The organism is Cryobacterium sp. TMT2-14, assembly GCF_004402465.1.
Classification (GTDB): Bacteria; Actinomycetota; Actinomycetes; order Actinomycetales; family Microbacteriaceae; genus Cryobacterium; species Cryobacterium sandaracinum.
Genome location: NZ_SOFV01000001.1, coordinates 1 through 55271 on the forward strand (window position 1 = coordinate 1; position 55271 = coordinate 55271).

The 55271-nt window shown below is 66.8% G+C and carries 57 protein-coding genes, 1 tRNA gene and 3 pseudogenes (1 of these 61 running past the window's edge); 37 read left to right on the forward strand and 24 right to left on the reverse strand.

The window, feature by feature from the left end:
• Together sufC and E3O28_RS00010 are read left to right on the forward strand one after the other, a co-directional pair.
• A pseudogene (sufC, locus tag E3O28_RS00005) lies at window positions 1-187 on the forward strand (Fe-S cluster assembly ATPase SufC); the annotation flags it as partial.
• Between the two features lie 4 nt (window positions 188-191).
• Window positions 192-521, forward strand: coding sequence for a metal-sulfur cluster assembly factor (locus tag E3O28_RS00010; RefSeq protein ID WP_104102197.1), 330 nt, complete (start codon window positions 192-194; stop codon window positions 519-521).
• Between the two features lie 60 nt (window positions 522-581).
• On the opposite strand, the gene E3O28_RS00015 is transcribed toward E3O28_RS00010, so the two are convergent.
• Window positions 582-2261 (reverse strand): molybdopterin-dependent oxidoreductase, encoded by a 1680-nt coding sequence (locus E3O28_RS00015; RefSeq protein WP_241972939.1) that lies wholly within the window; start codon window positions 2259-2261, stop codon window positions 582-584.
• An 862-nt stretch (window positions 2262-3123) separates the two neighbouring features.
• Window positions 3124-3447 carry an OsmC family protein gene (locus tag E3O28_RS16755; RefSeq protein WP_241972940.1) on the reverse strand — a complete coding sequence of 108 codons (324 nt, stop codon included), beginning with the start codon at window positions 3445-3447 and terminating at the stop codon, window positions 3124-3126.
• 384 nt (window positions 3448-3831) lie between these two features.
• On the opposite strand from E3O28_RS16755, the gene E3O28_RS00025 reads away from it, so the two are divergent.
• Window positions 3832-4482, forward strand: a complete 651-nt coding sequence (locus E3O28_RS00025; protein ID WP_134401623.1) for a TetR/AcrR family transcriptional regulator — start codon at window positions 3832-3834, stop codon at window positions 4480-4482.
• Between the two features lie 59 nt (window positions 4483-4541).
• Window positions 4542-6140, forward strand: a complete 1599-nt coding sequence (locus tag E3O28_RS00030) for an ABC-F family ATP-binding cassette domain-containing protein (RefSeq protein ID WP_104102190.1) — start codon at window positions 4542-4544, stop codon at window positions 6138-6140.
• A gap of 77 nt (window positions 6141-6217) precedes the next feature.
• Here the strand turns inward: E3O28_RS00030 and E3O28_RS00035 are convergent, their stop codons facing one another.
• The 3 genes from E3O28_RS00035 to E3O28_RS00045 are packed head-to-tail and all read right to left on the reverse strand — an operon-like array spanning window position 6218 to window position 7604.
• Window positions 6218-7057, reverse strand: coding sequence for an SURF1 family protein (locus E3O28_RS00035; protein ID WP_134414981.1), 840 nt, complete (start codon window positions 7055-7057; stop codon window positions 6218-6220).
• The gene (locus E3O28_RS00040; RefSeq protein ID WP_104102184.1) at window positions 7054-7302 is read right to left on the reverse strand and encodes a hypothetical protein; all 249 of its coding nucleotides are present in this window, start codon (window positions 7300-7302) and stop codon (window positions 7054-7056) included. The genes E3O28_RS00035 and E3O28_RS00040 overlap by 4 nt, the downstream gene beginning before the upstream one ends.
• Window positions 7299-7604: a DUF3099 domain-containing protein gene (locus E3O28_RS00045; RefSeq protein WP_233191467.1), complete on the reverse strand. Its 306-nt coding sequence runs from the start codon at window positions 7602-7604 to the stop codon at window positions 7299-7301. Before E3O28_RS00045 ends, E3O28_RS00040 begins: the two co-directional genes overlap by 4 nt.
• Window positions 7605-7733: 129 nt before the next feature.
• On the opposite strand from E3O28_RS00045, the gene fabG reads away from it, so the two are divergent.
• The gene (gene fabG / locus E3O28_RS00050) at window positions 7734-8444 is read left to right on the forward strand and encodes a 3-oxoacyl-ACP reductase FabG (protein WP_104102181.1); all 711 of its coding nucleotides are present in this window, start codon (window positions 7734-7736) and stop codon (window positions 8442-8444) included.
• Here the strand turns inward: fabG and serB are convergent.
• Window positions 8441-9088, reverse strand: a complete 648-nt coding sequence (gene serB / locus E3O28_RS00055; RefSeq protein WP_134414982.1) for a phosphoserine phosphatase SerB — start codon at window positions 9086-9088, stop codon at window positions 8441-8443. The two genes, fabG and serB, sit on opposite strands and share 4 nt — an antisense overlap.
• The gene (glgC, locus tag E3O28_RS00060) at window positions 9085-10329 is read right to left on the reverse strand and encodes a glucose-1-phosphate adenylyltransferase (RefSeq protein WP_104102176.1); all 1245 of its coding nucleotides are present in this window, start codon (window positions 10327-10329) and stop codon (window positions 9085-9087) included. The genes serB and glgC overlap by 4 nt, the downstream gene beginning before the upstream one ends.
• Window positions 10330-10409: 80 nt before the next feature.
• On the opposite strand from glgC, the gene glgA reads away from it, so the two are divergent.
• The 3 genes from glgA to E3O28_RS00075 all read left to right on the forward strand — a co-directional run bounded on the left by glgA (window position 10410) and on the right by E3O28_RS00075 (window position 12871).
• Window positions 10410-11591: a glycogen synthase gene (glgA, locus tag E3O28_RS00065; protein WP_134401624.1), complete on the forward strand. Its 1182-nt coding sequence runs from the start codon at window positions 10410-10412 to the stop codon at window positions 11589-11591.
• Window positions 11592-11687: 96 nt separating this feature from the next.
• Entirely contained in the window at window positions 11688-12470 is a 783-nt protein-coding gene (locus E3O28_RS00070) for an ABC transporter ATP-binding protein (RefSeq protein WP_104102172.1), read from the forward strand.
• Between the two features lie 149 nt (window positions 12471-12619).
• Window positions 12620-12871, forward strand: coding sequence for a type B 50S ribosomal protein L31 (locus E3O28_RS00075; RefSeq protein WP_104102169.1), 252 nt, complete (start codon window positions 12620-12622; stop codon window positions 12869-12871).
• A 114-nt stretch (window positions 12872-12985) separates the two neighbouring features.
• Here E3O28_RS00075 and E3O28_RS00080 read toward each other — a convergent pair whose 3' ends face one another.
• Window positions 12986-13672, reverse strand: coding sequence for a 3'-5' exonuclease (locus E3O28_RS00080; RefSeq protein WP_104102165.1), 687 nt, complete (start codon window positions 13670-13672; stop codon window positions 12986-12988).
• A 405-nt stretch (window positions 13673-14077) separates the two neighbouring features.
• On the opposite strand from E3O28_RS00080, the gene E3O28_RS00085 reads away from it, so the two are divergent.
• Window positions 14078-14977 (forward strand): alpha/beta hydrolase, encoded by a 900-nt coding sequence (locus E3O28_RS00085; RefSeq protein ID WP_134414983.1) that lies wholly within the window; start codon window positions 14078-14080, stop codon window positions 14975-14977.
• The gene (locus tag E3O28_RS00090) at window positions 14974-16110 is read left to right on the forward strand and encodes a glycosyltransferase family 1 protein (RefSeq protein WP_104102160.1); all 1137 of its coding nucleotides are present in this window, start codon (window positions 14974-14976) and stop codon (window positions 16108-16110) included. The genes E3O28_RS00085 and E3O28_RS00090 overlap by 4 nt, the downstream gene beginning before the upstream one ends.
• Here the strand turns inward: E3O28_RS00090 and E3O28_RS00095 are convergent.
• Window positions 16098-16697 (reverse strand): histidine phosphatase family protein, encoded by a 600-nt coding sequence (locus E3O28_RS00095; protein WP_134342867.1) that lies wholly within the window; start codon window positions 16695-16697, stop codon window positions 16098-16100. The two genes, E3O28_RS00090 and E3O28_RS00095, sit on opposite strands and share 13 nt — an antisense overlap.
• 52 nt (window positions 16698-16749) lie before the next feature.
• A complete protein-coding gene (locus tag E3O28_RS00100) occupies window positions 16750-17610 on the reverse strand; it encodes a Sir2 family NAD-dependent protein deacetylase (RefSeq protein WP_104194042.1) in 861 nt (286 codons plus the stop codon).
• Window positions 17611-17711: 101 nt separating this feature from the next.
• On the opposite strand from E3O28_RS00100, the gene E3O28_RS00105 reads away from it, so the two are divergent.
• Both E3O28_RS00105 and E3O28_RS00110 read left to right on the forward strand, forming a co-directional pair.
• A complete protein-coding gene (locus E3O28_RS00105; protein WP_104102152.1) occupies window positions 17712-18515 on the forward strand; it encodes an RNA methyltransferase in 804 nt (267 codons plus the stop codon).
• Window positions 18516-18541: 26 nt separating this feature from the next.
• On the forward strand, window positions 18542-19774 hold the full coding sequence (locus E3O28_RS00110; protein ID WP_104102150.1) for a D-alanyl-D-alanine carboxypeptidase: 1233 nt from the start codon (window positions 18542-18544) through the stop codon (window positions 19772-19774).
• A gap of 403 nt (window positions 19775-20177) precedes the next feature.
• Here E3O28_RS00110 and E3O28_RS00115 read toward each other — a convergent pair whose 3' ends face one another.
• Window positions 20178-20966, reverse strand: a complete 789-nt coding sequence (locus E3O28_RS00115) for an SGNH/GDSL hydrolase family protein (protein WP_104102147.1) — start codon at window positions 20964-20966, stop codon at window positions 20178-20180.
• Window positions 20967-21022: 56 nt separating this feature from the next.
• Here E3O28_RS00115 and E3O28_RS00120 point away from each other — a divergent pair, with 56 nt between their 5' ends.
• A complete protein-coding gene (locus tag E3O28_RS00120) occupies window positions 21023-22837 on the forward strand; it encodes a DEAD/DEAH box helicase (RefSeq protein WP_134414984.1) in 1815 nt (604 codons plus the stop codon).
• Between the two features lie 89 nt (window positions 22838-22926).
• On the opposite strand, the gene E3O28_RS00125 is transcribed toward E3O28_RS00120, so the two are convergent.
• Window positions 22927-24225, reverse strand: a complete 1299-nt coding sequence (locus E3O28_RS00125) for an aminotransferase class I/II-fold pyridoxal phosphate-dependent enzyme (protein WP_134414985.1) — start codon at window positions 24223-24225, stop codon at window positions 22927-22929.
• 106 nt (window positions 24226-24331) lie between these two features.
• Between E3O28_RS00125 and E3O28_RS00130 the strand changes: the two genes are divergently transcribed.
• Entirely contained in the window at window positions 24332-24811 is a 480-nt protein-coding gene (locus tag E3O28_RS00130; RefSeq protein ID WP_104102139.1) for an Lrp/AsnC family transcriptional regulator, read from the forward strand.
• A 103-nt stretch (window positions 24812-24914) separates the two neighbouring features.
• Here E3O28_RS00130 and E3O28_RS00135 read toward each other — a convergent pair whose 3' ends face one another.
• Together E3O28_RS00135 and E3O28_RS00140 are read right to left on the reverse strand one after the other, a co-directional pair.
• Entirely contained in the window at window positions 24915-25118 is a 204-nt protein-coding gene (locus tag E3O28_RS00135) for a cold-shock protein (RefSeq protein WP_035840308.1), read from the reverse strand.
• 248 nt (window positions 25119-25366) lie between these two features.
• Window positions 25367-26203 carry a DUF3097 domain-containing protein gene (locus tag E3O28_RS00140; protein WP_104102232.1) on the reverse strand — a complete coding sequence of 279 codons (837 nt, stop codon included), beginning with the start codon at window positions 26201-26203 and terminating at the stop codon, window positions 25367-25369.
• A 129-nt stretch (window positions 26204-26332) separates the two neighbouring features.
• Between E3O28_RS00140 and E3O28_RS00145 the strand changes: the two genes are divergently transcribed.
• From E3O28_RS00145 to E3O28_RS00150, 3 genes are all read left to right on the forward strand, one after another.
• On the forward strand, window positions 26333-27046 hold the full coding sequence (locus E3O28_RS00145) for an SOS response-associated peptidase (protein WP_134414986.1): 714 nt from the start codon (window positions 26333-26335) through the stop codon (window positions 27044-27046).
• Window positions 27047-27115: 69 nt separating this feature from the next.
• The gene (locus E3O28_RS16105) at window positions 27116-27280 is read left to right on the forward strand and encodes a hypothetical protein (RefSeq protein ID WP_158250294.1); all 165 of its coding nucleotides are present in this window, start codon (window positions 27116-27118) and stop codon (window positions 27278-27280) included.
• Window positions 27281-27306: 26 nt separating this feature from the next.
• Entirely contained in the window at window positions 27307-27612 is a 306-nt protein-coding gene (locus E3O28_RS00150; protein WP_134373686.1) for a hypothetical protein, read from the forward strand.
• Between the two features lie 9 nt (window positions 27613-27621).
• Here the strand turns inward: E3O28_RS00150 and E3O28_RS16760 are convergent, their stop codons facing one another.
• Both E3O28_RS16760 and E3O28_RS17290 read right to left on the reverse strand, forming a co-directional pair.
• Window positions 27622-27984, reverse strand: coding sequence for a DUF1345 domain-containing protein (locus tag E3O28_RS16760; protein WP_241972941.1), 363 nt, complete (start codon window positions 27982-27984; stop codon window positions 27622-27624).
• A 62-nt stretch (window positions 27985-28046) separates the two neighbouring features.
• Window positions 28047-28271 (reverse strand): annotated as a pseudogene (locus E3O28_RS17290) (hypothetical protein); the annotation flags it as partial.
• Between the two features lie 145 nt (window positions 28272-28416).
• On the opposite strand from E3O28_RS17290, the gene E3O28_RS00160 reads away from it, so the two are divergent.
• A complete protein-coding gene (locus tag E3O28_RS00160; RefSeq protein WP_134414987.1) occupies window positions 28417-29352 on the forward strand; it encodes a DnaJ domain-containing protein in 936 nt (311 codons plus the stop codon).
• On the opposite strand, the gene E3O28_RS00165 is transcribed toward E3O28_RS00160, so the two are convergent.
• Complete coding sequence (locus tag E3O28_RS00165; protein ID WP_241972942.1) at window positions 29339-30247, reverse strand: hypothetical protein; 909 nt, start codon at window positions 30245-30247, stop codon at window positions 29339-29341. The two genes, E3O28_RS00160 and E3O28_RS00165, sit on opposite strands and share 14 nt — an antisense overlap.
• 279 nt (window positions 30248-30526) lie before the next feature.
• Here E3O28_RS00165 and E3O28_RS00170 point away from each other — a divergent pair, with 279 nt between their 5' ends.
• Both E3O28_RS00170 and E3O28_RS00175 read left to right on the forward strand, forming a co-directional pair.
• On the forward strand, window positions 30527-30889 hold the full coding sequence (locus E3O28_RS00170; RefSeq protein WP_134342871.1) for a hypothetical protein: 363 nt from the start codon (window positions 30527-30529) through the stop codon (window positions 30887-30889).
• A gap of 347 nt (window positions 30890-31236) precedes the next feature.
• Entirely contained in the window at window positions 31237-33465 is a 2229-nt protein-coding gene (locus tag E3O28_RS00175; protein WP_134342872.1) for an MMPL family transporter, read from the forward strand.
• A gap of 8 nt (window positions 33466-33473) precedes the next feature.
• Here E3O28_RS00175 and E3O28_RS00180 read toward each other — a convergent pair whose 3' ends face one another.
• From E3O28_RS00180 to E3O28_RS00200, 5 genes and pseudogenes are all read right to left on the reverse strand, one after another.
• On the reverse strand, window positions 33474-34616 hold the full coding sequence (locus E3O28_RS00180; protein WP_134342873.1) for an XdhC/CoxI family protein: 1143 nt from the start codon (window positions 34614-34616) through the stop codon (window positions 33474-33476).
• A gap of 34 nt (window positions 34617-34650) precedes the next feature.
• The gene (locus E3O28_RS00185) at window positions 34651-35391 is read right to left on the reverse strand and encodes an SRPBCC family protein (RefSeq protein WP_134342874.1); all 741 of its coding nucleotides are present in this window, start codon (window positions 35389-35391) and stop codon (window positions 34651-34653) included.
• Window positions 35391-36188 carry a VWA domain-containing protein gene (locus E3O28_RS00190; RefSeq protein WP_241972943.1) on the reverse strand — a complete coding sequence of 266 codons (798 nt, stop codon included), beginning with the start codon at window positions 36186-36188 and terminating at the stop codon, window positions 35391-35393. The genes E3O28_RS00185 and E3O28_RS00190 overlap by 1 nt, the downstream gene beginning before the upstream one ends.
• 49 nt (window positions 36189-36237) lie before the next feature.
• Window positions 36238-36348, reverse strand: a pseudogene (locus E3O28_RS16765) (xanthine dehydrogenase family protein subunit M); the annotation flags it as partial.
• Between the two features lie 249 nt (window positions 36349-36597).
• The gene (locus tag E3O28_RS00200) at window positions 36598-37284 is read right to left on the reverse strand and encodes a TetR/AcrR family transcriptional regulator (RefSeq protein ID WP_104102113.1); all 687 of its coding nucleotides are present in this window, start codon (window positions 37282-37284) and stop codon (window positions 36598-36600) included.
• Between the two features lie 74 nt (window positions 37285-37358).
• Here E3O28_RS00200 and E3O28_RS00205 point away from each other — a divergent pair, with 74 nt between their 5' ends.
• The 4 genes from E3O28_RS00205 (at window position 37359) to E3O28_RS00220 (ending at window position 40715) form a co-directional block, all read left to right on the forward strand.
• Window positions 37359-38351: a nitrilase-related carbon-nitrogen hydrolase gene (locus E3O28_RS00205; RefSeq protein WP_134342876.1), complete on the forward strand. Its 993-nt coding sequence runs from the start codon at window positions 37359-37361 to the stop codon at window positions 38349-38351.
• Complete coding sequence (locus E3O28_RS00210) at window positions 38348-39373, forward strand: agmatine deiminase family protein (RefSeq protein WP_104102107.1); 1026 nt, start codon at window positions 38348-38350, stop codon at window positions 39371-39373. Before E3O28_RS00205 ends, E3O28_RS00210 begins: the two co-directional genes overlap by 4 nt.
• A gap of 134 nt (window positions 39374-39507) precedes the next feature.
• A complete protein-coding gene (locus E3O28_RS00215; RefSeq protein ID WP_104102105.1) occupies window positions 39508-40008 on the forward strand; it encodes a CarD family transcriptional regulator in 501 nt (166 codons plus the stop codon).
• A gap of 398 nt (window positions 40009-40406) precedes the next feature.
• The gene (locus E3O28_RS00220) at window positions 40407-40715 is read left to right on the forward strand and encodes a hypothetical protein (protein ID WP_104102102.1); all 309 of its coding nucleotides are present in this window, start codon (window positions 40407-40409) and stop codon (window positions 40713-40715) included.
• A gap of 500 nt (window positions 40716-41215) precedes the next feature.
• Here E3O28_RS00220 and E3O28_RS00225 read toward each other — a convergent pair.
• Window positions 41216-41298, reverse strand: a tRNA-Leu gene (locus E3O28_RS00225).
• Window positions 41299-41414: 116 nt separating this feature from the next.
• Here E3O28_RS00225 and E3O28_RS00230 point away from each other — a divergent pair.
• Genes E3O28_RS00230 through mshC form a run of 3 tightly spaced genes read left to right on the forward strand, consistent with a single transcriptional unit; the run spans window position 41415 to window position 44907 of the window.
• Window positions 41415-42740, forward strand: coding sequence for a M20/M25/M40 family metallo-hydrolase (locus E3O28_RS00230; RefSeq protein ID WP_134342878.1), 1326 nt, complete (start codon window positions 41415-41417; stop codon window positions 42738-42740).
• An 18-nt stretch (window positions 42741-42758) separates the two neighbouring features.
• On the forward strand, window positions 42759-43613 hold the full coding sequence (locus E3O28_RS00235; RefSeq protein WP_134342879.1) for an undecaprenyl-diphosphate phosphatase: 855 nt from the start codon (window positions 42759-42761) through the stop codon (window positions 43611-43613).
• Between the two features lie 13 nt (window positions 43614-43626).
• Complete coding sequence (gene mshC / locus E3O28_RS00240; RefSeq protein ID WP_134342880.1) at window positions 43627-44907, forward strand: cysteine--1-D-myo-inosityl 2-amino-2-deoxy-alpha-D-glucopyranoside ligase; 1281 nt, start codon at window positions 43627-43629, stop codon at window positions 44905-44907.
• Here the strand turns inward: mshC and E3O28_RS00245 are convergent.
• Window positions 44904-45848 (reverse strand): PAC2 family protein, encoded by a 945-nt coding sequence (locus E3O28_RS00245; RefSeq protein WP_241972944.1) that lies wholly within the window; start codon window positions 45846-45848, stop codon window positions 44904-44906. The two genes, mshC and E3O28_RS00245, sit on opposite strands and share 4 nt — an antisense overlap.
• 91 nt (window positions 45849-45939) lie before the next feature.
• On the opposite strand from E3O28_RS00245, the gene E3O28_RS00250 reads away from it, so the two are divergent.
• The 10 genes from E3O28_RS00250 to lnt all read left to right on the forward strand — a co-directional run.
• Window positions 45940-46650, forward strand: a complete 711-nt coding sequence (locus tag E3O28_RS00250) for an HAD family phosphatase (protein WP_277874667.1) — start codon at window positions 45940-45942, stop codon at window positions 46648-46650.
• A gap of 26 nt (window positions 46651-46676) precedes the next feature.
• Entirely contained in the window at window positions 46677-47708 is a 1032-nt protein-coding gene (locus E3O28_RS00255; RefSeq protein WP_134342882.1) for a tRNA (adenine-N1)-methyltransferase, read from the forward strand.
• Window positions 47709-47787: 79 nt separating this feature from the next.
• Window positions 47788-48756, forward strand: a complete 969-nt coding sequence (locus E3O28_RS00260; RefSeq protein WP_104102087.1) for an FKBP-type peptidyl-prolyl cis-trans isomerase — start codon at window positions 47788-47790, stop codon at window positions 48754-48756.
• 34 nt (window positions 48757-48790) lie between these two features.
• A complete protein-coding gene (locus E3O28_RS00265) occupies window positions 48791-49852 on the forward strand; it encodes a WYL domain-containing protein (RefSeq protein ID WP_241972945.1) in 1062 nt (353 codons plus the stop codon).
• Window positions 49849-50844: a WYL domain-containing protein gene (locus tag E3O28_RS00270; RefSeq protein ID WP_134414988.1), complete on the forward strand. Its 996-nt coding sequence runs from the start codon at window positions 49849-49851 to the stop codon at window positions 50842-50844. Before E3O28_RS00265 ends, E3O28_RS00270 begins: the two co-directional genes overlap by 4 nt.
• 3 nt (window positions 50845-50847) lie before the next feature.
• Window positions 50848-51192: a hypothetical protein gene (locus E3O28_RS00275; protein ID WP_134414989.1), complete on the forward strand. Its 345-nt coding sequence runs from the start codon at window positions 50848-50850 to the stop codon at window positions 51190-51192.
• Window positions 51185-51406 (forward strand): twin-arginine translocase TatA/TatE family subunit, encoded by a 222-nt coding sequence (gene tatA, locus E3O28_RS00280; protein WP_134342885.1) that lies wholly within the window; start codon window positions 51185-51187, stop codon window positions 51404-51406. Before E3O28_RS00275 ends, tatA begins: the two co-directional genes overlap by 8 nt.
• 47 nt (window positions 51407-51453) lie before the next feature.
• The gene (gene tatC / locus E3O28_RS00285; RefSeq protein ID WP_104102077.1) at window positions 51454-52206 is read left to right on the forward strand and encodes a twin-arginine translocase subunit TatC; all 753 of its coding nucleotides are present in this window, start codon (window positions 51454-51456) and stop codon (window positions 52204-52206) included.
• A gap of 9 nt (window positions 52207-52215) precedes the next feature.
• Window positions 52216-54669, forward strand: coding sequence for a DEAD/DEAH box helicase (locus E3O28_RS00290; RefSeq protein ID WP_134342886.1), 2454 nt, complete (start codon window positions 52216-52218; stop codon window positions 54667-54669).
• Between the two features lie 9 nt (window positions 54670-54678).
• On the forward strand, window positions 54679-55271 hold the 5' end (the start) of the coding sequence (lnt, locus tag E3O28_RS00295) for an apolipoprotein N-acyltransferase (protein WP_241972946.1). Its footprint extends 952 nt past the window's final position; only the first 593 of its 1545 coding nucleotides appear in the window; it begins with the start codon at window positions 54679-54681; its stop codon lies off the right edge, out of view.

Here is a 55271-nt window from a genome sequence, read left to right on the forward strand (position 1 = left end):
CAAGGAGCACACCGGCCTGGGTCTGCTGCTGATCACGCACTACACCCGCATCCTGCGCTACATCAAGCCGGACTTCGTGCACGTCTTCGTCGACGGCCGGATCGCCGAACAGGGTGGCCCCGAACTCGCCGACCGCCTCGAAGACGAGGGCTACGATCGCTTTCTCACCGAATCGAACGTAGGTTAGGCGCATGGTTTCCACGCTGCCCCCGGCGCGCTTCGATGAAATCGAAGAGGCGCTCAAAGACGTCATGGACCCGGAACTCGGTATCAACGTGGTCGACCTCGGGCTCATCTACGACCTGGGCTGGGACGATGAGAACGATGCCCTGATCATCCACATGACCCTGACCTCGGCCGGCTGCCCGCTGACCGATGTCCTCGAGGAGCAGACCGCCGAGGCGTTGGACGGCGTCGTCGACCAGTTCCGCATCAACTGGGTCTGGATGCCGCCGTGGGGTCCCGAGAAGATTACAGACGACGGCCGCGACATGATGCGGGCCCTCGGCTTTTCTATCTGAACTTCCCCTAACGCACGCGAAAACCCCGATCTCCTCCGGAAATCGGGGCTTTCGCGTGCGTTAGATGGACTGCCGATAGCCGAAGAACTCATGGTCGTTGTGGTACCCACCAAACCCCGCACCGATCTCAGAGAAGTCCTCAACGAACTCGATTCCCTTGATCCACTTCACCATCTTGAAACCCAGCTGCGTTTCGTTGCGCAACCGAAGCGGTGCTCCATGCCCGAAAGATAGGGTCTGCCCGTTGAGGTCATAGGCGAGCATGGTCAGTTTGTAGCTCATCTGCTCGATGGGTTGGGCGTCGTAGTACGTGCCACCGTCCGGACCCGCCGCGAAGGAATAGAAAATGACCCATTTCGCCTCGGGTTTCGGCTGCACCAGATCCAGGATCGTCTGCATTGAGATTCCGCCCCACTTCGCGACCCCTGACCACCCCTGAATACAGAAGTGCTGGGTGATCTGATCGTGATGGGGGAGACCCTGCAACTGTGCGAGGTTCAAATCGACGGGGTTCTCGACGAGCCCGTTGACCCGCAGTGTGTAGTCCGCGAAGTTGCCCGCTCGAAGCGCCTGGTATTCCTCGGAGTCCGGGTATTTGCCGTTATGCCAGAAGTACGGTGAAATGTCCTTCTCCGTGTACTGGCCGGGGTTCGCGTCGATGTGTTCAAATAGGCGCTGCGCGCGACCGATCAGCGCGAAACCGACCTTCTGCACCACACGAGGATGCCGATAGGTGAAAGGCGTGGCTGCGAGCCATCCTCCGATGACGACGACCATCGAAGCCGCGAAGATCCCGATGCCGACCCACGATTCACTGTCCTGAGACGCATACATGTGGTTGAGGTTGCGCAGGGCCCCTGTGGTCATCACCAGGGTGACGTGCACAACGATGAACATGACGAACCAGCAGAGCACGAAGAAGTGCAGCGAACGGGCCACCTGGATGCTGAACACCGAGCTGATTTTGCGGAAGCGGGTCGACAGTGCGGGGGACATGCCGAGGCCGGTGACCAGGGCGAGAGGTGCCGCAATGAAAATGGTGATGAAGTAGGCGATCAGCTGCAGACTGTTGTAGTTGGTCCACCCGCTCTCGGCCGGCCAGTTCAAAGACAGGTACTGAAGGGCGGCCGACGCGGCGTTGGGGACGACGTCCCAGCTCAGCGGGACCACGCGCATCCACTGCCCCGTCGCAAAGATAAGAACGCAGAAGATGATTCCGTTGAGCAGCCAGACCGTATCGACGCCGAGGTGCCACCACCGTGCGAGACCGATGGAGTGACGGCGCCCCGGCAGCCCGACACCATCGGGCAAGGTGATTGAGTCCTCCTTCGCCGTGTAGAGCGGATCGCTCGGCACCGGCTTCTGCATGCGAAACCAGTCCTTACCCGGTGTCGAGTGCCGGGTCCAGTACAGCCGCGGATGGTCCGCCATGATGCTGACACCGGACCGGATGATGAAGATCATCATGAAGAGGTTCAGGAAGTGTTGCCAACCGACCCACGCCGGGAACCCGACCGGGGCGTTGTCGGGCAGTGCAGTCGCTCCCGGATACTGGCTCATGAAGTCCTGCACCGCGGGCATCTCCCGCAGCCCCTTGGCAATGGCGATCCCCACGATCAGCAGGACCAGTCCAATGGGTATCAACCACAGCAGATTGAACCACTTGTCCGTGCCGATCCGCACCCGCGGGGCAACGCCGTACTGGGCAGGGACCCGGCCGGCCCAGTGGTCATCCACCACGTGGTACCGCTTCGTGTCCAGTTCCTCCCGAAAACTTTTCCGCGTCCCCCCTGCTCCAATGTCTGTTGCAGGAATATTTCGATCAATCGAGTTTGTATCCATACCGTCCCCATTTGAGAAGCAGGACGCCTCCCCAACCGTGTCGGGAGTGCGATCTACAGCACCGTTATGCCCATCTCCTGCTTGCTGCCTGCAAGTATCCTCTTATTAAACGGAATATATTCCGCATTAATCCGGTTAAGCCCCCGAAGGAGTCGATCCGTGCCCTCGGCTTCTTCATTTGATCCACTCCTGATCCACTCCTGATCCACTCCTGATCCACTCCTGATCCACTCCTGATCCAGTCACGTCGAAGGGGCACCGGCCATCTGGCCGGCGCCCCTTCGACGTGTCCTGGGCGGTGATCCGATCCTGGTCACTCGTCCGATGTATTCTCCTCCGTGCCCATTTCCCGAGCGCCCGTCTCAGCGGACGACGCCAACTCAGACGGCTCCCAATTCTCCAAATCGATTAGGGACGGGTGCGGCCAGACGTCGGTCTCACCCTCCTCGAACATGTCGCCCGCAGGGCTGATGGTTTCCTGTTTCTCATCTGAGCCGGACGGGGGAGGCCCGTCCGGGTTCGGTTGGGGGTGATGCGGCTGATTCGTGGTCCATCGTCGACCTCCTCACATTCGTGCAGCGACCGCTGCGGCTGCAGCTGCAGCCGACGGTAGGCCTCCGCCCTGTTCGCCGCGAGACGAGTGGGTGACTGCTTCACGGCGCACGTCGTGGAAGCCGGCGGATGGCCTATCGTGCGTCAGCTTCCACACGGTGCGCCGCGGGACGCGACAGGCCTGACCACCGGTCGGCATCGGATGCGGCTACGCCTTCGTGACGATGACGGACGCGGGAGAGGGGTTCGCGAACAGGTCGAGAACCGGGCAGTGCGCGTCGACGGTTGCCCGCAGCTCCTGGTAGCGCTCATCGGATTCGGGACCGGTGATGGTGATGTGGAGGCGGATCGCTGAGAAGCCGGCCCGCACGTCCTCGCTTATGCCGAACAGTCTCCGCACGTCGAGGTCGCCCTCCGCGGCAATCTCGATCTCGTCGACCTGGATGCCCAGCCCCTGGGCATTGAGGCGGTAGACGACCACCTGGCATGAGAGCAGGGCGCCGAGCGCAATCTCGACGGGGCTGGCCGCCACAGCGTCTCCGGCCAGGGTTCCGGGCTCGTCGGCGGGGAAGACATGCTTGCCGGCCGTGATGCGGGTGGCGACCGAGCCCTCGCCGGCGGCCGTGACCCGGTAGGTCAGTTTCTATTTCGACGCGTCAGCGCTGATGCGCTCACTCCAAGCGGTTCCGGCGGCGCTGAGGCGGCCAGCACGATCTTCGGCACGGGGGGAGAGTGCGGCGGGCGTCTGCACGAGTGTCATGCCTAACCATAGGAGGCCAGTCTGGCCAAAGCACCCCGCCCGGTCACACAACGTTATGGCCGAGCGCTTCCGCATGGTTCCCGGGCCGAAATGCACCCCTTTAGAATTTCATTCCAGTGTTTAGAATGATCTTCTAAGAAGAAGGGTGAAGTCCTGATGAGCATCAAATCGCGCCGGGAGGCTCAGTCGCGCGAGACCCGCACCTTGATCGTGCGGGCCGCGCTCAAGCTGATGCTTGAGCGAGGGTACATTTCCACCACTCTCGGCTCGATCGCCGCCGAGGCAGGCGTCGCGGTGCAGACCATCTACAACTCGGTCGGTGGCAAAGCCGCCGTTCTCTCCGCCGTGCTCGACCGCGTGGCCGCACGTGCACACGAACAGGAAGCCGGCCCCCCACCGCTGCGCAGTCAGATCGCCGAAGCGCGCACGGCCGCCGAGATCGTCCGAATCCTGACCGGCTGGATCGCCGACCTGAACGCCCAGACGTCCGGGGTGCACCGCGTGATCGCCCAGGCGGCCGGAGTCGATGCAGACATCGCGGAGCTGGAGATGCGGCGTTCCGCCCAGCGACTTCTCCAGTACGGCGAGGTCGCGACCGCGCTGCGCTCACGGCACAGCCTGCGCGGGGGAGTGAGCGACCACGAGGCGGCGGCGACGGTGTGGGCGCTCGGGCATCCACAGGCTTACCGGTCTCTGGTCCTCGACCTCGGCTGGTCGGATGCCGCTTACCGGGACTGGCTGGCGAAGGCGCTCCAGGGGGCACTTTCGCTTCCGGGCGCACACCGAGGCGCAACCGATCAAATATAGTGGAGAGTTGGCCCGCTTCGGCCAGAAAATTCTACGACTCCCCTGAACGGACTGTTGCTGTGCTGAGTGTGCAAAATCTCGAAATCCGAGTTGGGGCGCGCGTGCTCATGGAAGACGTCAGTTTCCGCGTTTCCGCCGGTGACAAGATCGGCCTGGTCGGCCGCAACGGGGCTGGTAAGACGACACTGACGAAGACTCTGGCGGGTGAGACAGTTCCGACCAACGGCTCGATCGACCGCACCGGTGAAATCGGCTATCTGCCCCAGGACCCCCGCTCGGGCGACCCGGACATGCTCGCTCGGACCCGAATCCTGGATGCCCGCGGCCTCGGCACGATCTCCCTGGGTCTTGCCCAGGCCGGTATCGACATGGGCAGCGACGACCCCAAGACCAGCGCCAAGGCCATGCGCACCTACGGCAACCTCACGGATGAGTTCAACGCGCTCGGCGGCTACGCGGCCGAGGCGGAAGCCGCGTCGATCGCCAGCAACCTGAACCTTCCCGACCGCATCCTCGACCAGCAGTTGCGAACCCTGTCCGGCGGACAGCGCCGCCGCATCGAACTCGCCCGTATCCTGTTCTCGGCCGCGGAAACGATGATCCTCGACGAGCCCACCAACCACCTCGACGCCGACTCCGTGGTCTGGCTGCGGGAGTTCGTCAAGAACTATCGCGGCGGATGCATCATCATCAGCCACGACATCGAGCTGGTCGGCGACACGGTGAACCGGGTGTTCTACCTCGACGCCAACCGCATGGTCATCGACATCTACAACATGAACTGGAGGAACTACCAGCGGCAGCGCGTGGCCGACGCGGACCGTCGTAAGAAAGAACGCGCCAACGCCGAGAAGAAGGCGTCGACCCTCCAGCTGCAGGCCGCGAAGTTCGGCGCCAAGGCGAGCAAGGCTGCCGCCGCCCACCAGATGGTGGCGCGCGCCGAGAAGCTCCTGTCCGGACTGGACGCCGTGCGGGCAGTCGACCGCGTCGCCAAACTGCGCTTCCCCGAGCCCGCCCCGTGTGGGCGCACCCCGCTGATGGCCACCGACCTTTCCAAGAGCTACGGCTCGCTGGAGATCTTCGCGGCCGTGGATCTGGCCATCGACCGCGGCTCGAAAGTGGTCATCCTCGGCCTCAATGGTGCGGGCAAGACCACACTGCTGCGCATGCTCGCGGGCGTGGATAAGCCGGACACCGGAGAGATCGTGCCCGGCCACGGCCTTCGGATCGGCTACTACGCGCAAGAGCACGAGACGATCGACGTCAAGCGCAGCGTGCTGGAGAATATGGTGTCCTCCTCGCCCAACATCACTGAGATGGAGGCGCGCCGGGTTCTGGGCTCGTTCCTCTTCACCGGCGACGACTCGCACAAGCCCGCCGGGGTTCTGTCCGGTGGCGAGAAGACCCGGCTGGCCCTGGCCATGATCGTGGTGTCGGGCGCCAACGTTTTGCTGCTCGATGAACCGACTAACAACCTCGACCCGGCAAGCCGCGAGGAAATCCTCGACGCCCTGGCGCACTATGCCGGGGCTGTCGTCCTCGTGAGCCACGACGAGGGCGCTGTCGAGGCGCTGAACCCCGAGCGCGTGTTGATCATGCCCGATGGCACTGAGGATCACTGGAACAAGGACTACCTTGATCTGATCATGCTCGCCTGATCACCCTTCCTGAGCAAAGCACTGCCCGGGCCGACTGGCCCGGACGTTCGTGTCTCCGTGTCCTTCTGACCTGCCGATCATCTGCCGTCGATGAGCTCGTCCTCGATCTCCGAGTCGCTGCGCGGTTTGGCAGCCTGACGGCGGGCACGCTCGGCGGCGCGAACGCGCTCGTCCGGGTCGTCGAAGTTCACGGCTCGGTACTCCTGCCGGATAGCCCAGCCCAGACCGACGAAGCCCATCAGGGCGAACACGAACCATTGGAATGCGTAGGACAGGTGAGGCCCCTCGTCTTTGACCGGGCGGGTGACCGCCACGGGACGTTCGTCCGGCGTTGGTTGCTCGGAAGCCATCAGCCCGTACGCGCCGGTGTACGTCGGAAGGTCCAGCCGGGTGGACACCTCGTCGAGGTTGATCGTCGCGATCTGGTCGCCCGTGGCCGATCTCCCGGCCAACGAAGGCTCACCGGCCTTGAGCCGGGCGGTGACGGTGACAACCCCCGAGGGGGCGGTTGGCACGGATGCCGGGGCGTCGGGGGTCTGCCCGGTCGGCAACCAGCCCCGGTTCACGATGAAGACCGAGCCGTCGGCGAGTAGCAGGGGAGTGAGAACCTCGAAACCCGGGTTGATATTGAGCGGGCGGTTACGCACGATCAGCTCGTCGTCCGTCAAATACGTGCCGGTCATGACAACGGGCAGCCACTTCTGAGACGCGGAGAACGCGTCCAGACCAGGCAGAGCCTCGGCCAAGGGAACCGGGTCCGCCGCATAGTTGGTCTCCACTTTGCTCATTTCGGAGAGTGCGTCGGAGCGGCGCGCGAGCTGCCAGAGACCGAGCCCGGAGCAGACGGCCGCAAAGAGGATGGTCAGCGCAAGGTATCCGGCCCAGCGCCGGGTGAACGCAAATTTCCAGCCGATCACGCCGGCCCGGCTTCCGGCTCTACAGCCTCAAGGGAGACCGGAAGAGGCGAGACGGCTAATGGGAAGTCTCGGCTGGCCAGGAAATCGCGGAGGTAATCGACGTGAAGGTCGCAGGCCAGCCAGGTCTTCACGCGGTCTTGAGCGTGAATACGGGGATTGCGCCAGTCCAACCGCCAGTCGGCGTTCTCACGACAGCCGGCGCGCGAGCAGTTCGTCGTTTCGAGATCGGCGCCGAGGCCGATCACGTTCCGCTCTCGTCATTGTCCGGTCCACGAGGCGGCGCCCGGAACACCTGTACGGCTCCCGGTCGGACGACCGTGGACGCCACGGCGCCGCCCTGAACGTTCGCAAAGACGACCGCGAAGTAGGGAAGGGCGATCGCGCCGATGGCGCAGACGAGCAGCCACCAGCCCTGGACGAAGAGCATCAGCACGATGCAGACCATCCGGATGCCCATGGCGATCGAGTATTTGATCATCCGGGCACGACGCAGCTCCTCGGGTGATGGGGGGAGCGAGGTGATCGACTGCTGCTTCATGGATGCCATCGATTCGGTCAGTCGGGGGAGTTTTCCCTGTAAATTCTACGTCTCGTCGGACTTAAACGTAGACGCCCTAAACTGGAAAACACGTGCGTACGGCTGTTCGTTCGCTGAGAAAAAGAGATTGGACCCAGCATGACGACTGGCAGAACTGTCCTTGTCACCGGGGGAAACCGCGGCATCGGATTCTCTATCGCGGAGGAGTTCATCAGGCAGGGACACCGCGTCGCGGTCACCGCCCGCTCTGGGGACGGCCCCAGCGGCAGCCTGACGGTGCGCGCGGACGTGACGGACGCCGCATCCATCGACGCCGCGTTCACCGAGATCGAGGCGGCGCTCGGCCCCGTCGAGGTGGTTGTCGCCAACGCGGGCATCACCAGGGACATGCTGCTGATGCGCATGAGCGAAGACGACTTCACCTCGGTCATCGACACCAACCTCAGCGGCGCCTTCCGAGTCGTGAAGCGTGCGTCCAAGGGGATGCTCAAGGCCCGGTTCGGCCGCATCGTGCTGATTTCCAGCGTGGTCGGCCTGTACGGCTCCGCGGGACAGGTCAACTACTCCGCCTCGAAGAGCGGTCTGATCGGCCTCGCCCGTTCGGTGACCCGTGAGCTGGGCGGGAGGGGCATCACGGCCAACGTCGTCGCACCGGGTTTCATCGAAACCGATATGACCGCAAAACTCTCCGAGTCGCAGCAGGCCGACTACAAGCGCAGCATCCCGGCGGGACGATTCGCGACTCCGGTCGAGGTGGCTCGGGTTGTCACCTGGCTTGCCGGGGACGACGCCGGGTACATCTCCGGCGCGGTCATCCCCGTCGACGGCGGACTGGGGATGGGGCACTAACCGCGCAGACCGAGTATCGGCAGGACCTGGCTCAGGTCGCGGGTATCCAGGGCCAGGTCCGCCTGCGCCCTCACGATCGGTTGCGCGTTGAAAGCGATGCCCAGACCGGCTGCCCGCATCATCGTGAGGTCGTTTGCTCCGTCGCCGACGGCGACGGTCTGGGGCAGGGCTACGCCCTCGAGGGCGGCCCACTCCCGCAGGGCCGCGGCCTTGGCGGCGGCGTCGATGACGGGTCCGACCAGGCCGCCGGTGAGGCGACCGTCGGCCACCTCCAGCCGGTTCGCCCGCCAGTGATCGAAGCCGAAGGCGGCAGCGAGCGGGTCGAGCACCTCGTGGAAGCCGCCCGATACCACCCCGATTCTGCTGCCCCGGGCGTGCAGGCCGTCGATGAGTTCCTGCACCCCGGGAGTCGGGCGGACGAGCCGCCCGACCTCCGCGAAAACATCCGTGGACAGTCCGGCCAGAGTCTTGACCCGGAGCCGTAGACTCTGCGCGAAATCGATCTCGCCGCGCATGGCCTGCTCGGTCACCTCGGCGACGAGGGCCAGCGAGCCGGCCGCATCCGCGAGCAGCTCAATGACCTCATCTTCGATCAGGGTGGAATCGGCGTCCAGGACGACGAGGAAACGAACGAACTCGGTCACGGGTGGACGTGGACTCCCTTGCCGACGACGGTGATGCCGGACTCGGTGACGCTGAAGCCCCGTGCGCGGTCCCGCTCACGATCAATGCCGACTTCCGCTCCGGCGGCGACCACCACGTCCTTGTCCAGAATCGCCCGACGCACGGTCGCACCCGGTTTGATCTGCACCCGGTCGAAGACGATCGAGTCCACCACCTGGGCGCCGGAATCGATGGCGGCCCAGGGGCCGAGAACACTGCGTTCGATGTGCGCTCCCGAAATGACGCAGCCGAGGGAAACGATCGAGTCGATCATGGTGCCGAGGAAGCCGCGTCCGTCCCGGACGAACTTCGCCGGCGGAGAGTTGAGCTGCTGGCTGAAGATGGGCCACTTCTGGTTGTAGAGGTTGAAAACGGGCAGTGCGCTGATCAGGTCCTGGTGTGCCTCGAAGAAGGAGTCGATGGTACCCACGTCGCGCCAGTAGTCGCAGTCGCGGTCGGTGGATCCGGGGACGTCATTGAGCTTGAGGTCGTAGACGCCGGCCTCACCGCGGGACACGAAGTCGGGAATGATGTCGCCACCCATGTCGTGGCTCGAGTCGGCGCGTTCGCCGTCGCGCAGGACGGCCTCGATCAGCGCCTCCGTGTTGAAAACGTAGTTGCCCATGGACGCGAAGACCTCGTGCGGGGCATCGGCGAGGCCGACGGCATCCTTCGGCTTCTCGCGGAAATCACGGATGCGGTCCGGCGTCGCCGCGTCGACCTCGATGACGCCGAACTGGTCGGCCAGACCGATCGGCTGACGGATGGCCGCGACGGTTGCGGCGGCTCCGGAGGCGATGTGAGCCTCGATCATCTGGCTGAAGTCCATCCGGTAGACGTGGTCGGCTCCGACGACGACGACGATGTCGGGCTTCTCGTCATGGATCAGGTTGAGGCTCTGCAGGATCGCGTCCGCGGATCCGCTGAACCACCGCTTGCCGAGGCGCTGCTGCGCCGGCACCGATGCGATATAAGAGTTGAACAGGCCACCAGAAACGTGCCAGGTCTGGGAGACGTGACGGTCAAGGCTGTGGGACTTGTACTGGGTGAGAACCACGATCTGGGTGAGGCCCGAATTGATCAAATTCGACAGCGCGAAGTCGATCAGCCGGTAATGACCCCCGAAAGGAACGGCCGGTTTCGCACGGTCCTCCGTCAACGGCATGAGCCGTTTTCCTTCTCCGCCGGCGAGCACGATTCCAAAGATCTTCTTTGACTGCATGTCTTTACAGTAGGGCCATTCGTCACGTCGATCCAGCACGAGTGGGTGTGCCTCCGGCCAGCCTGCGCTAGCTTTGCCTCATGCGAGTGGATCTGTTGACCAAGGAATACCCCCCGGAGATTTATGGCGGAGCAGGCGTGCATGTGGCGGAGCTTGTGAAGGCCCTTCGCACCGACATCGACGTCTCCGTGCGATGTTTCGGCGCGCTCCGCGACGCCGTCGACACCCACGCGTATGAGGTGCCGGCGGAACTGGCCGGCGCGAATGCGACGCTGGCCACGCTCGGCGTCGACCTCCAGATGGCGCAGGACGTGCAGGGCGCCGACATCGTGCACTCCCACACCTGGTACGCCAACGGCGCCGGTCACCTCGCGAAGCTCCTGCACGGGATCCCGCACGTTGTGACCGCGCACAGCCTCGAGCCGCTCCGCCCGTGGAAGGCCGAGCAGCTCGGCGGAGGCTACCGGGTCTCCAGCTGGATCGAACGCACCGCCTTCGAAGCCGCGGATGCCGTCATCGCCGTCAGCGGTGGGATGCGCCGCGACATCCTGCGCAGCTACCCAGCACTTGACGCTGCTCGGGTGCACGTCGTCTACAACGGCATCGACCTCGAACGGTGGAAGCCCACGGACGACCGGGACACCGTGCGGGCACTGGGCATCGACCCGGACCGACCGGCCGTGGTCTTCGTGGGCCGCATCACCCGGCAGAAGGGGCTTCCCTACCTGCTCCGCGCGGCAGCCCTGCTGCCACCGGAGGTGCAGCTGGTGCTCTGCGCCGGCGCCCCCGACACCCCGGGCATCCTGGCCGAGGTCACGGCCGGGGTCGAGGCCCTCCAGCGCGAACGCTCCGGCGTGGTCTGGATCGATCGCCTCCTGTCGCAGCACGACCTGGCCGCCGTGCTCACTGCCGGCACCGTCTTCGTTTGTCCGTCGGTCTACGAACCGCTCGGCATCGTCAATCTGGAGGCTATGGCCTGCGGGCTGCCGGTCGTCGGGACGGCCACCGGAGGCATCCCCGAGGTGGTCGCCGACGGCGTGACCGGCCGGCTCGTGCCCATCGACCAGGCCACCGACGGAACCGGAACTCCCATCGATGCCGACCTTTTCGTCTCAGACCTGTCGCGCACCCTGATCGAGGTCCTCGCCGACCCGGCCAACGCCGCCGCGATGGGCCGAGCCGGCCGGGTCAGGGCCGAGCAGATGTTCAGCTGGACCCAAATCGCCACCCGCACCCGGGAGATCTACGCCTCACTACTCTGAGTCGGGCTCCGACTAACCGCCCAAACGGGTGCTGCAGGAATGCCCGGCACCCGTTTCGCGTGTCTGGGCATCGGCGGCGGCAGATAACATGGCTTTATGGTCAACGTTCTCCACTTCACCGACGTCTCCGTCGTCCGGGATGGCACACCCATCCTCGACTCAGTGAACTGGAGTGTTGATGACGACCAGCGCTGGGTGATCCTGGGCCCGAACGGCGCCGGCAAGACCACGCTGCTGCAGATCGCCGCCGCCCTCATCCACCCGTCGAGCGGAAGTGCCGTGGTTCTTGACGAACCGATCGGACGCACCGACCTCTTCGAGCTGCGGCCGCGGATCGGGTTCGCCTCGACGGCGATGGCCCGCCGGGTCCCCGCGAACGAGAAGGTCCTCGATGTGGTGATGACGGCCGCGTACTCCGTCACCGGGCGCTGGACCGAAGAGTACGAAGCCATCGATGAGCGCCGCGCCCAGCGGGTGCTGGGCGAGTGGAAGCTCGATACTCTGTCCGACCGTAAGTTCGGCACGCTGAGCGACGGCGAGCAGAAGCGGGTGCAGATCGCGCGGTCCATCATGACCGACCCCGAGGTTCTGCTTCTGGATGAGCCGGCCGCCAGCCTCGACCTCGGCGCGCGCGAGGAACTGCTGCAGCTCCTCGGCGGCTACGCGAGCGAGTCGGGGTCGCCGGCGATCATCATGGTCACCCACCACGTCGAGGAAATCCCCCTCGGCTTCACGCACGTCCTGCTCCTGTCCAACGGCCGCATCGTCAGCGCCGGGCCCATCGCCGACGCGCTGACCGCGGAGTCACTGACCGAGGCGTTCGGTCTGTCCATCGAGTTGCACGAGACCGACGGACGTTTCAGCGCCCGCGCGATCTGACCGCCACCGGATGGCGGTCACAGCCACTGGATTCTGCTAAACTCGACAGTCGGTCCTTGGGCCGCACGGTTTTTTCTGCCGCACCTGGCGAGTCTGTACTCGCTAATCGAAGCGCAACTCACCAATCGAACAGCAATAAGGAAGTCTTCATGAAGTCTGACATTCACCCCACGTACGCTCCCGTGGTTTTCCGCGACCTCGCGTCGGGTGCGACGTTCCTTACCCGTTCGACGGTCTCCAGCTCCAAGACCATCGAGTGGACCGACGGAACCACGTACCCGGTCATCGACGTTGAGATCTCGTCGGAGTCGCACCCGTTCTACACCGGCAAGCAGCGGATCATGGACTCCGCCGGCCGCGTCGAGAAGTTCAACTCGCGTTACAAGGGCTTCGGCAAGTAGAACCGCGCCATACCGCGGCATCCTGCACATCGAAAGGGCGACCAGCTTCGGCTGGCCGCCCTTTCGATGTTGCTGCTCTGAGTCTGGTGTCGCTGTCGCTCGGGTGCTGCCTGGTCAGCGTTCGGGCCAGCCGCCCGCCGCGACGAACGCGGGGTCGCGTTCGCGGCGCATGTAGGCCTGGAAGCTTTCCGCCTGCTGCACGGACCACTGTGCCTGGAGCAGGTGCAGCTCGCCGACTGTGACCGGCAGGGTCTTCAGATGCGCCCGGGCGATGGCCTGGGCTACTCGGCCGGCCGCGATCGCATCCGCCCCGGAGTCGTGCGCGTCATCGAGGGGCACACCGTAGAACGCACTGGTCACTGCAAGGGTGCGCTTGCCTTTGCGGTACCGGTCGAGGGCCTTGTCGATGACGAGCGGGTCGACCACCGGCGACGGTGAGACCAGCGGGGCAACTCCGTAGCGAATCGACTCGCGGTTGAGCAGGGTGAGGTCGTAGGGCGCGTTGTACGCCACCAGAGGAAGACCCCGGGCGAGGTGCTCCCGGATCGTCGCGACGATCTCGGCCACCCCGTCGGCGGCGACCCGGCCGTTCGCGGCGGCATGCTCGGTCGTGATGCCGTGCACGGTGGTGGCCTGGGCCGGGATCTCGATTCCGGGATCCAGGAGCCAGTCCACGCGTTCGAGCACCTCCCCGGTCACATCGATGATCGCGACGGTGGCCGACACAATGCGGCTCGTCTCCACGTCGATGCCGGTCGTCTCAAGGTCGAAAACGGCGAGGGTGTCACTCCAGTTGCTCATGGGGAAAGCCTAGGGCCGACCACCGTCATCCCCGGGCGCCTCGGGCGTCGGCCCGCTGGCAGGTCGGCCAGCACCGAGTCTTCGATCCGAAAGGCGATCGGGTTGTGGGAAAAGCAGTTGAGGTCCGGCTGGTTCAAGAAGAAGCGGTGGTCGTGGAACCGGCACCGCACGGAGTCGAGGGCCCAGTTCGAGTTCTCCGTGTCTCTGTGGAGATGCGTCCGGCGTAGTCACCGGTCCCGTCGCCGTTGCGGTCTCCGAAGGAGCGCACCATCAGCTCGGAGGACACGGCGCGGCGGTACCAGCGCGGGTCCCGGGTGACGCTTGATCGGGGCGGTGAAGCTCATTGCGTTCCCTCCCGCCCGAGGGCGTCCGGCGACAGCCGTCGGCCGCCCTAAACTTGGGACGATGAATGTTCCTTCGCCCTACGATTCGCAGCTCGTCCGGATCCCTGTCAGGGTCCGGGACGTCCCGGTGCTGGGCAGCGAAACGCGGTATTGGGAGTACGGCGATCCAACCGCGCACACCACCATCGTGATGGTGCACGGCTTCCGCGGCGACCACCACGGCTTGGAGCCCGTGGTCGCCCAGCTTCCTGGATTCCGCATGATCTCACCGGACCTTCCCGGTTTCGGCGAGTCCGGCGTGCTCCAGGGGTGCCGACACGACATCGCGGGCTACGGCCGGTGGCTGGCCGAGTTCGTGGCAGCTCTGGGTCTGACCGGGCGCAGGGTGGTGCTCGGGCACTCGTTCGGGTCGATCATCGTCGCGGCATCCGTCGCAGGGGGACTGCACGCCGACGACGTGGTTCTGGTGAACCCCATCGCCGCACCTGCCCTGGCCGGGCCGCGCGGCATCCTCACCCGCTTGGCGGTGTTCTACTACCGGGTGGCCGCGCGTCTGCCCGAACGGCTCGGCTTTGCCCTGCTGCGCAACCGCGTCATCGTCCGCGTGATGAGCGTGACCATGGCGAAGACGGGGGACCCCGAGCTGCGCCGATGGATCCACAACCAGCACGACCGCTACTTCTCCGCCTTCGCGGATCGCCGGGTTGTGCTGGAAGCCTTCACCGCATCGGTCGGCTCCGACGTCAGCGAGTTCGCCGGTCGCATCCCGCAGCGCACGCTGCTGATCGCGGCGGAGAAAGACGACATCACGCCGGTCGCAGCGCAATACCGGCTGCAGAAGCTGTTTCCCGATGCCACCCTGCAGGTGATCCCCGACGTCGGCCACCTGATCCACTACGAGGTGCCGGCGCAGGCGGCGGACGCCCTGCGCCGCTTCCTCGGCGCAAGGGAGACGAAGTGAGAATCGTCTTCGATTGCCGTTACACCCGATTCGACCGGCACGACGGCATCAGCCGGTACACGGCCGGGCTGGTCACGGAATTGGGCAAGCTCCACCCGGTCACCATGCTGATCAATGACCACCGGCAGCTCGACCTGCTTCCGGATCTGCCCTGGCAGCTCGTGAGTGCCCCGACCAGCATCCGGGAGCCGTTCATCGCCCTCCAGATCAACCAGCTGAAGCCCGACGTCGTGTTCTCTCCGATGCAGACGATGGGATCCTGGGGCCGGAAGTACCGGCTGCTCCTCACCGTGCACGACCTGATCTACTACCGCAATCGCACCCCGCCGCGGGACCTGCCCGGTTTGCTGCGCCTGATTTGGCGGCTGTATCACCTATCGTGGTGGCCGCAGCGGATGCTCCTGAACCGGGCCGACGGCGTCGTCACCGTCTCCGAGACTACCCGGGACCTGATCCGGGACAACCGTCTGACGCGGCGGCCGGTCACGGTCATCCACAACGCCGCCGACACGCGGTCGACGCCGCCCGCCGGACGTGCCGCTGCGGAAACGGGTCGCCTGGTCTACATGGGCTCGTTCATGCCGTACAAGAACGTGGACACTCTGGTGCGCGCAGCCGCGGAACTACCGGGCCATGAGCTCCACCTGATGAGCCAGGTGAGCGACCAGGAACGGGAACGCCTGACCGCCCTGGCGCCGCAGGCGACGCTGGTGTTCCACAACGGCGTCACCGACGAGGAGTACCTGCGGGTGCTGGGCTCCGCGACCGCGCTGGTCACGGCGTCTCTGGACGAAGGCTTCGGCATCCCGCTCGTCGAGGCGATGAGCCTCGGCATCCCCGTCGTGGTGAGCGACATCCCGATCTTTCGCGAGATCGGCGGCGACGCTGCGCTCTACTTCGACCCGGCCAGCACCGACGCGCTCGCCCTGGCCGTGCGGCGGCTGGGCGCGGGGGAGTGGGCGGCCCGCTCCACAGCCTCCGTCATCGAGGCGGAACGCTTCACCTGGCGCGATTCGGCCCGGCGGCTCCTGGAACTGCTCACCGGCACCGATACCGCGGATGACTCCGGTACGCGGACCGAGACGGCTACGGGCCCCGGCATCGACGCGGAGCAGCCGGTTCAGCCTGTGTAGTGCGTGTTCTCGGCTCGGCCGCGCAGGGTGGCGTCGAAATGCGTCAGCCCCAGCCGACCGTCCCGCCAGACGAAGTCGTGCACCGAGCCGTTGGCGATGATCTCGTTCTGGCGCGGCCGTTCCCCGGCCGTGCTATGGCGCAGCAGGGTTCCGATCACCCCGCCGTGACAGACGACCAGCACAGACTGTCCGGGGCGCGCGGCGGCCAGCAGCCCGAAGGCCGGCAGCACCCGGTCGAGCACCTCCTGGCGCGTCTCGAGGCCGGGAACGGGCACGTCGTCGGGAAAGCGACGCTGTCGTTCGGCGAACGTGAGTCCCTCGATCTGGCCGTGATGGCGCTCGGTGAGCTCCGGGATGACCTCCGGGCTCGGCAAGCCGAGCTCGCCGGCGATGATCCGGGCCGTCTCGTGGGCACGGTCCAGAGGGCTCGTCACGATGGTGTCCCAGCGCCGGGATCTCAACCTCAGGCCTGCCTCGGCGGCCTGCGCCCGGCCGGTCGAGTTGAGGGGGATGTCTGTGCTGCCCTGGATCCGCGTGTGCAGGTTCCACTCGGTCTGTCCGTGCCGCACGATCGAAAGTCTGGTCATCCTGCCGTTTCCGTTGTCGCGGGGGTGGGGGTGGTGGTGGACCGGGCCTGTTTCACGCCGGTGCGCCGGCGAGGCGGTCGGCCAGCCCCGCCAGCGACTCCGACGTGCCCGCCTCCAGCTTGAGCAGTGCCCGGCCGTCGCCCTTGGTCTCGCCGCGGTTGATCACGACGATCGGCAGCTTGCGGCGCCGGGCCTGTTCCAGCAGACGGATGCCCGAGTTCACAAACAGGGACGAGCCGGCGATGACCAGGGCCTCCGCACCGGTGACGAGCGCCGTTGCCTCGGTGAACTTCACCGTCGGCACCAGCTCGCCGAAGAAGACGACGTTGGGCTTGAGCATACCGCCGCAGACCGTGCAGTCGGGAATGGTGAAACCGTCGATGTCGGACACCTCCGCATCGCCGTCGGGGGCTGTGCGCACGTCGCCCGGTGTCATCAGTGTCGGGTTGGCCGCTTCGAGGCGCGCGGCCACACTGTCGCGGCCGAATGCCTGACCGCAGTCCAGGCAGACGACGAGGTCCAACGACCCGTGCAGGTCCACGACGTGCCGCGACCCGGCGCGGGTGTGCAGGCCGTCCACGTTCTGCGTGATGACCCCGCTGATCAGTCCGCTCTGCTCCAGCCGGGCGAGGGACCGGTGCCCGAGGTTGGGCTCCGCAGAGCGGAACCGGTGCCAGCCGAGGTGGCTGCCGGCCCAATAACGCTTGCGCGCCCGCTCGTCGCCGACGAAGGTCTGAAAGTTCATCGGGGTGCGCACGGGGGCACCCTTCCCACGGTAATCGGGAATGCCGGAATCGGTGCTCAGACCGGCTCCGGTCAGCACCGCGATGTGGCGACCGCGGAGCACCTCGGCCACGGCATCCAGAGCGGCGGCAGCGGCGCCGACGGCGACCGGAAGCGTTTCGGTGGTCATGGAGCTCCATCCTGTGTACACCGAGTCTAAACTCGCCGGTTTTCGACTGGGGGAGGGAACTGGCAGGCTGGACGGATCATCCCCGTGAAAGGCGTCCCGCTGTGCAGATCGTCCCCATCGAAAACCTTGACCTGCCCGGTCTCGCCGACTACTCGCGCTTGACAGATGTCGCGCTCCGCCGTGTCTCCGAACCGGCCGGCGGGCTGTACATCGCCGAGTCCAGCAAAGTCATCACCCGAGCCCTCGCGGCCGGCCACCGCCCGCGGTCCGTGCTACTGCAGCAGCAGTGGCTGCCCGACGTGCTGCCGCTGCTCGCGGACTGGCCGGACGTGCCCGTGTACGTCGGCGCGGCATCCGTTCTCGAACGGCTCACCGGCTACAACCTGCACCGTGGTGCGCTGGCGGCGATGCACCGTCCGGATCTGGCGCCGGTGCACGAGGTGATCCGGGACGCGCGGCGCATTGTGATCCTCGAGGACATCGTGGACCATACCAACGTGGGCGCCATTTTCCGCTCGGTCGCCGGTCTCGGCGCGGACGCCGTCCTGATCACGCCGCGCTGCGCAGACCCGCTCTACCGGCGCAGTGTGCGGGTGAGCATGGGCACGGTGCTTCAGGTGCCGTGGACCCGACTGCCGGAATGGAGCGAGGCCGCCCCGATGCTGCACGGGGCCGGTTTTCACCTCGCGGCCCTGGCACTGTCCGACGACGCCGTCAGCCTCCCGCAGTTCGCCGGGAACGCGCCGGAACGGCTGGCCCTGATTCTCGGCGCCGAGGGCGATGGGCTCAGCACCCAGGCTCTCTCGGCCGCCGACACCGTCGTGACGATCCCCATGCTCCACGGCGTCGACTCGCTCAATGTGGCCTCGGCCAGCGCCGTCGCGCTGTACGCTCTGCGCGTCTGAACGCGGGCGCTTGGTAGAGTCGTCGGATGCCACTGACCCGACGCCAAACGTTCCTTCGCCGTCGGGTTGCCTTCGCGGCGGCACTGGTTCTCACCCTGGGCGGGGTCGGCTACCTGGCCGGCACGGGGCTGGCCCCGGTGCCGGCCGCGGCCGTCGAACTGATCGAACCGGCCGCGCTCACCCAGCCGGCCGCCGAGCTGATCTGGCCGGATGCCGGTGCGGGCGCCATCGGTGCGGTCGGCTACCCGGGGCTGCTCGGTTCCACCGGCGACCAGGAATCGATGCCGATCGCGAGCATCACGAAGATGGTCACCGCACTCGTGCTGCTCGAGGAGAAACCCCTGAGCCTGAACGAGCCCGGCCCGGACATCCGGTTCACCGACGACGACGTCGACATCTACTACGACGTGCTGGCCGAGGACGGCTCGGTCGCGCCCGTGTCCGCCGGCATGGTGCTCAGCCAGCGTGAGGCCTTCGAGGCCATGCTCCTGCCCTCCGCGAACAACTACAGCATTTCACTGGCGATCTGGGCATTCGGTTCCGTGGATGCCTACCTGGCGGAGGCCGAAACCTGGCTGGCCGCGAACGGTCTGACCGACACCGCGGTGGCCGACACCAGTGGGCTGTCGCCGGCCAGCGTGAGCAGTCCGGGCGACCTGGTCAAGATTGGCAAGCTTGTTTTGGCCGACTCCGTCCTGGCCGAGATCGTGTCCATGGAGACGTCCGACCTGCCGACCGTCGGCACGGTAACCAACACCAACAAGCTCCTCGGCTCCAACGGTGTCACCGGGATGAAGACCGGAACCACGGACGAGGCAGGCGCCTGCCTCCTGTATTCGGCCGACTTCACGGTCGGCGGCGAGACCATCACCCTGGTCGGCGTCATGCTCGGCGGCGACACTCATCCCGAGCTGAATGCGTCGATCGTGGACCTGCTCGACAGCGTCGAACCCGGTTTCCGCGCGGTAAGCCTGGCCGACAAGGGTGCCGCCTACGCGACTTACGCCACCCAGTGGGGGCAGAAGAGTCGGGCGGTCGCCGCGGAGGCGGCCTTCGCCGTGGTCTGGTCGGACACGCCCATCACGGCCGTCCCGGCGGCGCGCCCGGTCACCCTCGGGGAGGTCGGCGACTCGGCCGGTGCGATCGACTTCCAGGTGGGGGAGACCACGGTGAGCGTGCCGCTGGTGCTCGAGCGCGAGCTGACCGACCCGGGTGCCGCCTGGCGCTTCACCCACCCGGCCGAGCTGGCCGCGGGCTAGTCGCACGTGAGGCCGGGCTGAGCCCGCGCGTGTGGCCAACTCAGGACATCCGTCGCCCGCGCTCACCGGCCACTGCGGACCAGTGCCGAACCGGTGACGATGCCCGCCCCAGCCGGTCGGATCTCCTGAGTTAGCCACATTTCCGGCCGGATCCGAAGCAGCGCCTGTCGGGTTCGGGCCCACCTCTCGCGCTCCGCCCCGTAGCCCCGTTGCCCGAACGAATTCGACGGAGTTTTTTCTCAAACTCGGCCGTAATCAATCGGAAACCCGCATTTTCGCCAGAATCTCCGTCGAATTGGTTCGACACCGGACGCTGGTGACCGGACGCTGGTGACCGGACGCTGGTGACCGGACACCGTCGGCCGGACGAAGGGCGGCGCGGGCTCGCCGCCGCCGAGCCGGTCTAGTGCCGGGGCTGGCTGAACGGCCGGGCATCTGGGCGCTTGGGCAGCACGTGGTCGCCGGAGGACTGGTGCCGGATACGGCGCAGAACCCACGGCAACAGGTACTCCCGCGCCCACTGCATGTCCTCCGTGCGGGCCTCCCGGAAGGTGCGCCCTGGCATTGGCTCGGGCTTCCGGGGTTCGAGGGCATTGGGCACGTTGAGATCGGAAAGCACCATCCGGGCGACGGTATGGTGGCCGAGGGCGTTCAGGTGCAGCCGGTCCGCAGACCACATGCCGGCATCTTGAATCTCGGTCAGCGACCAGAGGTCGGCGACGACACAGTCATACTTCGTCGCGACCGCGCGCAGGTTCTCGTTATAGATCGCGATCTTGCCCCGAATACCACGGAAAACGGGGGAGAAGCCCACATCGGCGCCCGTAAACAGCACGATGGTGGCGTTATCGCGACTCAGCCGGAGCACCTGCTCCTCGACCCGGGCGGCGATGAGGTCGGGGTCGGATCCCGGCCGGAGTACGTCGTTGCCGCCCCCGGAGAAGGTGATCAGATCCGGATGCAGCGCAAGCGCTGTCTCCACCTGTTCCACGCTGATCTGGCGGATCAGCTTGCCCCGCACGGCGAGGTTCGCGTAGGCGAAGTCCGGTGTGCCCTGGCTGAGCACCTCAGCGACCCGGTCCGACCAGCCCCGGTTCCCACCCGGACTCGTCGGCTCGGGATCACCCACCCCCTCGGTGAAGGAGTCCCCGAGGGCGACATAGCGGGACCACGGATGCATCGGCGTCGTCATTGCTCCATTCTCCCCCCGCATCACGGCAGTCCGTTCACCGGGTAAGTTCGTATGACGTGAATACTCCACCCCCTTTCGGTCCTGCCCAGGGGACGAGTGCAGCCGAGCATCTCTCGCCTTCGTTCCCGGAGCGTGCCGCGTGGGGCACGGCCGGCAAATTGCGGGCCTGGCAGGCGGAAGCGCTGGAAGCGTATTTCGTGCACCAGCCGCGTGATTTCCTCGCCGCGGCGACGCCGGGCGCCGGCAAGACCACCTTCGCCCTGCGGCTCGCCGCCGAGCTGAAGGCCCGCCGACTGATCGACAGCATCACGGTGGTCGCGCCCACCGAGCACCTCAAGCGCCAGTGGGCGGATGCCGCGGCGCGGGCGGGCATCCGGCTCGACCCCAACTTCAAGAACGCCAACGGTCGCTACGGCAACCACTACCACGGCGTTGCCGTCACCTACGCCCAGGTGGCCAGCCGGGCGGCGCTGCACCGGCAGCTGACCCAGTCCAACCGCACCCTTGTAATCCTGGACGAGGTGCACCACGGCGGGGACGCGCTGAGCTGGGGTGACGCAATCCGGGAGGCGTTCGAGCCGGCCACCCGCCGCCTCTCGCTCACCGGCACCCCGTTCCGATCTGACACCTCGCCGATCCCGTTCGTGAGTTACCTGCCCGACGAGCACGGCATCCGTCTGTCCCAGAGCGACTACAACTACGGGTATGGCCGGGCCCTCGAAGATGGCGTCGTGCGCCCGGTCATGTTCATGGTCTACGCCGGGCATATGAAGTGGCGCACCCGCGCCGGCGACGAGATGGAAGCCAAACTCGGCGAGGGTAACACCAAGGACATCACCTCCCAGGCCTGGCGCACCGCCCTGGAACCCACCGGGCAGTGGATCCCCGCAGTGCTGCGCGCCGCCGATTTGCGCCTCACCCAAGTGCGCCACGGCATCCCGGATGCTGGTGGCCTCGTCATCGCCACCGACCAGACCATGGCGCGCGCGTACGCGGCCATCCTGCAGGAGATCTCGGGGGAGTCGGTGACCGTCGTACTCTCCGATGAGAAGGAGTCGAGCGACCGGATCGACGAGTTCGCGCACAACACCTCGCGCTGGATGGTGGCCGTGCGGATGGTGTCGGAAGGGGTCGACGTGCCGCGCCTGGCCGTGGGCGTCTACGCGACCAGCGCCTCCACACCGCTTTTCTTCGCGCAGGCCATCGGCCGGTTCGTGCGGGCCCGGCGCCGCGGTGAGACGGCATCCATCTTCCTGCCCAATGTGCCCAGCCTGCTCAGCCTGGCCAACGCGCTCGAGCTGGAGCGCGACCACGCCCTCGACCGCAGCAACCGCGACGACGGCGACGACGGCATGTACAACCCCGAAGACGCCATGGTCGCCGACGCCAACAAGTCGGAGAAGGCCTCCGACGACCTCGGCGAGGAATTCACCTGGCAGGCCATCGATTCCCAGGCCACCTTCGACATGGTGATGTTCAACGGCGACGAGTTCGGCGAGCTGGCGGAACCGGGCACCGACGAGGAGTTCGACTTCATTGGCATCCCCGGTCTGCTCGAGCCTGAGCAGGTCTCCGAGCTGCTGCGTCAGCGCCAGCACCGGCAAGCCAAGCGCTCCACCGAGCGACGCAAGGATCCCGTCACCGGCGAGGTCGCCCCGGTGGACCCGCCACCGCTCTATCGCACGCTCAAGGAGCAGCGCACGCTGCTGGCGAGCCTGGTGGGCATGTGGTCGAAGCTCGCCGGCGAACCCCACGGCATGGTGCACGCCGAACTCCGGCGCGAGTGCGGCGGGCCCGCCGTCGCACAGGCCAGCGTCACCCAGTTGCAAAAACGGATCGACCTGCTCCGCCGCCGCCTCGGCCGCAGCTGACCCGCGGCGGAACCGCATTTGAGCGTCGCGGGTGCCCGTTCCGGGCGGGAGTGACCCGCTGAACGGCTACTCTCGACCGAATCGGCCTCTCAGGCGACGGCGTCCTGGGGTTCGGCGGCCGCGGTGTTCGGCACCACGACCTTCGCCCCGTCGGGAGTGACGTCCATCACTACGTCCAAGGCGGCGAGGATGTCGGCGAGCAGGTCGTCGACGTGCTCGAGGCCGATCGAAAGGCGCACGATCCCGGCACCGGGCCGGGCGCCGGCCTCGACCGGGCGGTGGGTCAGGGAGGCCGGATGCTGCACGAGCGAGTCCACGCCGCCGAGGGAGACCGCGTGCGTGATCAGCGTGCAAGCCTCGGTGAAGCGCACGGCCGCATCGAAACCGCCCGCGAGGTCGAGGGCGATGATAGACCCGGCCCCGTTCGCCTGACGGCCCAAAAGCCCCAGCGGGTCCTGCCCGGGCAGCCCTGGGTACAGTACCCGGGCCAGTGCGGGGTGACCCGCGAGGCGCTCCGCGACGGCGCCGGCGGTTGCTTGTTGGGCGCGCACACGCACCGGCAGCGTGCGCAGCCCCCGGTGCAGCAGATACGCGGCGAACGGATGCAGCACACCGCCGGTCAGGGCCCGCACCTGGCGCAGGCGCACCATCCAGTGCTCGGGGCCGGAGACCGTGCCGCCCATCACGTCTCCGTGGCCGCCCAGGAATTTGGTCGCACTGTGCAGCACCAGCGTGGCGCCCGAATCGACCGGGCGCTGAAGCACCGGGGTGGCGAACGTGTTGTCGACCAGCACCGGCACGCTGCCGGCCGCCGCGACCACGGCACGGATGTCGGTCAGCGCCAGCGTCGGGTTCGCTGGGGACTCCAGAATGACCAGCCCGGTGTCCGGCCGGATTGCCTGGGCAACCCCGTCGGGATCGACCCACGACACAGTCGTACCGAGCAGCCCGGTGGCGAGCACATGGTCGGTACCGCCGTAGATCGGCCGGAGGGCCACCACGTGGGGCGTGCCGCCGGCCACGGATGCGATCAGCACGGCCGCCAGCGCGGCCATTCCGCTCGCGAAGGCGACGGTGCCCTCGCTGCCCTCCAGGGCCGACAGCGCCGTTTCGAACCGGGCGACTCCGGGCTGCCAGAGTCGCTGGTACACCGCGGAATCGCCCTCGCGGATCGTACCTCCGGTGGCGAGGTTCTCGTAGGAGTCCCCGCCGCACTCGACTCCCGCCAGCGGATTGGTCGTGGAGAGGTCGATCACGGGCACATGCGAACCGGCCGCTGTCAGCCCGGCCATCCCGCCGTGCACGGCAACCGTGTCTGGGTGCGGGGCCGATGGCCGCAGGGCAGGTCCGCGGGAAGGCAGGGGCGGCAGCGGAAGCGTTGGCGTCATGCACAGACACAAACAGATTCTGCCGCACGGCGCAATCATCCTTGCAGACCCTTGCGAATCAGCGAAAGCTTTCGCATAAACTGCTCACGGAAGAAAGAGTAGGCCGATGGAACCGAAGAAAGCCGAAATCGACCGGGTCGACCGGGCGCTCCTGCGTGCGCTGTCCGTCAACGCCCGTGCCTCCGGTGCGGCGCTGGCCGCGGAGATCGGCGTCGCCGAGTCGACCGTGTCGCTACGCCTGCGCCGGCTGCAGCAGCTGGGGCACATCCGAGGCTATCGCGCGAATATCGACCTGGCCGCGCTGGGCGCGTCCCTGCAGGCGTTGATCTCGGTTCGTCTGGTCAAGCACGCCCGCGTGCAGATCGACGCGTTCCGGGCGGCGGCGCCGCACTGGCCCGGGGTGATCGGCCTGTTCCACACCGCCGGCGCCGACGACTATCTGCTGCACGTGGCCGCGGCGGACGCGTCGGACCTGCGTGACTTCGTCCTGCAGCATCTGGCGGAGCATCCGGCGGTTGCGCACACCGAGACTAACCTTATCTTCGAGTACGTCGACGGTGACGGCTGGCAGGACCTCGTCAAATAGTTCGCTTAACGCAGACAACGCCCCTGCCGAAGCAGGGGCGTTGTCGAAGCTCGTGAGCTATGCGACTCGGAAAGCCGCCTCGCTAGTTGAGCAGTTGCGAACTTTAGAGGGCGCGGATGTTCTCGGCCTGAGGACCCTTCGGGCCCTGGGTTACCTCGAACTCGACCTTCTGGTTCTCGTCGAGCGACTTGTAGCCGTTCGATGCGATCGCGGAGTAGTGCGCGAACACGTCGGCGCTTCCGTCGTCGGGAGCGATGAAGCCGAAGCCCTTTTCAGCGTTGAACCATTTCACGGTACCTGTTGCCATTATGAAACTCCTCCAGGAGTGTTAGAAAGGCCCCGACTTTCGAGGCCGTTCGTCGCGGTATTCGTCGTCCGCTTCCGAAAGGAATACGCCGCGGCGACCGAGGTCACCGCGTTATAAGACGTGCAAGCACTACAACTACTGAGACAACCCTAGCCCACATCGCCGCGGTGCATCCAGATTCCGTGCCAATTCGGTTCCAAAGCGTTACGTTGATTGCAGGTTATGACCCGATCAGGGCGCACCCTGCACTACTCGGTGGTGACGAAGTCGATCAGCTGCTCCACCCGGCCCAGCAGTTGCGGCTCCAGATCGGCGAATGTGCGCACCCGACCCAGGATCCGCTGCCAGGCCCGGGCGATATCGGCCTGGTCCTCGTGGGGCCAGCCGAGGGCCTCGCAGATCCCGTGCTTCCATTCGATGCTGCGCGGAATCGCGGGCCACGTCGTGATTCCCAGGCGGTTCGGCTTCACGGACTGCCATACGTCGATATATGGATGCCCGACCACGAGCACATTCCGGCCGTGCGGTCCGCGCGCCACGGCGTCGGCGATCCGGCTTTCCTTCGATCCGGGCACCAGGTGGTCGACCAGCACCCCGACCCGCCGGGTGGGTCCCGGGCGGAACTCCTGCAGGAGCTCCTCGAGGTTGTCGACGCCCTCAATGTACTCGACGACGACCCCCTCGATCCGTAGATCGGCTCCCCAGACCTTCTCCACAAGCTCTGCGTCGTGCCGGCCCTCGACGAAGATGCGGCTGGCTCGGGCCACCCGCGCCGGGGCATCCCGCACGGCCATCGATCCCGAGGCGGTGCGGGCGCGGCCCTGCGGCGCCGCCCTGACCGGGACGACGAGCACCACCGGCTCGCCGTCAATCAAGAATCCGCCGCCGAGCGGAAACAGGCGCAGTTGACCGTGGCGGTCCTCCAGGGTGACGATCTTCTTCTCGATCCGCACCACGGCACCGCAAAAACCGGTCGCGACCTCTTCGACGACCAGATCGGGCATGGCTTCCTGCGTCGGAATGACCTTCCGGCCAGCGTCCCGCCAGCCGGGGGAAAGTACATCCGCACTGTACCGATCCTGCATGTTCCGCTCGTCCATTGACGGTCTTCCTCGCTCCTGCGCCTCGCCGACACCGGAATCGACGCTAGCGGATGGCCGGCACGGTCTGCGCTCTCAGGCCGGGGTGTCGGCGTCCGGTAGTAACCTGTCTCCATGTGCGGTCGATTCATCATCACGGACACGGCGTCCGATCTCGCCGCGATGTTCGACGTCGAGCACGAGGGCGAGAACCTGCCGGAACCGTCGTGGAACATCAAACCCACCGAAAAGATCCCGATCGTGCTCGAGTCAGCCAAGGCCGGGCCGGTTGTGCGCCGGCTCGAGGGCGCGCGCTGGTCCCTGGTCCCCTCATTCGCGACCGAGCTGCAGTCGTCCTTCGCCACCTTCAACGCCCGTGCCGAAACGGCGGCGGAGAAGCCCACCTTCAAGAGTTCGGTCGCCTCCCGGCGCGCGCTGGTCCCGGCCACGGGCTACTACGAGTGGCACACGGACGGCACCGTGAAGACTCCGTACTTCATCCACTCAGACGACGGTCTTCCACTGGCCTTCGCCGGCCTCTATTCCTGGTGGCGCAATCCGGCCCTGGCCGACGACGACCCGGCCCGGTGGGTACTGTCCGCGACGATTCTCACCCAGGACGCCGAGGGTCCCCTGGCCGCCCTCCACGACCGGATGCCCGTGATCCTGGCGGAAGAATGGTGGGACCAGTGGCTCGACCCCCATACTCCGGGTGACCAGGCCCTGATCGACGCCGCGGTGGCCGCCGCCCGGGAGACCGTCGAGAGCCTGAGCTATCACGAGGTCGCCCCGGTGCGCGGTGACGGTCCGGAACTCATCGAGCCCGTCGGGGCGCCGTCGACGGTCTGACGCTCGACCGGGTACGCTCGACACATCGGCCCGGCGTGCAGTGCGGGCATCGCTCGAAAGGATCGCACCATGAACGCCGTCGCCTTCACCGTCGCAATGGCCATCTTCGTCTTCGGTCTCTGGCTGTTCGGGTTCGCGTTCGAGGTGACGGCCTGGCAGTTGCCGATCTTCCTCAGCGGCATCCTCTGCGTTTCCCTGGCCGTGGCCATCCCGGTGCAGATCCTCCGCGACTAGGTCGCAGCCCCCGGTACCATGTCGGCTTGATCGCGGCGGCCCTCCGGCCCCGAAGTGTCGGCGGATCCGTTCTCGCGCTCGAACGAGGGTTCGCGCTCGAAGACGCCGCGGGAACGGTCACCAAGCTGGACGTGCTCTCGAATGTTCCCGGCCTGGGGATGAACGAGGGCGGTTGCGACTCGGATGGCCGGTTCCCTGGCCTATTTCCCTGTGCCGGCTTTCCGGCCGCGGCCGGCTACCCCGACGGGCTGACCGTGGACGGCGACGCTGGCGTGTGGGTGGTCGTCTTCGGCGGGAGCACTGTGCGCCCGGTCCGGGAGTTTGCCGACTGACGGGCCTCGTCAGCGCAACAGGCCGGCCACCAGGTTGATCAGGGTAGCCAAGATGAACGAGCCGAACAGATACGAGAGCAGACTGTGGCGCAACGCCGTCATCCGAATTGCGTGCGTTTGCAGACTGGTGTCTGACACTTGGAAAGTCATCCCGATTGTGAAGGCCAGGTAGGCGAAATCCCCGTAACTCGGTGGCACCACCTGGTTGAAATCCACCCCGCCGTCGGGCCCGGAGTAGTAGAGCGAGGCATAGCGGAGCGTGAACAGGGTGTGCACCAGAATCCAGGAGAGTCCGACGCTGAGCACCGCCGCCGCCGCCAGGATTCCCCGTGCGGTGACCGAGCTGGTGTCGGTCCCCACCAGCAGGAACACCAGAGCGCCGAGGCTGCCGAGGCTGCTGAGAAGAATNTCAGGATGTCGGCGGCACCTCGGGACGAATCCTCCCGGGTGGCATGGCTGGCCGTGTTCTGGTTGTCCATGGGGCCGATGGTGATCCACACCCAGGTGACATACGTCACGCAGGCGGCCGCCCAGCCCGCGATCGGAGCCAGGGTCCAGCTCCCGCACACCCCGGCCAGAACAGCGACGACGACACCCACCGCGAACATGCCGATAAGTCGGGTACTCGAGCGGTGGAGGCGTTGGCCGTGCGTCGTCATATGCTGATCGTGCCATTAAATCGGGTCTCTGCGGGCCGAGGCCCGGGGCGCATCCGGTGTTATGCCAGCCAGGGTCGGTAGTGTGAGGGAACGATTGGCTGGCTGTTCCATTGCCGGCCGCACTAACGCTGAAAGAGAACGCTGGATGTCAGATAGCCCGACCGCGGCGTCGCCCTACGAGGTACTCGGCGTCAGCCCGTCGGCAAGTGACGACGAACTTCGTCGTGCCTACCGTCGCCTGCTGCGCCACACGCATCCGGACGTCGGCGGAGACGCCGCCGCCTTCCACCTCGTTCAGATCGCGTGGGAGCGGGTGGGAACCCCGGAGGGGCGCGCCGACTATGACCGCCGCCGGTACCCGGACGCGTTCCCCGAGCCGGAGCGCCCCGCCTACGCCTCCGGAGCCGGCCGTGGGCAGGCCACGCAGGCTGGGCCGCGCGCGCGCATGTACGGCCATCCAGGTGGGGAGGCGCGCCAGCGTTACCTCGAACTGCTTCGGGAATGGGCCGGGCGCGGAACCTCTATCGATGACCCGTATGCCCCGACGCTGATCCGTTCGGCGCCGCGGGAGATCCGGCATTGGCTGGCGAAGGCTCTGGCCGAGGAATCAACGGCGCAACTCGTCTCCGCCCTCGGGATCGGCTTCACGGCCTGGCATGATGTGTCTGCCGGCATGCAGGGCGGCAAGGTCGATCACGTCGTGCTCGGCCCGGCGGGACTGTTCGCGGTCCTGTCCGAGGACTGGGGCGGGCCGGTACAGCTTCGGCGCGGGGAGCTCGTCGGTGACGCCCTCGGCCCCGATGTTCGTCCGATCGAAGACGTCGAGGGTGTCGTGCGGGCTCTGGCGAAGTCGCTGCGGGTGAGGTTCACCGCTGTGCTGGTCGTGCTGCCCGACGAGGCCCTGACTGACCCTTTGACGGTCCCCGGACGTGGCCGGCGCCCGACCGTGATCACGCTGCCGAGGTCACGGCTGATCGGGGTGCTGCGCAGCGGGCTGCCCGGAATGGACCGCGGCAGCTTCGAGAAGGTGTTCGAGTTGCGGAGCCGCCTGCAGGACGGCATCCGCTTCAGTTCGGAGTAGCCGCTTCGCGCAGGCCCAGCTTGTCGGCCCAGTACCGGAGGAATTCTGCGCCGGCCGCGTCGTGGATCAGGGACCCCTCTACGATCACGGGGTAGGGGCGCTCGAGGATACCGTCGGACGGCCGCACATCCACATGCGAGACGTCATAGCCGGCGGCATGCAGGTGGTCGGCCATCAGGTAGTCGCTGCGCGAGTCGCCGACCGAGCGCCAGACCCGGGGGAGTGTTCCCGATTCGGAGAAAAAGGCCAGCGCCCGCTCCGCGCCGCGGTCCTTGTCCAGGGTGACCGACTCGATGTCGGTCGAGATGATCGTCGGGTCGATCCGGAATCCCACGGTGCCGGCCTGGTCCGGAACGACTCGATCACCGAAACGGATGCCCAGCCCGAGTTCAACCATCACCCCGAATGCGGCCTCGTTGAACTCCACCGCGGCGGCCTGGTACCGGCCGTGGTCGGCATCCGTGCGCTGCTCGACCGAGACCATGGCCTGCTTGGTCTCGTCGAAGAACATCGTGTCGCTGAACCCGTCGACGACGAGGTTGCGCAGCATATCCACGGCGGCGGTCGGCAGGGCCACGCTGTCATCGACGACGATCTCGCCCATCCCCGCGGCAGTGATCGGGAACCAGACGGCTCCCTTCTCGCAGACCCCGTACATGCGCATCGACTCGGGCAGTCCGGCTGCGCGGAGGGGCGCGACAACCTTCTCGCGGATGAATGTCGACGACCGCCCGGTGATGAATGCGATCGGAACGTTGGCTCCGGCCAGGCTGATCAGATCCGTGATGATGCTCGGTATGGCGATGGTCCGGGACACCGGACTGGCGATCGGCCCGTCCACGTCGAGCAGCAGGCCGAGGGGAGAGAGGGTATCGCGCATACCCCAGTGTTTCATGGGCGGCCCCTTCGGCCGTCACCTTCCCGTTGGCGGTCGCCGCAGTGATGGAGCGGCGGGAAGAGGAGTCGCTCGGGACCGACCCGCTGTCACTCTCGCCGTTGGTCGCGCGGGCGTCCACCCGGTAGGTCACCCCGTCCGCCGGCAGCCCCACCGTGATCGCACCGTTGGTGCTCCGGGCCTCGGCCGACGTCGACGGGTCGAGAAAGTCGAGTTTGACGCAGGGAGTGCCGTAGCCGACGAGGCTACCCGGCCCGGGAACGCCTATCCTTGGTCAAGATGATTACCCGACGAATCGCCGCCCTGCGCCTGGATATCCCGATCGAAATGGCGCAGCGCCACGAACTGCCCTCCCGGATGTCGGAGGCTGAACTGGCCGAGATCGAGCGCAACCCGCCGGCGTGGCTCGTGCAGTCTCGGGCCAACCGCACCGGCAAGAAGCCGGTCTGGGTGGAACTACGTTGTGATGTCTGCGGGTTCTCCGAAGCCGCGCGTCCCAAGAAGTGGTGGCCCGCCTTCACCTATCTGACCTGTGACTACCACGGATCCGAGGAACTCCCAGATGCCGCCGCCGGCCTCAAACGCACCGAGGTCGACGGCATCGGCAACGCATTCATCGGCATCGTCGACGAGGCACCCTAGGTGAGTGTGAGTCCTGGTCGTCTCCGGTCTCGAACCAATTCGACGGAACTTTAGGTCAAACTCCCGTTTTTTAGCCCACGGGCGCTGTTTAGAGCAGAATCTCCGTCGAATTCGTTCGGGATGAAGTTGTCGCAGAGCCCCGGACTCGACCGACAAGGATCTTGCGGCGCACGTTCGTCCCAAGTGGCAGCGATCAGGCCAACCCGGACTATACCCCCATGGGTATACGGGGCATAACTCCGAGCGTACACCTCCCGCGGTGTGTCCCGGCACCCGACAGGTGTCGGTCCGTCGGCGCCGGGTGGAGTAATTTGGCGGTAGCCGCCTGAGACCGGAGGACTTCTGCCATGCTGCGCACACTGGGCATTTTGATCGCCCGTCACCGGTTCACCTCTCTGCTGCTCTGGGCGCTCACGATCGCCGCGTGCGTGGCGACGGCACTGATCGGGGTGACGGGGGAGAACCTTTTCCAGCGGCTCTCCAGCGCCGGACCCACCGTTGAAGGCGAGGCCAGCCACGCAGCCAATCTGCTGCAGGGCACCGAGGGCGCAGACACGGAATCTCTCTCTTTGCTGATCCACGACGTCGACCTGTCCGCCCCGGACCTGGGCCTGATCCTCACCGCGGCCACGACCGACCTGTTGGAAGTCGACGGGGTAACCGAGGTCATCAACCCGCTCGCCATCCCACCGCTCCCTGACGGCTCGCCGAACCCGGCTGCGATGCCTCTCCTGGTGCCCGACGGCACCGGACTGTTGCTGAACGCCCAGATGGTGGCACCAGACGGTGACCTCAGTGATGACCTGCTGGGCGAGGTGGAAGAACGGCTCGGCGTGGCGGCCGACGAGGTCCGGCAGCTTGAGCCGGACGCCACCGTGGAAGTCGGCGGAACCCCGCTCCTGGTGGAATCCCTGGTGGCGGTCGCCGAGGCCGACCTGCAGAAGGGCGAGCTGATCGCGTTGCCGATCGCCCTCCTTGTGATGCTGGTCATCTTCGGCGGATTCCTGGCGGCCGGCATCCCGCTGATCGGGGCGTTGGCGTCGATCGCCGGCGCTCTCGGGGCCCTCTTCGGCTTCAGCTACCTGATGGAAATCGACACCACGGTGCTCAACGTCATCACCGTGATCGGGCTGGGGCTCTCCATCGACTACGGGCTCCTGATCGTCAGCCGGTTCCGCGAGGAGTTCCGGGCACTCGTGGAGCGGGCCGGCGACAGCGAAACGCGTACGGAACGTCACGAGCTGATGCTGCAGGCGGTGGGCATCACGGCGGACACGGCCGGCCGCACGGTGCTCTACTCCGGTCTGACCTTCGCCATCGCCACGGTGGGCCTGCTGGTCTTCGAACCGACGATCATCCGTGCCATCGCCATCGGCGCGGTCTCCGTGGTGCTGATCGCCATCCTGACGGCGCTCGTTCTTGTGCCGGCTCTGCTCGGGTACTTCGGCGAACGGCTGCTGAAGCCGGGCCTGCTGACCCGCATCCCCGGCCTCGGTCCCCTCCTGACCCGTTTCGGCGACGTCGCCCCCCGGGAGGGCGTCTTCTCCCGGCTGACTCGCCGCGTGCAACGGGCGCCCGTGCTCGTGGCGCTCGGGGGCATCGCCGTGCTCCTCCTGCTCGGCAGCCCCGCGCTAAACATCAATGTGTCCAGCGGCGGCGCCGACGCCATCCCGAAGGCCTCGACCCAGTACGGGTTCGTCACGGCGCTGAACGACCACTTCCCCCTCGCCACGGCCCCGCTGGTGCAGCTCGTCTCGGACACCGATGAGGCGTCCGCCGCGGCCTGGGCCGAGGAGGTGGCGACGCTGCCGAAGGTCACCGGCACGACACCACCGGCCCTGGTGAACGGGCATTGGGTGTCGCGCGTCGGCGTCGACCAGAACGCGGGCCCGGCCGTTGTGCGGGAGATCCGGGACTACCGGCCCGACTTCGACCACTGGGTCGGCGGCACGGATGCCGCGTCGGTCGACTATGTCGACTCATTGGTCGCCGGCGCGCCCTGGGCTGCCCTGATCATCGCCGGGGCCACGTTCCTGCTGCTCTTCCTGATGACCGGTTCCGTGGTCATCCCGCTCACCGCCCTCGTGATCAGCGTCATCTCGCTCGGCGCCTCCGTGGGTATCCTGGTCTGGGGTTTCCAGGAGGGAAATCTCGCAGGCCTGCTCGATTTCGATGCCGATACGATCGCCGGGGTGGACCCTCTGGTTCTGACCCTCGTGCTCACCTTCGGCTTCGGCCTGGCCATGGACTACGAGATGTTCCTGCTCGCCCGGATCAAGGAGCACTACGAGGCGGGTGAGGCCACGCGGCTCGCTATCGAGACGGGTCTGCAGAGCTCGGGCCGGATCATCTCCTCCGCGGCCCTGATCATCGTGATCGTGTTCGCCGGGTTCGCGACCGGCAATCTGCTGCAGATGAAACAGATCGGCGTCGCCCTCGCCGTGGCCGTGCTGCTGGACGCGACCCTCGTGCGCACCATCGTGGTTCCCGCTGTGATGACCTCGCTCGAGAAGGGCCTCTGGTGGGCGCCGAGGTGGTTGCATCCGATCTACGCCCGCTTCGGGATGCGGGAGTAGGGCGGCGGCTACACCGAGGTCGGCTCGTCCAGGTCGTCGTGGTGGATCCGGTCGGCCAGGCTGCCCAACGGCTCTCCGGTGCCGCCCCACTGCTCGGCGATGATCTCCGCGGCGATGGACACGGCCGTCTCTTCCGGGGTTCGGGAGCCGAGATCCAGCCCGATGGGGCTGTGCAACCTTGCCAGCTCCGCCTCGCCCACACCTGCCTCGCGGAGCCGGGTCAGTCGGTCCTCGTGAGTGCGCCGAGACCCCATCGCACCGATGTAGGCGAATGGGCCGCGGGTCAGGGCCACCTTGAGGAGCGGCACGTCGAATTTCGGGTCGTGGGTGAGCACGCAGACGACGGTGCGCTCATCCACGAGCCCGGCCGCGACCTGCTCGGCCAGGTAGCGGTGCGGCCAGCCGACGATGACCTCGTCGGCCTCCGGGAACCGGGCCGGCGTGGCGAAGACCTCGCGGGCATCGCAGACGGTGACACGGTAGCCGAGGAAGGAAGCCAGCCGGGCCAGGGCGGCCGCGAAATCGATGGCGCCGAACACCAGCATCCGTGGGCGCGGGGCGTAGCTGTTGACGAAGACCCGCATGCCCTCACCGCGTCGTTCACCGTCGGGACCGTAGGTGAGGGTGCGGTTGCGTCCGGCGGCCAGCAGCCCGCGAGCATCGTCGCCGATAGCCCGGTTCGCCCGTTCGGAGCCCAGATCGCCGTCGAAGCCGTGCGGCCGGATGATCAGGTGTCGGCCCAGACGGCTGGGATCGGGGTGCGCGATCACGGTCGCGACCCCTACCGGGGCCGATCCGGTGATGTCCTGCTCCACAGCGGCCAGCTCCGGGAAGCTCACCTGGCTGACTGGCTCGACGAAGACGTCGAGGATGCCGCCGCAAGTCAGACCAACGGAGAAGGCGTCGTCGTCGCTGATGCCGTAGCGCACCAGCACCGGCCGCCCATCCTCGATCACCTGGGTCGCGAGGTCGTAGACGGCACTTTCGACACAGCCGCCGGAGACCGAGCCGACCACCTCCCCGTCGGCGGTGACCAGCATCGACGCGCCGGCCGGCCGGGGGGCGGACTGGAAGGTGCGCACGACGGTGGCCAGGCCGGCAATGCCGCCGGCCTGCCATCCCGTCAGCAGCGGGTTCAGAACCTCACGCACAGGTGGTGACCCTTCCGGTTTCGCTCATCCGGGTCTACCGACCGCCGGCGCGGCGGCCGATCCAATAGGCGACAAACGCCACCGCTGCGATCACGCCGAGTAGCCTGGGCAGGCTGCTGAGCTGATCCACCACGATGCCCTTGGCCAGATCGAGGGCGTTCAGGCTGGTCTCGGCGGGCGGCTGCGGCGCCCGGGAGGTAGGCGCCGTCGTGATGAGGGGCCGGGCCGGCGGTGCGGCGGGCGGAGCCGTCGCGGTTCCCGTCCCACTGACCGTCTCGGCGGTCTTCCCGGTCGTGGCCCCGGCAGCAGGCACCGCCGGTTCCGGAGCCGGACCCGTGACCATGGCCTGCAGGTTCTCGGCGAAGAGGGCCATCATCTGGTCCGTGACGCTGCCGATGATGCTGCGCCCCGTCGCGGCCACCTTGCCGGAAAGCGCCACCTCGGCACTGACCGTGCCCTGGGTCTCGCCCTCCGCCTCGACGAGGGTGAGGGTGGCCGTACCCTGCGCCGTGCCCTGGCCGCGGGTCTCCTGAGCGCGCCCCTCGAACACGGCGCGGTGCGCGGTCGCATCGCGTTCGAGAACGGTCATCTGACTTCTGTACTGAATGGTCACCGGACCCAGTTTCACTTTCATTCCGACCTGATAGGCGTCATCCGAAAGCTTGTTCAGCACCTGTGCCCCCGGAACGCAGCCGGCGACACGTTCGAAGTCCATCAGAGTCTTCCACACCTCGTCGATCGGTGCGACGACGGAGAACGTGCTGTTGATGTGCATCAACGGGTCCTCGTATTCTCGTGTGGGTACGAACGGTCGGTGCGAATCGCCGCCGTAACTTCTGCCAGGGCCGCATAGCTGTGCCCGCTGACGAACGCGTCGACAAAGGGCAACGCGGCCGCCATGCCGCCCACCACCGGCTGGTAGTGCAAAGCGATCTTCCTGGGGTTGACCCAGATGATGCGGTAGGCCAGGCGCCGCAGGCGGGCCATCTGGGTGTGCACCGATTCCGGGTCGTCCAGCGCCCACCCATCCGAGATGATCACGACGACGGCCCCGCGGGCGAGGCCACGTCGACCCCAGGCATCCGTGAAATGGCGGATGCTTTCTGCCAGCCTGGTGCCGCCTGCCCAGTCCTGGGTGCTGGTGGCAGCCCGTGCCAGAGCCTGGTCCGGGTCGCGCGCCGCGAGCTGACGGGTCAGCCGGGTTAATCCGGTCGAGAAGATGAAGGCCTCGGCCTCCGCGACCGCGCCCTGCAGGAGCGACAGGAAAACCCGCGTGTACGGCTCCATCGACTCGGACACATCGCACAGCAGGATCAAACGGCGCAGTCGCGTGCGCCGGCGCCGGTAGACCAGGCGCACCGGTTCCCCGCCGCTGTGCTGCGCCGCCCTGACCGTGCGGCGCAGGTCCAGCCTCGGCGCGCTCCGGGAGCTCTTCCAGGTGCGGCTGCTGACGCATTCCGGCGTGGCGAGGGCGATCCGGCGCACCAGGCGACGCATCTGGGCGACCTCGTCCGGAGCCAGGACCGACGGCTGAAGCAGCGGCGCCTGGTCCGCCGCGATCGCGCAGCACAAAGTCCAGTTCGAAGAGCTTGTTGATGACGATCAGCCACTCGGGTCTGGCCAGACGGAGCTCCATCATCGGCTGACGACTGTGCCCGCCCGCGATGACCCGGGACTCCGGACCATGGCGCTCGAGTCGGGTGATCGCATCGTCGACCGTGCTGGCGCGCACATGGTCGAGAGAAGCTGGAATCGTGTCACATAGCGCTCCGGGGCCGCCGGGTTGTCAACGCGAATCGGGACGCCTCCGGGCCGCCGGGGAGTCGGCCGCCGGGAGCGACCGTCCCGCAGCGGAGAACGTCGAGGGTTCAGTGGCGGTCCCGCAACGGGAAAGGCCCCGGCGACGAATCGCCGGGGCCTCATGCACTGTCTCAACCAGCGCCCGTCCGTTCACAGCAGAACCATGACCGGAAGTCTGTACTCAGTATACAGGCACGGTGATCGGTGCCGGGGGATGGTCAGGTTCGGGTCGGCGGCCGGAGTCGTCCCCGGGCCCGAGGGCCCCGGAGCGCAGCCCCAGCTCGTGTTCGGCGACGGTGCGCACGAGACCGCGCAGCCGCTGTGCATGGCCGTAGCGCACGATGGCGTGCGCGTTCAGCCCGTCGATGATCGCCAAAAGCTGCCAGGCGACGGCGTCCGGGTCGATCGCCCGAAATTCGCCGCGCGCGCAGCCGGTGTGCAGCAGGACGGCCAGGAACGCCTGCCAGGCGTCCATCTGAACGCCCACCTCCACGGCGAGCGCAGGGTGGCGTCGGCCGAGGCTCCAGGCGTCGAGCCAGACCGCGGTCACGGTGCTGCGTTCGGGTCCGAGCAGAGTGTCGATCAGCGTCTGCAGGGCCGCCACGGCTGTCTCGCAGGGCGCCAGCTCCTCCGCCACCTCGCCGATCTCGGCGGCCACGATCGCCCCGAAAGTGGAAGCCACCAGGGAGTCCATGCTCGGTTGGTAGTGACTGACCAGGGCCGGGGTCACCCCGATCCGGGAGGCGACCGCACGCAGTGTGAGGGCCGACAAGCCCTCGTCAAGGGCGATCTCCCGGGCGGCGCGGGCGATTTCCGCCGCCCGCTCGATCGGTGCTTTGCGCCGCGATGCGCTCGGATCGGTTGACATGAAACCTGAGTCTATATATCTTTAGCCAACGGTTATTGATCAAGTGATCAATTATTCCGCAGGGAGGTCTCGTCATGCTCGTGATCAACGCGCCCGGCATCGCCGAACCGCTGACCCGCACGTCGGGCGAGGCCCGGCCGCCGCTCCGGGTCGGGCTCGTGCAGCACCGCTGGCACGTCGACGAAAACACGCTGCGCGCGGAGCTGGCCGAGGGCATCCGTCTGGCCTCCGATCAGGGTGCCCGCGTCGCCTTCCTGCCCGAGCTGACGCTGCGCAAATACCCCGGCAACTCACGGGCACAGGGTGTGCCGAAGCTGACGGCCGAGGACCTGCTGACCGGACCGACCTTCGCCTTCGCGGCTGAGCAGGCCAAATTGCACGGCGTCGTCGTGCACGCCTCCCTCTACGAGAGACCGGACGCAGAGGATGCACCGGAGGACCCGCGTGGTTACAACACGGCCATCCTGGTCTCGCCGACCGGTCGGCTGCTCGGTCGCACGCGCAAACTGCACATCCCGGTCACCGAGGGCTACTACGAGGACACCTGGTTCCGACCGGGCCCAGCCGAGGACGCGTATCCCGTCTATGCGCCGGAGGAACTGGGCGGTGCCCGGATCGGGCTGCCCACCTGCTGGGACGAATGGTTCCCCGAGGTGTCGCGGCTGTACGGCCTCGGTGGCGCCCAGCTGCTGGTCTACCCCACGGCGATCGGCTCGGAGCCCGGCTTCCCCGCGTTCGACACCCAACCGCTCTGGCGGCAGGTGATCGTGGCCAACGGGATCACCAGCGGCCTCTTCATGGTGGTGCCCAATCGTCACGGCGACGAGGGCGACCTGACCTTTTACGGCTCCTCTTTCATCTCTGACCCCTACGGTCGTGTGCTCGTGCAGGCTCCCCGTGACGAGTCCGCGGTGCTGGTTGCCGACCTCGACCTGGCACAACGGGAGGAGTGGCTCACGCTGTTTCCCTTCCTGGCCACCCGACGGCCGGACAGCTATGCGGGGCTGACCACGCCGGTCGACCCGGCTCATCCGTTCGGTGCGATGGTGACGTCGGGGGAGTCGTGACCTGGCTGATGCCGGCGGAGACCGCGCCGCAGGACCGGGTCTGGATGGCATTCCCGGTGGACGGCTACACGCTCGGCACGGATGCGTATTCCGCCGACGAGGCGCGCGGCACCTGGACCGCGGTTGCCCACGCGGTCCTCGAATTCGAACCCGTCACCATGGTCGTCGACCCGGCCGAGGTGGCGACCGCTCGGCGGTACCTCTCCGCGGAAATCGAAATCATCGAGGCACCACTTGACGACGCCTGGATGCGCGACATCGGCCCGTCCTTCGTGCTGGGTGATGACGGGCAGCTGGGGGCGGTGGACTGGGCATTCAACGGTTGGGGTGCCCAGGATTGGGCGCGCTGGGGCAAAGACATGGAGGTAGGCAGGCTCGTCACCGCCGCCTCTGGCGCGAGTGCGATCTCCTCGGTGCTCGTGAACGAGGGCGGCGGCATTCACGTCGACGGCGCGGGAACGGTGCTGGCCACGCAGACCGTTCAACTGGATCCGGGCCGGAACCCCTACGTCGACCGGGCGAGGATCGAGGCCGAGTTCGCCCGTACCCTCGGCGCCACCCGCCTGGTCTGGCTGCCGCGCGGCCTGAGCCGGGACCAGCAGCGCTACGGAACCCGCGGCCACGTCGATATGGTGGCCGCCCTCCCGTCGCCCGGAACGGTGTTGATACACGCGCAGAACGACCCGGCCCACCCGGACTATGCCGTGACCAGGCAGCTCCGCGCCGTTCTCGCCGAGGAGACGGATGCGGCGGGCCGGCCGTTCACCATCGTCGACCTGCCGGCACCGGCCGCACTCACGGACGAGGACGGCTTCGTGGACTACAACTACGTCAACCACCTCGTCGTCAACGGCGGCGTGATCGCCTGCGGCTTCGGCGAGGAACGGGCCGACCAGGTCGCCCGGGAGATCCTGGCCGCGGCGTATCCGGGCCGAACGGTCGTGTCGGTCGAGGCGCGGCCGTTGTTCGCGCGCGGCGGCGGCATCCACTGCATCACCCAGCAGCAGCCATCGGCCGGGTAGTACGCCGCGCCACGCTTGCTGCCGCAAGGTGAACGTTCAGGGGACTGTGGCACGATTGACAGGTTGGCCGCCGGGAATTCGGCTAGTCGGCGCCACCGGGACGCCGCATGCAGCACGATCTGAATCGAGTCAGTTTGAAGTTCATCGTTGGGGAAACCCTCGTCTATCCGCACCACGGTGCGGTCACCCTTACCGAGCTCTCCACCATAACGCTGAAGGGCGTCGCCCAGCCGGCGATGACGCTGCGCGTGCATTCGTCGCAGCTCACAATCCAACTTCCCATCGCGAATGCGGGGCTTGTCGGAGTGCGTGACGTCATCGATGCCGCTGGGCTGGAAGAGGTCTACAAGGTTCTACGCGAGCCGTTCACGGAGGAAGCAACGAACTGGAGCCGCCGGTTCAAAGCGAATCAAGAGAAGATGGCGAGTGACAGCGTGACGCGCGTCGCCGAAGTCGTCCGGGACCTGTGGCGCCGCGAACAGGACGGCGGCGTGTCCGCCGGTGAGAAGCGGATGCTCGCCAAGTCCCGTCAACTCCTCGAGTCTGAGCTGGCGCTGGCGCTCGGCACATCGCCGGAAGACACCGTCCTGGCTTTGGACGAGGTTCTCTCCGGAGCCCTCACCGAAGCGGTCTAGCCCCGCGCGGCGGTTCGACGCCCAAGCGATCCACCGACACGACGACGTGTCGGATGCCTTCCACGAGCGGGTGCTCGGGCCGTCGATGATTTACCGCCGCCCGTGCTTTCCGCGTCCCGGTACATCCCTGACGAGGTGCAGGAGAACTAATACCGGCTCCTGGTCGAGAAATTGCGGCCGAAGACCGTCGACCGACTCCTCGAAGTCGGATGCGGATGCGGCTGCGGCTCTTGGCCTGCCTGAGGGGAACGAGCGGTTCGCGCGGTCATGGATGGCTCTCCGAATGTGTCTTACGCCCGTTGTCCAGATAGCCACCGAGGAGTATCTTCCGCAAAGGTGGGGCGGGACGCTGGCTCACCCGATGCCAGGCGGGTCGTCCCTTGTTGAGAGGATTACTCATGAAACGCATGGTACTGGGGTGCGTTGTCGCACTCGGACTTGTTTTCGTCGGCGCCACTTCGGCTCAGGCTGGCGAGACCAGTGGCAATGGCAGTCCGGTCCCGGGCGCAACGAACGCGAGTTCGGCGTGCGCCTATTCGGGCCGGGACCTCCCCGATGCTGAGGAAAACCAGCCGCCCCAATTCAACGACGACTTCGTCACGGACGGGCGCGTGCAGAGCTACGGGCGGTTCGTCAGCCACGGCTTCAAGGATCTGGTGCCCAGCCCGGGCGAAGCCTGCCGCGGCAACGTGACGTTTGAGGAATAGGCTGCCAAGCCGCGACCTCGGGCAACTGCGAGCACAGCCCCTACGATCTTCCCTTGGTCGCTGACCTCTGGCCGCGACGCGGCCGGTCAGAGGGCCATCATGATCGTGACGGCTTCGCGGTTGCCCCGTCACGGTTGGCGACGGGGATGCGTCGGAGTTCACCGTGCGGTCGAAGACCCTCCGGGATCGACGGTCCCGTCGAGGATCGCCGGCATGAGGTGTGCGATCCAGGCGCGCACGGGAGAGGAGCCGATGATCGGTTGACAGTAGGTGGCACCAACCAGTTCTTCAGTGGCGATCGCCTGCGGGGAAAGCGGGCGGCGCCGAGCATGTCGGCGGTGAGGCTGCCGCCGGCGGACCTCCGATACGGGGTGATGGCGAGGAGACTGCGTTCCGGCCGGAGAAACGTTCGACCATAAAAAAATAGGCCGCGCAACCGGTATCGATTGTCGCGACCTATTTCCACATGACGAGTCGGAATGATCCGAATCTAATTTCTGTGCCCGAGGGGGGACTTGAACCCCCACGCCCATAAGGGCACTAGCACCTCAAGCTAGCGCGTCTGCCATTCCGCCACCCGGGCCGAGTGTTCCAGCGGCCGTTCCCGGCCGCCGAATATGTAATCTAGCACGGATTTCGAGGCCCTCCAGCCGCGCCCACCGTCGCCCGCCGGCGGCGAGGCCCGGTAGCGTGACACGCATGCTTTCCTTTGCTGACAACACGCCGGCCGACGCTGCACTGGACCTCACGGCCACGATCGCTCGCGACCTCATCCGTTTCGACACGACCAACTATGGCGAGGGCCGTTCGAACGGCGAAACGGATGCCGCCGAGTACGTCGAGGCGAACCTGCGGTCTCTCGGCCTCGCCCCGCAGCTGTTCGATTCAGAACCGGGCCGCACGAGTGTCGTCGTGCGCGTTCCGGGTCGTGACAGCAGCCGCGGGGCGCTGGTGGTCCACGGCCACCTCGACGTCGTTCCCGCTGACCCGGAGGCCTGGTCGGTGGACCCGTTCGCCGGCGTGATCAAGGACGGCCTCCTGTGGGGCCGCGGAGCCGTTGACATGAAGAACATGGACGCCATGATGCTCGCGTCGCTCCAAAACATCCTCGGCTCCGGCCAGGAACCGGCCCGTGAACTGATCGTGGCGTTCTTCGCCGACGAGGAGGCCGGGGGAGTGCTCGGCTCACACTACCTCGTCGACACCCGTCCGGAGCTCTTCCAGGGCGCCACCGAGGCCATCAGCGAGGTCGGGGGCTACTCGATCACGCTCGGCGGTCAGCGTGCCTACCTGCTCCAGACGGGCGAGAAGGCGCTGATCTGGATCAAGCTTGTGGCGCGGGGCGAGGCGGCCCACGGGTCCCGGCTGATCCGTAGCAACGCCGTGACCCGGCTCGCCGAGGCTGTCGCCAAGGTCGGACGACGCGAGTGGCCGATCCGTCTGACCGAGACCACCACCCAGCTGTTGGCGGAGCTGGCACGGGTGCTCGACGTCGACCCCCAACGTGTTGGTCCCGACGAGCTGGCCCTCGCCACTGGCACGGCATCGGGCTTCATCCAAGCGAGCCTGCGCACCACGACCAATCCCACCGTTCTGCACGCCGGGTACAAGCACAACGTCATCCCGGACCGGGCCGAGGCGCTCATCGACATCCGCACCCTGCCCGGCGACGAGGATTCCGTACTCGCCGAAGTGGCCGCGCTGGTCGGCCCCGACATCGAGATCGTGATCATGCACCGCGACATCGGTCTCGAAACAGAATTCGGCGGGCCCCTCGTCGACGCGGTCGTCGAGACCCTTGGCCGACACGATCCGGGCGCTCCGGTGCTGCCCTACCTGCTCTCCGCCGGCACGGACAACAAGGCCCTCAGCACCCTCGGGATCAAGGGTTACGGTTTTGCCCCGCTCAAGCTCCCCGCCGACCTCGATTTCCCGGCGATGTTCCACGGGGTCGACGAACGGGTGCCTCTCGACGCGTTAGTGTTTGGCAGGCAGGTCCTGACCGACCTGCTCTCGAACTACTGAACAGCAAAAGGGCATTTCGTGAACTTCATCGACGCACTCATCCTGGGACTCGTGCAGGGACTTACCGAATTCCTCCCGGTCTCCTCCAGCGCCCACATCCGTATCGTCGGGGAATTCCTAGGAACCGGAGGTGACCCGGGAGCCCGCTTCACCGCGATCATCCAGATCGGTACCGAGGCTGCCGTGGTGATCTACTTCTGGCGCGATATCGTGCGCATCATCGGGCAGTGGTCCAAGTCCCTCGTCGGCAAGGTTCCGCGCGCCGACCCGGACGCGCGGATGGGCTGGCTGATCATCCTTGGATCGCTGCCCATCGTGGCGCTCGGCCTGCTCTTCCAGGACCAGATCGAGTCCTCGCTCCGCAACCTGTGGATTACCGCCAGCGTGCTGATCGGCTTCGGCCTCCTGCTCGGCATCGCCGACTACGTCGGGGCCAATCGCCGCCGGCTGGGCGACCTCACCGTGCCCCATGGCATCGTCTATGGCTTCGCCCAAGCCCTCGCGTTGATCCCCGGCGTATCCCGCTCGGGAGGCACGATCACCGCCGGCCTGTTCATGGGGTACGAGCGCGCCGCCGCCGCCCGCTACGCTTTCCTGCTCGCCATCCCGGCCGTTCTCGGCAGCGGGCTGTTCCAGGTGTACAAATCGATCGTCAAGCCGTGCCTGGAGGGTGCGACAAACTGCACCCCGGAGATTTTCGGCCCGTGGGACACCCTGGCGGCCACGGTCATCGGCTTCGTCGTCGCCCTGTTCGTGATCAAGTTCTTCATGAGCTATATCTCCAGACGTAGCTTCCTGCCGTTCGTGATCTACCGCATCGTGCTCGGCCTCGTGCTGATCGGCCTGCTGGTGACGAACACCATCTCCGCCTAGTTAGGCTGGGAGGATGCGTGCCTGGCGACGACCCGAAATTCCGCAACTCCCCGGTCAGTCCGGCGCACCCTGGCTGCACGATACCGCCACCGCGGCCCTGATCGAGGCCAAACCCACTGACGTCGCCCGGCTGTACGTGTGTGGGATCACCCCCTACGACGCCACGCACCTCGGCCATGCGGCCACCTACCTGGCCTTCGACACTCTGCAGCGGGTCTGGCTGGACGGCGGCTATCGGGTGCACTACGCCCAGAACGTGACGGATGTCGACGACCCGCTCCTCGAGCGAGCCGCCGCCACCGGCGTCGACTGGGAGGTTCTCGCCGAGTCGCAGGTGAACCTCTTCCGCACCGACATGGAGGCACTGGGGATCATCCCGCCAAACGACTATGTCGCCGTCACCGAGGTCATCGACGAGATTGCGGATGCCGTGGCCCAGCTCTGGGATGCCGGCCTCGCGTACCCGGTCCCCGTGGACGCGGCCGCCGCAGGCGCGCCCGAGCCGACGGCGGCCGCCGGTTCCGACATCTACTTCGACATTGAGGCCGCGCAGCGCGCGACCTCGTGGACGCTCGGCGACGAGAGCAATCTCGACTCCGAGGCCATGCTCACCCTGTTCTCCGAACGCGGGGGAGACCCGGCCCGTCCCGGCAAGCGGGACGTCCTCGACCCGCTGCTCTGGCGCTCGGCCCGCCCCGGGGAACCGTCCTGGGCGTCGCGCGTCGGCGCCGGCCGTCCGGGCTGGCACATTGAGTGTTCGGTCATCGCACTGAAGGAACTCGGCACGGACTTCACGGTGCAGGGCGGCGGCAGCGATCTGATCTTCCCGCACCACGACATGAGTGCGGGGCACGCGGCAGCCCTATCCGGGCATCCGCTGGCCGGCGTCTACAGCCACACCGGCATGGTGGCCTATCAGGGCGAGAAGATGAGCAAGTCGCTCGGAAATCTGGTGCTCGTGTCCAAACTGCGCACCGCGGGAACCGACCCGCGAGCAATCCGCCTGGCCCTGCTCGACCAGCACTACCGCGCCGATTGGGAGTGGACGAACGCGCACCTTCGGGCGGCGGTGGCCCGCCTCGCGACCTGGACCGCGGCCTTCGGGACAGCGGGCACGGCCGGAACCCTCGACACGCACGCGGTCATCGAACGGCTGCGGGCCGCCCTCGCCGCCGACCTCGACACCCCGAGCGCGCTGGCGGTCGTGGATGCCGCCGCAGCCGACTCCGACAGAGTCGACGATCCGGCACTGCTGGCCCGCGCGGTCGACGCGCTGCTCGGCGTGGCTCTTTAGGGCTGGCGGGGCGAGTCGGTCGGCGGGCGCCCCTCGCCGGGGCCGTCCCGGCCATCGCCGCGCTTGCGCAGGTATTTCTCGAATTCCTGGGCGATCGCTTCGCCGCTGGCCTCCGGGGAATCGACCGTGTCGCGAGCCTGTTCGAGCTGCCCGATATAGGCCGCCATCTCGTCGTCCTCGGCCGCCAGCGTGTCGATGCCGCTTTGCCATTCATCGGCCTCGCTCACCAGGTCGCCGCGCGGGATGACGACATCGATGATCTCCTCAAGCTTGTCGATCAGTGCCAGCATCGCCTTCGGCGACGGCGCATTGTGCACGTAGTGGGGGACGGACGCCCAGATCGACAGGGTCGGAATGCCGACCTCCTCCGCGGCGATCGCGAGCACGCTCAGGATGCCGACGGGGCCTTCGTAGGTGCTGCGCTCAACCTGAAGTTCGGCTCGTACCTGCGGGTTGTCGCTGGAGACGAAGATGGAGATAGGCCGGGTGTGAGGAACGTCGGCCAGCATCGCCCCGAGGAACACGATGCCGCCGACATCCGCGGCGAGGGCGGCGTCGAGAATCTCTGCGGCGAATCCCTTCCAGCTGCGGGACGGTTCCGTTCCAAGGAGCAGATAGATGTTTCCGGCGTTCGTGCCGCTGACGCGCAGCTGGGCGTCGTCGGCCAGGGGAGCCCCGGCCTCGGCGGGGGTCGTCGGTCCGTAGAGTACCGCACCCGGCCACTCCAGTTTGCGCCGGCCGTCTTCGCCGCCGGCCGAAATGGTGGGCCGGTTGAACTGATAGTCGAAGTAGATCTCTGGGTCGATCTCCGCGACCGGGGAGACATCCAGCAGATCTTTCAGGGTGCCCACGGCGCCGGTCGCCGCCTCGCCGGCGTCGTTCCAACCCTCGAACGCCACCACCAGGAGGCGACCGTTGAGGAACCCATTAGCCTCTGTCACTGTCCGAAACCTCTTTCGACGGGGTGCCCCGCACGGCGCACCATCCATCAAGGATAGGCGGTGCCCCCTACACTTGAACTCCGTGAACGCGATCCGAATCAATTCCCCCCTGCCTGCGGCCGTGCTCTGGGACATGGACGGCACCATCGTGGACTCCGAGCCGTACTGGATGCGGGCCGAGACGGAACTGGTCGAGTCCTTCGGCGGCGTCTGGTCCCACAGCGACGCCATGCTGCTGGTCGGTTCCGGCCTCGAGGGTTCCGCGGTCATCCTGCAGGATCGGGGCGTCGATCTGGCCGGCGACGCCATCGTGCACCGGCTCACCAGCCGTGTCCAGGAACTCCTGAGAACCTGCGGTCCCCCGTGGCGGCCCGGCGCGCTCGAGCTGCTCGCCGAGCTCAAGACCGCCGGCGTCCCCATGGCGCTGGTCACCATGTCACAGCAGCGGATGGCACGACAGATCGCCGAACTTGTCGGATTCACCGCCTTCGACACCATTATCGCCGGCGATATGGTCACGAACAGCAAGCCGCATCCAGAGGCGTACCTGACGGCTGCCGGGCTGCTCGGCGTCGACCCCGAGCACTGCATCGCGGTCGAGGACTCCATTCCGGGCATCGCGGCCGCCGTGGCATCCGGGGCCGTCGTCGTCGGCGTCCCGCACATGGTCTCCCTGCCCGAGAGTGCGCACTACGAGCTCTGGCCGACCCTCGCCGGTCGCACTCTGCACGGTTTCACCTCGCTGTACACCGCCCGTCGCGGATCCCTCGGCCGCAAGCCGGCCCCGACCGACCCACACTGACCCGAGAGCAAGGACGTAACGCACGCATGAGCGACAATCAGGTCATCCAAAACAGTGGACCCTTCCGGATCGGCGACCGGGTACAGCTGACCGGACCCAAGAACAAACTGAACACGATCACCCTGGAACCAGGCAAGGTCTTCCACACCCACCGGGGAATCCTGGCGCACGATGACGTCATCGGTGTCTCGGACGGCTCGGTCGTCACGAACAACGTCGGCGTGGAGCACCTCGCCTTGCGGCCGTTGCTGAACGACTTCGTGATGTCGATGCCGCGAGGCGCTGCCATCATCTATCCCAAGGACGCCGCCCAGATCATCGCGCAGGCCGATATCTTCCCGGGGGCGACTGTGGTGGAGGCCGGCGTCGGTTCCGGCGCCCTGTCGCTCTGGCTGCTGCGCGCCATCGGCCCCGCCGGGAGGCTGGCCTCATTCGAACGCCGCAGCGAGTTCGCGGATGTCGCCCGTGACAATATCGCGACCTTTCTCGGGTCTGATCCCGCCAACTGGAGCATCACGCTCGGCGACCTCGCCGATACCCTCCCCGACACGATGCCGGCCCAGAGCGTGGACCGGGTCGTGCTCGACATGCTCGCGCCCTGGGAGTGCCTGGGCTCTGTTTCGGACGCGCTCAAGCCAGGCGGAGTGCTGCTCTGCTACGTGGCCACGGTGACCCAACTCTCGCGGGTGGCCGAGGCCATTCGTGCGACCGCTTTCTACACGAACCCGGACTCGAACGAGACCATGGTTCGCGGGTGGCACGTCGAGGGTCTCGCCGTGCGGCCCGATCACCGGATGATCGGGCACACGGGTTTCCTGATCACGGCCCGCCGTCTCGCCCCGGACACGATTCTTCCCGAATTGAAGCGCCGTCCGTCGAAGACCGACTTCTCCGATGCCGATGTGGAGGCCTGGACGCCGGGCGCCCTCGGCGAACGCAGTGTCAGCTCGAAGGTCATGCGCAAGCGCGTGCGGATGGCCGAGACAGGCGCGGCCATCTCGAAGGCTCGCGGGCTCGACGCGGGCGAACCCGACGACCTCGCACCCAACGCCCGTTAGGATTGTTTCGGCCTGTCATCCGGCCCCGAATTTGCCCCTGTCCCGCATAATCGCCTGCCCCACACTGAAATGAGATCCCGTGCGTAGAGCTCCTGCACTCATCGCTTCCGCTGGCCTGCTGGTCGCGGTCCTCACCGGCTGCAGCACCCCCGTCGACGCCGCAGACTGCCAGGCGCCGGTCACGAAGGGGGCAGCGTCGAAGCTCGTGTCGGTGTCGGGCGAATTCGGCTCCGCGCCGACGGTGGACTTCCCGACCCCGTTGAAGACGGACTCCACCCAGGCCAGTGAGATCATCGCCGGCACGGGTGCCGGTCTCGTCCCGGATCAGCTGGTCAAGCTCGACCTCAGCCTCTACAACGGTACGACGGGTGCGTTGATCAGCGCGGGAGAGTACGACGGGGTCAACCAGGCCAGCATCGTCCTGGACGACGAACAGTCGCTCCCGGGCCTGGCGATGGGCCTGGAGTGCGCCCAGGTCGGATCCCGGCTGGCTCTCATCGTCTCCCCGGACGACGGGCTCGGTCCGGCCGGCGGAGACCCCAACAGTGGCATCGGCGCCGACGACTCGCTGGTCTTCGTGATCGACGTCGTGCGAGCCAACCTGCTCCGGGCCAACGGCGCCAACCAGTCGGTCGCGAGCGGGCTTCCGTCCGTTGTCCTTGCGACTGATGGAACCCCCGGCCTCACCATTCCGTCGAGTGAGCCGCCGACCGAGCTGCAGATCGGCGTCCTCAAGAAGGGCGATGGCGAGCAGGTCGCGGAAGGCGACACTGCGACCCTGCACTACACGGGCGTGCTCTGGAACGAGAACACGGTCTTCGATTCCAGCTGGCAGACCGGGAAACCGGCCGAGTTCCTGATCGTGGACGGTTCGAAGACCGAGGGCGGGCTGATCCCCGGGTTCGCCCAGGCCATCATCGGGCAGACTGTCGGTTCGCAGGTCATCGCCGTCATCCCGGCCGATCAGGCTTATGGTGATGAGGCCTCGCAGAAGATCCCCGCAGGCTCAACGCTCGTGTTCGTCGTCGATATCCTCGGCGTGAACTAAGTCTCGGCCTGCAAGCGGCGGATAGACTCGCAGCGTGCCGTCCACCATTGAAAAGAACAGCCGTGTTTCGGTAGAAGAACGCCTGTTCAGCCTGGTACTTGCGCTTATCGCAACGGAAGTCGGGTTGACCAAGGCCGATATTCTGTCCACCGTGCAGGGGTACCGCCAGCGCTATCTCCCCGGCGGAGACAACGCGAGCCTGGAGCGGCAGTTCGAACGAGACAAAGACGACATCCGCGAACTGGGCATTCCGCTCGAGGTGGTTGAGCCGCCGGACGATCCCGGGAGCAACCACCATTTGCGCTACCGCATCCCCAAGGGACTCTACGAGCTTCCGGCGGACGTGACTTTCAGTCCGGACGAGCTCATGCTGCTGAAGCTTGCCGCGACGGTCTGGCGGGAGGGCTCCCTGTCTGCGGAGTCCAGGCGTGCGATGACTAAACTGCATGCGCTGGGCATCGACTCGAGCGATCCCGTGCTCGGTTACTCGCCGTCCCTGCGCGTGCGGGAGGCGTCCTTCGAACCGCTCAGCAAGGCAATGGATCGCGGTCAGGTTGTGGCATTCCTCTATCTGAAGCCCGGCGAGGCGGCGGCGCGCCGCCGTCAGGTCGAGCCCCGCGCCATGGTGTTGCACGACGGACGATGGCACCTGTTCGGCACCGACCAGGATGCTGCGGCAACCCGCACGTACCTGCTCTCCCGGATCGTGGGCCCGGTGGTGACGGTCCCCGGAGCCTCGTTCGTGGCGCACGGTGACGGTCAGGGGCAGGAAGCGCTCAGCGAGCTCGAGGCGCTGTGGACCGCCAACATCGCCGTGATCGCCGCCCGGCCGGGCAGCGATGCCGCGGTGAGACTGTCGAAACGAGTCGCCCCGGGAGAGATTCGAACGAACGCGGACGCATCCGCTCTCCACCTGAACTTCACCGATCTCAACGTGTTCGCCGACGAGCTCGCCGGCTACGGCCCGGAGGTTCTGGTGCACTCGCCCGCGGCCCTGCGCACGGCGGTCCGGTCCCGCCTGATCACCGTGCGGGATGCCCACACCGATTTCGATCTGAATGTGCACCCGGATACCACGACGGCGGCCGACGAATGAACGGCGGTCCGGCACTCGGAGCATCCGACAAGCTGACCTTCCTCCTGGCGCTGGTTCCCTTCCTGATGGACCATGACCGCATCAGCGTGACCGACGTCGCCGCGCACTTCGGGGTGTCGCCTGACCGGGTGCGGGACGCGGTCAATCTCATCGCGGTTTCCGGCATCCCCGGGGAAACCCGCCAGTACCTGCACGGCGACCTGTTCGATATCCATTGGGACGAGTTCGAAACGAACGACCTCATCGTGCTCACCCACCTCGTGGCCATCGACGACTCGCCGCGCTTCTCCGCCCGGGAAGCCGCCGCGCTGATCGCCGGCCTTCAATACCTGTCGTCGCTACCGGAGAATGCCGACGTCGACGCGATCGCGTCGCTGATGGCGAAACTCACCCGCAGCGCCTCAGCGGCTCCCAGCCAAGTTGCCGTCTCCGGCACGGATGCCCGCAGCAGTATTTCGGTCGTGCAAGCCGCGGTCCGCGGCGGAGTACAGATCGAGTTCGACTACCTGAATGCCCGCGGCGAGAATGAACTGCGCCGGGTCGACCCGTGGCGCATCCAGTCTGTGGACCGGGACTGGTACCTGCGCGGCTGGTGCCACCTCCGCGAAGCGGCCCGCACCTTTCGCCTCGACCGAATGAGCGATCTGCACGTGACCGACGTGCCGACCAGCCCCCGGTCCGCCGATGCTGTGCCGACCGAGACCCTCTTCGAGGGCTCCGCGTCCGACCAGGATGTGACGGTTGAACTCCCGACGTCTGCCGTTCCGCTGCTCGCAGACTACGCACCATACGGCGCCCCCGGCGCACACGGGGACCGCGTGCGGAGGACACTCAAAGTGGCTCACTATCACGGCCTCAAACGCCTCGTCACCGGCCTCGCCGGAGTCGTGGAAGTGGTTGACCCGGCCGAGGCGCGCGCGGTCGTGCGCGAGTGGGCGGCCGCCGGCGTGGCCCGCTACGACGAGTCCGAACCGACAGACGCGGGGGAGTAGATGATGCCGTGGTGGTCGTGGGCACTGATCTGGATCGGCCTGGTGCTCGGCCTGCTCGCGATGCTGGCCTGGTTCGGATTCGCCCTGTTCAAGAAGGTCATGGCCACACTGGAGGCCCTTCAAGAACTCGGCGATCTTGTCGCTGACGTCACCCGGGGGCAGGAGATGCCGCCGTCGGACCGGTTCCAACCGGCCGTCTTCACAAAGCCCGCCGACCTCTACCGCGCTCTCGAACTGTTTCAGCGTGACCGGGCGCAACGTCGACAGCGGCGGCGGGATTCCTCGATCGCCAGAGGTAAACTGTTTATAACTCAACCATTGACCCAGAGGACAGATACTGATGCTTAACAACCTGACCGGATGGCACTTCCTGATCATCCTCGTCATCGTTCTGCTTCTGTTCGGTGCGCCCAAGCTTCCCGGCCTCGCCCGCAGCCTCGGGCAGTCCATGAAGATTTTCAAGAACGAGATCAAGAGCGATAAAGAAGACGCCGAAACCACCGGCAGCGCTGAGGACTCTTCGAAGGCCGCCGGCACAGCCGACCCGACGACGAAATCGTAAGTCCCGTGGCGGGGCGAATCCCTCGGCGCACGGCCACTGATGGAAAAATGTCGCTGGGCCAACATCTGCTAGAGCTGCGCAAGCGTCTCTTCCTCGCTGCGGCAGGAATACTGGTTGGTGCGATCGTCGGCTGGTTCCTGTCCGATTTCGTGTGGGACGCCCTGCGCGAGCCGATCTACGCCATCATCGAGGCGCAGGACCGCACGGCTCAGCTGAACTACCCAGACATCACTAGTGCCTTTGACCTGAAGTTGAAGATCGCCTTCTACGTGGGGCTCGTCGTGTCCAGCCCGGTCTGGCTCTTCCAGATCTTCGCGTTCCTGGTTCCCGGCCTCACCCGCATCGAAAAGCAGTACACCTTCGGCTTCCTCTTCACCGCCATTCCGCTGTTCCTGGCGGGCTGCGCTGCGGGATGGTTCGTTCTGCCGAACATCGTCGGACTGATGACGAGTTTCGCACCCAAGGAAGACGCCGCTCTCATCGTCGCGCAAAGTTACCTCGATTTCGTGTTGAAGCTCATGATCGCGATCGGTGTGGCATTCGTGCTCCCCGTCTTCATCGTTCTGCTCAACCTGGCCGGAGTGATCAGTGCTCAGTCGATCATCAAATCCTGGCGGATCGCAGTGCTGTTGATCACGCTGTTTACCGCGATCGCCACCCCCGCTGCCGACGTGATCTCGATGTTCCTTCTTGCCATCCCTATGGTCCTGCTTTACTTCGCCGCCTATGGAATCGCGTTCCTCCACGATCGACGTGCCGCCCGCCGCGCCCGTTCCCTCGAACAGGAGTTGGCGCTCTGAGCGCATCCGATGACCAACCTTGAATCGCCCGCGGAACGCTATGCCGCCTCCCGAGCCCGCGCCGGCCGGCCCCGCCTGGAGTCATTCCGCACCGGGCTCCGCTTCGGACTGGATCCCTTCCAGCTGGCCGCTTGCGCGTCTCTCGAGGACGGTAACAGCGTGCTTGTGGCCGCGCCCACGGGTGCCGGCAAAACCCTGATCGCCGAGTTCGCGATCTATCTGGCAATGCAGAGCTCACGGAAGAAGGTCTTCTACACCGCCCCGATGAAGGCGCTGAGCAATCAAAAGTTTCAGGAACTCGTCGCAGAATACGGGGCGGATGCCGTGGGCCTGCTCACCGGCGACACGAACGTGAACCCGCAGGCCCGCATCGTGGTCATGACGACCGAAGTGCTGCGCAACATGCTCTACGCCGATTCGGACCTCCTCACAAACCTTGCCTTCGTCGTGTTGGACGAGGTCCACTTCCTGGCCGACCGGTTCCGCGGTGCCGTCTGGGAAGAGGTCATCATCCATCTGCCCCAGGACGTACGTCTGGTCTCGCTCAGCGCCACGGTCTCAAACGCCGAAGAATTCGGCGACTGGCTGCAGGCCGTCCGCGGCGAAACGGATGTCATCGTCTCCGAAGAGCGGCCGGTTCCGCTCGAACAACATGTGCTGGTCAAGAGCAAAATGATCGACCTCTTTGACGCAGCCGGCCTGGCCGGGACCCACCGGGTGAACCCGGAGCTGGTGCGGCTGGCCCAGTCGGGCGGGCGCGCACCCGGCGTCCGCTCGGCGAACGGACGCCGGGGCGGCGACCGCGACCGCGGCCGGGGGACCCAGCCGCGTGGCGGTTTCGAACCGGGGCGGATGGACCGCTCCGACATCGTGCGGCTGCTCGAGGGCAAACACCTGCTCCCGGCGATCTTCTTCATCTTCAGCCGAGTCGGCTGCGACCAGGCGGTCCGCCAGGTACTGCGGGCCGGCGTGCGCTTGACCGACGCTCAGGAGCGCGAGGAGATCCGGCAGATCGTCGACGAGCGCTGCCGTACGCTGCTCGACGAAGACCTCGGCGTGCTCGGCTACTTCGAGTGGCTCGACGGCCTCGAGCGGGGTGTCGCCGCCCACCACGCCGGGCTGCTTCCGGCGTTCAAGGAGGTCGTCGAGGAGCTGTTTCAGAAGAAGCTCCTAAAGGCCGTCTTCGCCACGGAAACCCTGGCGCTCGGCATCAACATGCCGGCCCGTACGGTGGTGCTCGACAAGCTCGAGAAGTTCAACGGCGAGGCGAGAGTGCCGGTCACCCCGGGGGAGTACACCCAGCTGACCGGTCGGGCCGGGCGGCGCGGCATTGACATCGAGGGCCACTCGGTGATCCAGTGGGCTTCCGGACTCGACCCTCAGACGGTGGCGTCACTCGCGTCTCGACGCACCTACCCGCTCAATTCCAGCTTTAAGCCGACCTACAACATGGCCGTCAACCTGATCGACCAGTTCGGTCGGGAACGCACGCGTGAGGTCCTCGAGTCCTCGTTTGCCCAGTTCCAGGCCGATCGGGCGGTCGTCGACCTGGCACGCAGAGTGCGCCAACAGGAAGAGTCACTGACCGGGTTCGCACAATCCATGGTCTGCCACCTGGGCGACTTCACCGAATACTCCGCCATCCGTCGCAATCTCACCGACGTCGAGCGCCAAAATGCGGCGGGGGAGACCGGCGCCCGTGCGGCGCGCGAGCGCCGCCAGCGCGAACTCGGCAGCCTGCGTAAGCGCATGCGCGAGCATCCGTGCCATAGCTGCCCTGAGCGCGAGCAGCACGCACGGTGGGCACAGCGCTGGTGGACGCTGAGGCGAGACACGGATACCCTCACCCAGCAGATTACGACACGCACCGGCGCCGTCGCACGCGTCTTCGACCGGGTGACCGAAGTTCTCATGGGCTACGGCTATCTCCTCGAGAACCCCGACGGCACGGCCACGCTCAGCCCGAGCGGCCTGATCCTGCGGCGCATCTACGCGGACCGTGACCTCCTGGTAGCGGAATCGCTGCGCCGGGGCCTGTGGAACGACCTCGACCCAGCGGGTCTCGCCGCCATGGCCTGCGCTCTCGTTTTCGAACCCCGCCGCGAAGAGGGTTTGATCGACGAACGCTACCTGCCCAAGGGCGCCTTCCGCGAGGCCCTGCACGAGACCCAGGAGTTGTGGAGCCGCCTCGATGATCTCGAACGCGATCACAAGCTTCCCGGCAGCAACCCCCTCGCGGTGGGACTCAGCCTGGCGATATGGAAGTGGGCGCGAGCCGGTTCGCTCATCGACGTCCTGGATGAGGCCGAGATGGCGGCGGGCGACTTCGTGCGCTGGACGAAGCAGACCATCGACCTTCTGGATCAGCTCTCGGTCGTGGCCGACGACCCCGTCGGCCGCACCGCTCGCAAGGCCATGGATGCGATCCGCCGTGGGATCGTGGCCTACTCGTCAGTCGCCTAGGCTGATGACGTGATCTCGGGGACCCTTCGGCCATTGGCCCTCCCGTTGCCGGCCGCTATGCTGCTCGCCGCGGCGGCCGGCGCGATCTTGGACGCCGGGTTTCCCGATCGGTCGTGGTGGATTCTGGCCCTGGTCGGAGTCTTCCTGATGCTCTTCGCCTTACTGGGGCGTGGTTTCTGGTCCGGCCTGCTCATCGGGTTGGTGGCCGGATCAGCGTTCTGGTTGATCCACATCAGCTGGCTGACGCTCTATCTCGGACCTGTGCCCTGGCTGGCACTGGCCGGCTTGCAAACCATATTCTTCTGTATCAGCCTGGCGCTGATCGGTGTCGTGCTCGAAACGGGGCCGCGGGTGTGGCCGACCAGCCTGGGCCGCCTCGGCGTAGTGCCGGTGGTCGTGGCTGGGCTGTGGACGGCGCGGGAAGCACTCGCCTCGGTATGGCCGTATGGCGGATTCGCTTGGGGCAGGGTGGCCATCTCCCAGTCCGAGAGCCCGTTCAATTCACTGGTGGCCTGGGTCGGCATGTCGGGGCTCAGCTTCGTCCTGGTCTGGCTTTGCGCCCTGGCTCTGCAGTTGCTCCGCGAAACCCCGGTGCGACTCAC

What these genes read in the sequence shown, in the direction of transcription:
- E3O28_RS00080 (WP_104102165.1), bottom strand. Translation starts at nt 13,672, where the DNA reads ATGAGCAACTGGAGTGACACCCTCGCCGTTTTCGACCTTGAGACGACC.
- E3O28_RS00140 (WP_104102232.1), bottom strand. Translation starts at nt 26,203, where the DNA reads ATGCAGGATCGGTACAGTGCGGATGTACTTTCCCCCGGCTGGCGGGAC.
- E3O28_RS00160 (WP_134414987.1), top strand. Translation starts at nt 28,417, where the DNA reads ATGTCAGATAGCCCGACCGCGGCGTCGCCCTACGAGGTACTCGGCGTC.
- E3O28_RS00255 (WP_134342882.1), top strand. Translation starts at nt 46,677, where the DNA reads ATGAGCGACAATCAGGTCATCCAAAACAGTGGACCCTTCCGGATCGGC.
- glgA (WP_134401624.1), top strand. Translation starts at nt 10,410, where the DNA reads ATGCGAGTGGATCTGTTGACCAAGGAATACCCCCCGGAGATTTATGGC.
- E3O28_RS00075 (WP_104102169.1), top strand. Translation starts at nt 12,620, where the DNA reads ATGAAGTCTGACATTCACCCCACGTACGCTCCCGTGGTTTTCCGCGAC.
- E3O28_RS00230 (WP_134342878.1), top strand. Translation starts at nt 41,415, where the DNA reads ATGCTTTCCTTTGCTGACAACACGCCGGCCGACGCTGCACTGGACCTC.
- fabG (WP_104102181.1), top strand. Translation starts at nt 7,734, where the DNA reads ATGACGACTGGCAGAACTGTCCTTGTCACCGGGGGAAACCGCGGCATC.
- E3O28_RS00275 (WP_134414989.1), top strand. Translation starts at nt 50,848, where the DNA reads ATGCCGTGGTGGTCGTGGGCACTGATCTGGATCGGCCTGGTGCTCGGC.
- E3O28_RS00135 (WP_035840308.1), bottom strand. Translation starts at nt 25,118, where the DNA reads ATGGCAACAGGTACCGTGAAATGGTTCAACGCTGAAAAGGGCTTCGGC.
- E3O28_RS00100 (WP_104194042.1), bottom strand. Translation starts at nt 17,610, where the DNA reads ATGACCACCGAAACGCTTCCGGTCGCCGTCGGCGCCGCTGCCGCCGCT.
- E3O28_RS00270 (WP_134414988.1), top strand. Translation starts at nt 49,849, where the DNA reads ATGAACGGCGGTCCGGCACTCGGAGCATCCGACAAGCTGACCTTCCTC.
- E3O28_RS00170 (WP_134342871.1), top strand. Translation starts at nt 30,527, where the DNA reads ATGATTACCCGACGAATCGCCGCCCTGCGCCTGGATATCCCGATCGAA.
- E3O28_RS00095 (WP_134342867.1), bottom strand. Translation starts at nt 16,697, where the DNA reads ATGACCAGACTTTCGATCGTGCGGCACGGACAGACCGAGTGGAACCTG.
- E3O28_RS00290 (WP_134342886.1), top strand. Translation starts at nt 52,216, where the DNA reads ATGACCAACCTTGAATCGCCCGCGGAACGCTATGCCGCCTCCCGAGCC.
- E3O28_RS00085 (WP_134414983.1), top strand. Translation starts at nt 14,078, where the DNA reads ATGAATGTTCCTTCGCCCTACGATTCGCAGCTCGTCCGGATCCCTGTC.
- E3O28_RS00165 (WP_241972942.1), bottom strand. Translation starts at nt 30,247, where the DNA reads ATGAAACACTGGGGTATGCGCGATACCCTCTCTCCCCTCGGCCTGCTG.
- E3O28_RS00200 (WP_104102113.1), bottom strand. Translation starts at nt 37,284, where the DNA reads ATGTCAACCGATCCGAGCGCATCGCGGCGCAAAGCACCGATCGAGCGG.
- E3O28_RS00205 (WP_134342876.1), top strand. Translation starts at nt 37,359, where the DNA reads ATGCTCGTGATCAACGCGCCCGGCATCGCCGAACCGCTGACCCGCACG.
- glgC (WP_104102176.1), bottom strand. Translation starts at nt 10,329, where the DNA reads ATGCAGTCAAAGAAGATCTTTGGAATCGTGCTCGCCGGCGGAGAAGGA.
- E3O28_RS00185 (WP_134342874.1), bottom strand. Translation starts at nt 35,391, where the DNA reads ATGCACATCAACAGCACGTTCTCCGTCGTCGCACCGATCGACGAGGTG.
- tatC (WP_104102077.1), top strand. Translation starts at nt 51,454, where the DNA reads ATGTCGCTGGGCCAACATCTGCTAGAGCTGCGCAAGCGTCTCTTCCTC.
- E3O28_RS00025 (WP_134401623.1), top strand. Translation starts at nt 3,832, where the DNA reads ATGAGCATCAAATCGCGCCGGGAGGCTCAGTCGCGCGAGACCCGCACC.
- tatA (WP_134342885.1), top strand. Translation starts at nt 51,185, where the DNA reads ATGCTTAACAACCTGACCGGATGGCACTTCCTGATCATCCTCGTCATC.
- E3O28_RS00115 (WP_104102147.1), bottom strand. Translation starts at nt 20,966, where the DNA reads ATGACGACGCCGATGCATCCGTGGTCCCGCTATGTCGCCCTCGGGGAC.
- mshC (WP_134342880.1), top strand. Translation starts at nt 43,627, where the DNA reads ATGCGTGCCTGGCGACGACCCGAAATTCCGCAACTCCCCGGTCAGTCC.
- E3O28_RS00045 (WP_233191467.1), bottom strand. Translation starts at nt 7,604, where the DNA reads ATGGCATCCATGAAGCAGCAGTCGATCACCTCGCTCCCCCCATCACCC.
- E3O28_RS00145 (WP_134414986.1), top strand. Translation starts at nt 26,333, where the DNA reads ATGTGCGGTCGATTCATCATCACGGACACGGCGTCCGATCTCGCCGCG.
- E3O28_RS16105 (WP_158250294.1), top strand. Translation starts at nt 27,116, where the DNA reads ATGAACGCCGTCGCCTTCACCGTCGCAATGGCCATCTTCGTCTTCGGT.
- E3O28_RS00070 (WP_104102172.1), top strand. Translation starts at nt 11,688, where the DNA reads ATGGTCAACGTTCTCCACTTCACCGACGTCTCCGTCGTCCGGGATGGC.
- E3O28_RS00220 (WP_104102102.1), top strand. Translation starts at nt 40,407, where the DNA reads ATGAAACGCATGGTACTGGGGTGCGTTGTCGCACTCGGACTTGTTTTC.
- E3O28_RS00175 (WP_134342872.1), top strand. Translation starts at nt 31,237, where the DNA reads ATGCTGCGCACACTGGGCATTTTGATCGCCCGTCACCGGTTCACCTCT.
- E3O28_RS00130 (WP_104102139.1), top strand. Translation starts at nt 24,332, where the DNA reads ATGGAACCGAAGAAAGCCGAAATCGACCGGGTCGACCGGGCGCTCCTG.
- E3O28_RS00010 (WP_104102197.1), top strand. Translation starts at nt 192, where the DNA reads ATGGTTTCCACGCTGCCCCCGGCGCGCTTCGATGAAATCGAAGAGGCG.
- E3O28_RS00125 (WP_134414985.1), bottom strand. Translation starts at nt 24,225, where the DNA reads ATGACGCCAACGCTTCCGCTGCCGCCCCTGCCTTCCCGCGGACCTGCC.
- E3O28_RS00110 (WP_104102150.1), top strand. Translation starts at nt 18,542, where the DNA reads ATGCCACTGACCCGACGCCAAACGTTCCTTCGCCGTCGGGTTGCCTTC.